This window comes from Zobellella endophytica (genome assembly GCF_003012775.1).
Taxonomy (GTDB): domain Bacteria; phylum Pseudomonadota; class Gammaproteobacteria; order Enterobacterales; family Aeromonadaceae; genus Oceanimonas; species Oceanimonas endophytica.
Genome location: NZ_PXYG01000012.1, coordinates 1 through 56,938, shown reverse-complemented (window position 1 = coordinate 56,938; position 56,938 = coordinate 1). Strand labels below are relative to the sequence as shown.

Genomic DNA, 56,938 nt, shown 5'->3' with positions numbered 1-56,938 from the left:
GGGCCGGTGCGCTCGTCAAACAGCCGCACCGCATGGTAGTGGGCCGGCCAGTCGAAATCGTTGCGTCTTATGGCCAGGTCGATGCCCCCCGCGAACCCGACGGGGCCGCCACCGGCCACCAGCTGGATCGATACCTCGGGATGCAACGCCTGGAATTGCGGCAGGCGCGGGATAAGCCAGCGCATCAGCAAGGTGGGTTCGCAGGAGATGGTCAACGGCCTGCTCTGCCCCGACTCGCGCAGTTCCCGGGCGGTCGCGGCAATCACGCCGAATCCTTGCCGTACCGCCTCGGCCAGCTTGCGGCCGGCGTCGGTCAAGAACACCCGCCGCCCCCTCCGCTCGAACAGGGCCACGCCTAATTCATCCTCCAGCAGCCGCACGGCCCGGCTGATGGCACCATGGGTCAGGTTCAACCGCTCGGCGGCGCGGCTGAAGCTCTCGGTACCGGCTGCCGCCTCGAAACAGCGCAACGCGGCCAAAGAGGGCAGCCTGGCACCCTTGTTATGTGAATTGTGCTCACAATACATGTCAGCATTCATCGTTTTTATTATCCCATTCCATCAAATATATTCTGGATGATAGTTGAGCCCATCGAGGATAAACATGACCGAAATGATAGCTGTGATCACAATAACCATGCTGGCGGTGATAAGTCCGGGGCCGGACTTCGCCCTGGTATCGCGCAACAGCCTGCTGCTTTCGCGCCGGGCCGGCGTGCTGACCGCCGTCGGCATCGGCGCGGGCGTGCTGGTACACCTGACCTACACCCTGCTCGGCGTGGGCCTGTTGATGACCCAGTCGATCTGGCTGTTCAACCTGCTGAAGCTGGCCGGTGCCGCCTACCTAATCTGGCTGGGCATCAGGATGCTGAAAAGCACACCGCTGGACGATGGCAAGAACGACGGGAACGGCGGCGCGGCAGCGGCGCTGTCGGATCTGGGCGCGTTCAGGGCGGGATTCCTGACCAATGCGCTCAACCCCAAGACCACCGTCTTCATCGTCAGCCTGTTCATGCAGGTGGTACAGCCGGGCACCCCGCTGGCCGTCCAGCTCGGCTACGGCGCTTTTATTTCGCTGGCTCACCTGCTCTGGTTTTCCCTGGTGGCCCTGCTCTTCTCGGCCGGCCCGGTGCGTTCCCGCATGATGGCGCTGCGCCACTGGGTCGATCGGGTGTTCGGCGTGCTACTGACCGGCTTCGGCGCCTTGCTGGCCTCCGCCAGTCTGTCGCGCTAACCCCATCATTATCGGCCCGTGCCGGCCGCACGGGCATATTGTTCCCCATGGCAACCCGCCACTGCACCCTCACCCTTGGCGAGATCACAACTTTCGGCAGTTTTTTGTTCAGTGCTCGAATAATGTCATGCTGCTGCGTTACAGTCGTGCTCCCAGCCACCCCATTTCAAACCCCAGAGAATTTCTCCGCCGTGAGCACACACAACCATTTCCGCCTGCTGGCGCAGTACCAGCAATACGAGTCCGTTATTCACAGCCTGATGGAGTCGATCATGACCAGCCTGAACGGGCTGGAGTTGCTGCAGAGCGAACAGGCCCAGCAGCAGACCATCAACTACCTCAGCCGGGCCTATCCCTTCGTGGAGCTGCTCTACGGCCTGGACAACGATGGCATCCAACTGACGGACTCCGCCTACAGCCCCACCATGAGCGAACGCAAGCGCCGCTCGCTGGGCAAGGGCAGCGACCGCAGCCAGCGCCCCTATGTCCTGGCCGCCAGAAAGAGCAGCAACGCCGTGGTGGTCACCAGCCCCTACCTGTCCAACGCCACCCACCAGCTGGCGATTTCGGTGGTGCAACACCTGGTGGATGAACAGGGCCGGGATCGCGGCTACCTGGTGATCAACTTCAACCTGCGCCGGCTGATCTCCTACCTCAACGGCGACGAGATGCGCTTTCGCTGCCACCACTACTTCCAGTGGATCTACGGCCTTATCGGCGGCCTGCTGATCGTGGTGGCGGCCCTGCTGCTCTATTCGGCGCTGGAATCCCTGTTCTCGCTGTTCGACGAAAACAACCATGTGGCCACCGGGGCCTTCGGCATCGTCATCCTGATCACCCTGGGCATGTCGATCTTCGATCTGGGCAAGACCATCCTCGAGGAAGAGGTGCTGGTGAACAAGGACATCCACCATCACGACTCGACCCGGCGCACCATCTCCCGCTTTATGGCGGCCATCATCATCGCGGTATCCATCGAAGCCTTGCTGCTGATGTTCAAGTCGCTACTCGACGGCGGCGACGTCGGCAACCAGCTGATCAACGCGGTCTGGATGCTGATGGCGGCGGTGGCCATGCTGGCCGGCCTGGGGGTCTACCTCAAGCTGAGCCGGGATAGCCAGACCGCGGACTAGAACACCGCCTGGCTTAATACTGAGGCAGCGACGGTTCTTGGGGCGCGGGTGGCCGCCCGCATGAGGGTGACACCGAGTTCGGTGAAGGCACAACCCAACCCGCGCTGCCTGTTCTGCCTTGACCTCTTTAAACCTGTGGTGTGCTATGCCAATCCGAGGGGTCGCGCTACGCGCGAAGGCAGGCGGGCCGCCTGCGCCCCAAGACGGCGGGCTAGCCGTTCTCCTGCCGCGCCCGTCCCTCCCGGCTCACCAGGCCGCTGGCGCCGATCACCCCCAGGGTCACCAACCCCAGGCCCAGGCCGGTGAGGGGCGTGATTTGCTCGCCCAGCCAGCACCAGGCCAGCAGGGTGGCGCACACCGGGGTCAGGGAACCGATGGCGGCGCTGATCTCGGCGCCCAGCCGGCCGATGGCATAGCCGAACAGAAAACCCGCGCCCAGGCCCACCACCAGCCCCTGCACCAGCAGTTGGGCCAGCCATTCCTGCATCGGCACCTGGCCCAGGGTGAGCGGGGTCTGGCCGAACAGCAGCCAAGCCACCACCAGGGCGCCGTTGGGCACCGTCACCACCGCCGCCACCTCCAGCGGCCGGAGCCCGCTCTGGCGCACGCAGATGGTGAACAGGGCCCACAACAGGCTGCACAGCAAAAACAGCAGTTGACCCAGGCCCAGCTCACCGCTTTCGTTCATGCCCTGCCACAGCAGGCAGAGCACCCCCGCCAGCACCGTGGCCAGGCCGAGCCGGCGCCAGGCCGGCACCCGCTGGCCGAACACCCAGGCCGCCAGCAGGGACACGAACAGGGGCGCGGTACCGGGGATCAGGGTGCTGCCCTGCACCACCGGCGCCAGCCCCATGCCGAGCACGCTGAGCAGGAAAAACGGCAGGCCGGCGCCCAGCACCATGCCCAGCAGCCACAGCGGGTTCACCGCCCGGATCCGCGCCCGCCGGGCCAGCAGCAGCGGCAGCAGCACCAGGCCGGGCACGGCGTAACGGAACAGGGTGATGTCCAGCGGCCCCAGGGACGACAGGGCCCCCAGCCGCAACGACAGAAAGTAGACCGACCAGATCAGCACGGTGCCGGCGGCGGCCAGGTAACCGAGCCCGCGCTGGGCGGCGTTGGCGTTGAGGGGGACCACTTGGGTCAGGGTGGCGTGGGACATGGCACAGACTCCGCGGAATAAGAGCCTAGATTGTGCGCCTGTCGGCCTGGCTGATGTTGGCAAAATGAAGCACAATAACCACCACTATTGGCTTGTTGAGCCAATAAAACCCATGTAAACGGTAACAAGAGCCAAGCCATGACCGCCGCCAAACTGGATCGTATCGATCGCCAGCTGCTGGACGCCCTGCAACAGGACGCCCGCCTCACCACCGCCGAGCTGTCGGAGCGGGTCAGCCTGTCACCCTCCCCCTGCGCCCGGCGGGTGCGCCGCTTCGAGCAGGAAGGGCTGATCGAAGGCTACCGGGCCTGCCTGAACAAGGACAAACTGGGCTTAGGAGTAACCATCTTCGTGCAGGTCAGGCTCAGCCAGCACCGGGATGCGCTGGTGGATCAGTTCGAGCAGGCGGTGCGGGACATGCCCGAGGTGATCAACTGCCACACCGTGTCCGGTGCCTTCGACTACCTGCTGCAGGTGGTCACCGCCGATCTCAAGGGGTTCGAGCAATGGGTGCGCCGGCTGCAGAAACTGCCGATGATCCAAACCGTGGACAGCAGCTTCGCCATCCGCACCGTCAAGGAGAACTGTCCCCCTGCCGCTGTAGCGGCCCCTTGTACTACCCTGAATCAGGCTGCCGCGGCAGTTTTTCCCCTGAACGGGCACAAGGACAACAAGATGAACAAACAGAAGAACAAGGAAGAGCTCAAGCCCCTGCAGAAGCAGCTGGCGCTGATCCACCAGGCCATGGGCCGCCAGGGGCAGAGCGCGGTGATCGTGCTGGAAGGAGCCGACGCCGCCGGCAAGGGCGGCATCATCCGCCGGCTGGCCTGGTGCCTGGATCCGCGCTGGCTCAGCGTCTGGCCCATCGCCGCCCCCGACGCCCGGGAGCGGGAGCAGCACTGGCTGCAGCGGTTCTGGCAGCGGTTGCCGTCCCAGGGCCGCTGGGCGGTGTTCGATCGCTCTTGGTACGGCCGGGTGCTGGTGGAGCGGGTGGAAGGTTTCGCCGACGATGCCGCCTGGCGGCGGGCCTACCGGGAGATCAACGAGTTCGAGCGCACCATCACCGCCGAGCATATGCGGCTGGTGAAGATCTGGCTGGACGTCAGCGCCGACACCCAGCTCGGCCGCTTCGAGGCCCGCTATCGGGATCCGGCCAAGCAGTGGAAGCTCACCCCCGAAGACCTGCGCAATCGCACCAAATGGCAGGACTACCAGCAGGCCCGGGACGAGATGCTGGAACGAACCCACAGCGACATGGCGCCCTGGCACCGTATCGACGCCAACAGCAAGCACCGGGCGCGGATGAGCTGTTTCCGGCTGCTGATCGAGGAGCTGGGCAGGGATCTGGATCTGTCCATCCCCGCTCCCGCCGAGGAGATCAAGGCGTTCTTCGAATAACCGCAGCCCCGGCTGGTGATTTTTACACCAGCCGGGGCTGACGCTGCCGGCGGGACCTGTTACTCTCGCCGCCCTTTTGCGTCCGGCCCGCCCCGCTTGCCCGCCGCCAACCCAGCACCTGCTGCCGGCTCAAGGCAGTACTGGAGAAACAATGAAAATCATGATCCGGGGCCTGTCCCGCCTCACCACAGAGCAGAAAGTGCTGTCCCTGTTAGCCCCCTACGGCCTGGTGCATTATTTCCATCTGGTGATGGACCCCAATACCAAAAATTCCAAAGGTTTCGGCTTCGCCTTTATGCCCAACCCCTCCCAGGCCAAGGCCGCCATCAAGAGCCTGAACGGTGCCGAAGTGGACGGCCAGAAAATCCGGGTGAAGAAAGCCGACACCAAGGCGGGGGAAAACGGCCATGACCAATAACGATATCCTGCGCCGCCTTCGCTATGCCCTGAACCTGCCCGATGCCGGGGCCATCGCCCTGTTCCGGCTGGCGAATACCGACGTCACCGAGCCACAGCTGCTGGCCTGGCTGGCCAAGGAAGACGAGGCCCATTACCAGAGCTGCGGTGACCAACAGCTGCTGGCCTTTCTCGACGGCCTGATCCTGCAACGCCGTGGCCCGAGGGAAGGCGGCCCCGTTACCCGGCCCGCCGTCGCCGAGCCTGTCAACAACCTGGTCTTCAAGAAGCTGCGGGTGGCGCTGGAACTGAAGGAAGAGGACATCCTCGCCATGCTGGCCCAGGCCGGTTTCAATGTCGGCAAGTCGGAACTGACTTCCCTGTTCCGCAACCCCGGCCACAAGCACTACCAGCAATGCGGCGATCAGTTCTTGCGCAATTTCCTGCAGGGTCTGGCACTGCGGCTGCGGCACGAGTGAGGCTCCGCGCCGCCCCGCTGAGTCGCAGCGGGATGCAAGGCCGGTGAGCCGGCCCTCGGCTTTTTCCTACACCAGTTCGGCCAGCATATCCTGGTGGTATTCCACCAGGGGTTCGGCCTGCTGCACCCGGCGCACGTAATCCGGGTTGGCGATAAAGGGCCGGCCGATGGCCGCCAGCTCGAAGCGGCCCTGGGCCAGGCTCTCGCTCGCGCTTTGCGGGGTCAGGCCGCCCACGCCGATCAGGGTGCCGCCGTAGTGGCGGCGCAGGTACTCGCTGGCACGGCCGCCGAGGAAGTCGAATCTCAGGCTGTCGTCGAAGATGCCCAGGTGCAGGTAGGCCAGCTCCCGCCGCTCCAGCTCGCCCAGCAGGTGGTCGAACACCGCCCGGTCCCGGGCATCCGCCTGCATATGGACATAGGCCCCCGGGGTCAGGCGGATGGCGGTGCGGTCCGCACCCACCCGGGCCGCCACCGCGTCCACCACCTCGAGGGCGAAGCGGCTCATGTTTTCCGGGGTCCGGCCGTAGTCGTCGGTCCTGTGGTTGGTGTCATGGTGCAGGAACTGATCGATCAGGTAGCCGTTGGCGCCGTGGATCTCCACCCCGTCGAAGCCGGCGGCGATGGCGTTTTCCGCCGCCCGGGCGTAGTCGGCCACCAGTTGCGCTATCTCCTCCCGGCTCAGCTCCCGGGGCAGCTCGTAGCTCAGCTCCCGCATCCGCGGCAGGGTGCCTTCGAAGGCGACGGCGCTGGGCGCCACCGGCTGCTCGCCGGTGAAATGGGAGTGCGCCAGCCGGCCCACGTGCCACAGCTGCAGGAAGATCTTGCCGCCATTGCGGTGCACCGCCGCGGTCACCTGCTTCCAGCCGTCGATCTGCGCCTGGCTGTAGATGCCGGGGGTGTCCGGGTAGCCCTGGCCGTCGGGACGGATGATGGTGGCCTCGCTGACGATCAGGCCCGCGTCGGCCCGGCGGCCGTAGTAATCGGCCATGGCCCGGGTGGGCACCAGGCCGGGACCGGCCATGCTGCGGGTGAGCGGCGCCATCACGATGCGGTTGGCCAGGGTCAGGCGGTCGTTCAGGCGATAGGGTTCGAACAGGGATGGATAGGCGGTCACGGGGGCGTCCTCTTATTTGAATGTACATTCAAGATAGGGACGTCCCTCGCCGTTTTCAAGCCTTTCTTGAACAATCATTCAAGATATTTTGGCATCACCGGCGGGCGGGGGTACACTAGGGCGGAACGGGGAGAACCAAGATGCGTACAGCAAGTTTCGATCGGGACCAGGTACTGAGGTCCGCCATGCAGGCCTTTCGCCACAAGGGCTTTGCCGCCACCACCATGCAGGATCTGGTGGCCGCCACCGGGCTGCACCCGGGCAGCATCTACTGCGCCTTCGGCAACAAGAAGGGGCTGCTGCTGGCGGCGGTGGATCACTATGTGGCCGACCGCCAGGCGGCGCTGGCCGCCAGCTTCGAAGGGGTCTCCCCCTTGGCCGGGCTGCGCCGCTACCTGGATCAGGTGGTGATGGAAATACAGAGCTGCGATTCCATGGCCTGCCTGCTGACCAAGACGCTGCAGGAGCTGAGCGAACAGGACGAGGAAGTATCCGCCCGCCTGGGGACCTTGCTGAACGATCTGGAGTGCCGCCTGGCGCAGATGCTGGCGGCGGCGCAACAGGCCGGCGAGGCCCGCGACGACGCCACCCCGGAACAACTGGCCCGGTTGCTGCTGGTAGGCATCTACGGCCTGCGCACCTATGCCCATGTGCACCCCGCCCCCGACTGCCTGCAGGAAACCGCCGACCGGCTGCTGGCGGCGCTGCGGGCGCGCTAGCCCTCGGCCAGCGTCCGGATCCGTTGCCAGCACAGCTCCGCCTGCTCGGAGCGGGGCGGCGCCAGCCGGCACAGCTCGATATCCAACCTTACCTGCACCAGCAACGGCAGCTCGACCAGCCGCCCTTGGGCCAGCTCTTCCCCGACCAGCCCCGCCGGCAGGAAGCTGGCACCGTCCCCCTGCAGGGCCAATGCCTTCAGCCCCTCGCCCAGCGCGTTTTCACACACCGGGCGGCAGGGCTGCTCGCTCAGCGCCGGCAGGCACTCCCGCTGGATCAGCGCCCCCAGGAAGGAGTCCCGGGGATAGAGCAACAACCGCAGCGGCACTTCCGGCGACAAGGGGTGCAGCGGCGCGCCGGCGGCATCCACCGCCGACACCAGCACCAGCCGGTCCCGGCCCACTACCAGGCGTTCCACCTCCGGGCGATTCAGCGCCGGGCTGGCGGTCCCGCCGGAAAAACACAGCAAGAAGTCGACCGAGCCGGCCATGAACTGCTCGATGGCATCGTGGTAATGGCCGGTATTGAGGCGGATCAGGCTGTCTCCCAGCAGGGGGCGCAGCCGGTGGATCCAGCCGGGAAAGAAGGTCACCGCCAGCGAGGGCTGGGCCATGAAGCTCAGGCTCTGGTGTTCGTGCAGGGTCTGGCGCAACTGGCCGCGCAGCCCGTAGATCTGGGCCAGCCACTGCCGGGCCTGCTCGAGAAAGATTTCCCCCGCCTCGGTCAACACCAGCGGATGGCGATCCCGGTGCACCAGCGGCACTCCCAGCCAGTTTTCCAGGGAGCGGATGCGCCGGCTGAAGGCCGGCTGGGTCACGAAGCGCGCCTCCGCCGCCTTGGAAAAATTGCCCTGTTCGGCCAGGGCGACGAAGTCGTGCAGCCACTTGCTCTCCATGCTTTCCCCCGCTTCATCCGCCGATCGGGCATTGTATGCAGAAAAGTAACCGCCCTGCTAGAAAAAGGCATTAGATCCCGCCGGGCCGGCTTCCTACCATGAAGGGAACAGTGGCGCCCTGCCGCGCCTCCACCAACAAGGACGACAGTGATGGCCGTGGATACTCAAAATCAGGTAATGGACATGATGCATCGAATCGAAGAGGTGAGAAAACGCTACTTTCCCGGCGTCTGCGTGGCGGTCACCATCGGCATCGCCGCCAGCTTCCTGTCCCAGCAGTACGGCGCCCCCGCCATGCTGATGGCGCTGCTGCTGGGGCTGGCGTTCAATTTCCTGAGCCAGGAGCAGCATTGCCTGGCGGGGCTGGAATTCTCCGCCAAGACCCTGCTGCGCCTGGGGGTGGCCATGCTGGGCCTGCGCATCACCTTCGGCGACGTGCTCACCCTGGGCTGGTCGCCGCTGCTGATGGTGTGCTCGGCGGTGCTGCTGACCATCGGCTTCGGCATCCTGATGGCGCGGCTGCTGGGCTTTTCTTCCGCCTTCGGCACCCTCACCGGCGGCTCGGTGGCCATCTGCGGCGCCTCGGCGGCCATGGCCATCAGCAGTGTGCTGAAGCAAGACGATCAGGCCAAGCGCGACACCCTGTTCACCGTGATCAGCGTCACCACCCTCAGCACCCTGGCGATGATCTTCTATCCCATGATCAGCACCAGCCTGGGGCTCAGCCCCCAGGAGTCCGGACTCTTTATCGGCGCCACCATCCACGACGTGGCTCAGGTGGTGGGCGCCGGCTACAGCATGTCGAGCGAGGTGGGCGATCTCAGCACCTTTGTCAAGCTGCTGCGGGTGGCCATGCTGGTGCCCATCGTCATGGCCATCGGCATCGTGATCCGTCGCGCGGCCCGCCACCGCGGCGACGCGGAAGGCGGCAAGGGCGTGGCCATTCCCGGCTTCCTGCTCGGCTTCGTGGCGCTGTTCGTGCTCAACAGCCTGGGCTGGATCCCCAGCGCCGTCAGCCAGCCCCTGGCCGGCAGCTCCTCCTGGCTGCTGCTCACCGCCATCGCCGCCCTCGGCGTGCGCACCCAGCTCAAGGACATCCTCTCGGTGGGCTGGAAGCCGGTGCTGCTGGTGGTGCTGGAAACCCTCTTTATCGCAGCCCTGATCATCGGCTATATCCTGCTGGGCTGAGCCCATAAAAACGGCGACCCCGGGGGTCGCCGTTGCAGCCTGAGGCAAGGTCCATCGCCTGCTTTATTTCCCTTTATCACTGCGGTATTAGTCGTGGTCATCTCCGTGAAGGCGGAGATGACCAGGGTTGCACTGGGCTCCCGCCTTCGGGAGTGACCACAGAAAAATCCGAGAATATATCGGCAGTCTGCAGCCAGGCTCCGTAAAAAAGTCCGGCACGACGCCTGCCGGCATTCAGAAGGTGGTCGAGCCCACCGGCAGGGTGCGGCCTTCCACCGTGCTTTTTTCCGCCAGGTTGATGATGTTGAGCCCGTCCAGCGCGTCCTGCACCGTCACCGGCAGCGGGCCTTCGCCGCGGATGGCCTTGGCGGTGGCTTCGTAGAAATAGCGGTAACCGCCCACCACCGACTCGATCACCTCGGGTTCGGCGTCGGAATAGAAGGTGCCGTAATCGCTTTCCGCTTCCTTCGCCAGGTAGGGCGAGTCCGGCACTATGCCGTCGCGCAGCCGCTCTTCCTGGGGATCGAAACCGAGCTTGATGTAGCAGCCCAGCTCCCCCTGCAGCTTGAAGCGCAGGGTCGGCCCCGGATGGTAGGGGCTGGAATGCAGCAGCACCTCCTTGTCGCTGTAATGCAGCTGCACATGGAAGTAATCGGTGACCGGCGAGCCAGGACGCAGCGCCAGGCAGCGGCCGGTTACCGCCAGCGGCTTGCCGAACAGCACCAGCGCCTGATCCACCAGGTGGGCGCCCAGATCGAACCAGGTGCCCACCCCTTCACCGGGCAGCTCGCGCCAGCGCTGGCGCGGGGTCGGCCGAAAGCGGTCGTAGTGGGACTCGAAACTGTGGATGGTACCCAGCTTGTTGTCGGCAATCAGCTTGCGAATGGTCAGGAAGTCGCTGTCCCAGCGGCGGTTGTGGAAGGGGATCAGGCACAGGTTCCTGGCCGCCGCCAGTTTCATCAGCTCCACCCCCTGGTGCAGCTGGGTCACCATGGGTTTTTCCATCACCACGTGCAGCCCCAGGTTGAGCGCCTTGCGGCCCAGCTCGTAATGCACCTCGTTGGGGGCGGTAATCACCACCAGCCGGGCCCCGGACTCCTCCAGCATCTGCTCCGCATCGGTATACACCTTCACCTCGGGCCAGTCCTTGGCCACTTTCTCCGGTTTGGAGCTGCAGATGGCCACCAGCTCGAACTCCGGCAGGCAGTCGATAAAGGGCAGGTGGAAAATACTGGCGGACTGGCCGTAGCCAATCACGGCGGTTTTAATCATGGGACAACCTCGTCAAAAGTAATGCTTGATATCCATGTAACGGGCACGGATGTGCTCGATCAACAGCTTGATTTTGCGTGGCGGCTGGCGGCTGTAGGGATACACCGCGTAAATGCCCAGCACCTTGCCCACCTGGCGGGGCAGCAGCTCGACCAGGCGGCCCGCCTGCAGATCCGGGTAGACCAGGCAGCGCGGCATATAGGCCAGGCCGAAGCCGGCGATGGCCGCCTTGCGCAAGGCGGCGGCGTTGTCGGTGGAAAAATTGCCGCCTACCCGCAGCGGATACACCTCTCCGTGTCGCGTGAACAGCCAGTCGCGGGCACCGCTTTCCTGATAGCTATAGATAAGGCAGTTATGTTGGAGCAAGTCTTCCGGCACTTGCGGCTTGCCGTGACGGCTAATATAAGCGGGAGCGGCACAGATGGTCCAGCGCGAGTCCAGGATATGGCGGGCGATCAGGTTGGAATCGTCCAGGTGGCCGGTGCGGATCACCAGATCGTAGCCCTCGCCAATCAGGTCCACGAAGCGGTTCTCCAGCGACATATCCACCGAGATAGCCGGATGCAGCTCACAAAATTCGGCGACCGCCTCCGCCAGCACCAACTCGCCGGAAATGGTCGGCACCGACATGCGAATGTGTCCCTGCAGCGCCTGGCTGTAGCCGGTGACGGCATCGAATGCCTCCTGGGCCGACTGGGCCACCAGCCGCGCCCGCTGGTACAGCACCTGCCCCGCCTCGCTCAGCGTCAGGCGCCGCGTGGTGCGGTGGATCAGGGTGCTGCCCAGCTCCTCTTCCAACCGGGCGATGCGCTTGCTCACCACCGAGTTGGTCAGGCCGCTGGCTTCCGCCGCCTTGCTGAAGGAGCCCAGCTCGATCACCTGGGCAAACAGGATGAGATCATCGGTTCTCGGCATTATTTATCCAGTTTTGGAAACAATGAGTTTCATTAAATCTATATATCTACAAAAAGTAAGGAATTAAAGTCACATCCGCTTAACACCAAGCTTGCAATTAATACCCTACAGTAAAAACGGTCTGTGATGACCCCAATAAAACAATGGAAGTGACCAACTATGCTGAATGATACCCTACTGGCACTACTGGCGTTTTCGCCCATCGTGCTCGCCGCCATCCTGCTGGTGGGCCTGCAATGGCCGGCCAAGCGTGCCATGCCACTGGCCTTTGTGCTCACCGTGGTGATCGCCCTCTGGGCCTGGGACATGAGCGCCACCCGGGTGATCGCCTCCAGCCTGCAAGGCTTTGTCATTTCGCTCTCGCTGCTGTGGATCATCTTCGGCGCCATACTGCTGCTCAACACCTTAAAGCATACCGGCGCCATTACCACCATCCGCAACGGTTTCACCGCCATTTCTCCCGACCGCCGCATCCAGGCTATCATCGTCGCCTGGTGCTTCGGCTGCTTTATCGAGGGCGCCTCCGGTTTCGGCACCCCCGCCGCCGTGGCCGCCCCGCTGATGGTGGCGCTGGGCTTTCCGGCCCTGGCGGCGGTGCTGATGGGCATGATGATCCAGAGCACCCCGGTTTCCTTCGGCGCCGTGGGCACCCCCATCATCGTCGGCGTGACCACCGGCCTGGATAACGGCGCCATCAACAACACCCTCATCGCCGGCGGCTCGGGCTGGGAGGCCTACCTGCAGACCGTGACCAGCAACGTGGCCATCACCCATGCCATCGTTGGCATCCTGATGCCGCTGTTCATGTGCATGATGCTGACCCGCTTCTTCGGCAAGAACAAGAGCTGGAAGGAAGGCCTGGAAATCCTGCCGTTCGCCATCTTCGCCGGGCTGGCCTTCACCCTGCCCTACGCCCTCACCGGCGTGCTGCTCGGCCCCGAGTTCCCCTCCCTGGTCGGCGGACTGGTCGGCCTGGCCCTGGTGGTCACCGCCGCCCGCAAAGGCTTCCTGGTGCCCAAGAGCCACTTCGACTTCCCGGAAGAACAACACTGGCCGGCAGAATGGCTGGGCTCGCTCACCATCAACACCGACGACCTGACCAAAAAGCCGATCAGCCTGGGACTGGCCTGGTTCCCCTACCTGCTGCTGCCGGTGCTGCTGGTGCTGAGCCGTACCAGCGACAGCTTCAAGGCCCTGCTCAGCGGCTGGAACATCGCCTTCAGCAACATCCTAGGCGAGGCGGGCATCAGCGCCGGCATCCAGCCCCTGTACCTGCCCGGCGGCATCCTGGTGTTCGTCTCCCTGGTGGCGGTGCTGACCCAGACCCGTTCGCTCAAGGCCTTCGGCCCAGCCATCCATGAGTCGTCAAAAACCCTGATCGGCGCCGGCTTCGTGCTGATGTTCACCGTGCCCATGGTACGCCTGTTCATCAACTCCGGGGTCAACGGTGCCGACATCGCCAGTATGCCGGTGATGGCCGCCAAGGTGGCCGCCGACCTGGTGGGCGACTTATTCCCCGCCATCAGCGGCGTCATCGGTGCCCTGGGCGCCTTTATCGCCGGCTCGAATACCGTGTCCAACATGATGTTCTCCCAGTTCCAATTCGAGGTGGCCCAGACCCTGGGCATCTCCACCGCCATGGTGGTGGCGCTGCAGGCGGTGGGCGCCGCCGCCGGCAACATGATCGCCATCCACAACGTGGTGGCGGCCTCGGCCACCGTCGGCCTGCTGGGCCGGGAAGGCACCACGCTGCGCAAGACCGCCCTGCCCACCCTCTACTACCTGGTGGCCATCGGCATCATCGGCATGATCGCCATCTATGGCCTGGGCATCTCGGATCCCTTGTTGAAGTTATCCTGACAGACCGAGCCGGGACAAACCCGGCTCCCTGCATAAAAAGATGAAGCAATACAGGTGGCTGACAGACTTCCGGGCCCATGCAGGCCACTCAAAGGCCGGAAGGAGAACAAAGGGACCGGCTCAGCCGACCGTGACACGCCAGGGAAGGCGTGTCCGAGCGTACAGGGGCGAGCTTGCTCGCCATGACGAGCCCTTTCAGCCTGACCGAACATCCAGTGAATGTTCGCAGCAGGCTGAAAGGGCGAGAGCAAGTCCAACAGCGTGTCGGCGGAGTCGGCCCTTTGGTCGACCACTCCCGGGCTGTCAAATTCTGTTAAAAACTGAAGGTAAATGTCTATGTCGTCCGCTATCCGTATCTACCCGGCCAAACCAGAAAAGGTGTATATCTACGCCACCTGCCTGGTGGACATGTTCTCGCCCCAGAGCGGGCTGGATGCCATCCGCCTGCTGGAGCTGGCCGGGGTCGAAGTCATCTACGTGCCCAAACAGAGCTGCTGCGGCCAGCCCGCCTACTCCTCCGGCTACGAAGACGACGCCAGGACCACGGCCCTGAGCCAGATGGCACTGTTCCCCGAGCCCTGGCCGGTGGTGGTGCTGTCGGGCTCCTGCGGCGGCATGATGCACCACCACTACCGCCGGCTGTTCGCCGGCAGCGAACACGAACAACGGGTCAATCAATTCTGTGATCGGGTATTCGAACTGACCGAATTCCTGGTGCAGGTCTGCCGCATCCGGCTCAGCGACCAGGGCCCGGCCACCTCGGTGGTGCTGCATACCTCCTGCGCCGCCCGCCGGGAGATGAAGGTGCACGTCACCGCCCGCCAACTGCTGGGCCAGCTGGACCGGGTGGAGCTGCGCGAGCAGGCCTACGAGAGCGAATGCTGCGGCTTCGGCGGCACCTTCTCGGTGCGCCACCCGGCCATCAGCGAAGCCATGGTGCAGGACAAGACCCAGCACCTGAACGACACCGGTGCCGCCCAGCTCATCAGCGCCGACTGGGGCTGCCTGCTCAATATCAACGGCGCCTTCGAATACCAGAAGAAAGAGATGAAGGGCATTCACCTGGCCAGTTTCCTGCTCGGTCGGCTGGAGGGACCTCATGCACAATAAACCACAACTGTTCCATCCCCAGGCCGAGGCAGCCCTGGCCAACCCGGAGCTGCGCGCCAACTTCCGCGGCGCCATGGACTACCTGCGCGACAAGCGCAAGTCTGCCTTCGCCGACGCCGACGAGGAAAAGGCCATCCGCGACCGGGCCGAGGCCATCCGCCAGCGCTGCCTGAGCAAGCTGCCCGAGCTGCTGGAGCAACTGGAAGCCAACTGCACCGCCAACGGCATCCGGGTGCACTGGGCCGAAAACGCCGAGCAGGCCAACGCCCTCTTCGCCGACATCATCCGGTCCCACGGCGGCACCCTGGCGGTGAAGGGCAAGTCCATGGTGAGCGAGGAAATCGAGCTCAACCACCAGATGGAAAAAGAAGGCATCCGCTGCCTGGAAAGCGACATGGGCGAATATATCGTCCAGCTCGGCAACGAGACCCCGTCCCACATCATCATGCCCGCCATCCACAAGAACAAGCGGCAGGTGGCGGACCTGTTCGCCGAACACGTGCCCGGCTTCCAGCATACCCTGGACGTGGATACCCTGATCCAGACCGGCCGCAATGTGCTGCGCGAAAAATTCCGCGAGGCCCACATCGGGGTGTCCGGCGTCAACTTCGCGGTGGCCGAAACCGGCACCCTCTGCCTGGTGGAAAACGAAGGCAACGGCCGCATGTGCACCACGGTGCCCGAGGTGCATATCGCCATCACCGGCATCGAGAAAGTGGTGGAGTTCCTGGCCGACGTGCCGCCGCTGTTCAGCGCCCTCACCCGCTCCGCCACCGGCCAGACCATCACCACCTATTTCAATATGATCAGCGGCCCGCGCAAGGACGATGAGTTGGACGGCCCCAGGGAAGTGCACCTGGTGCTGCTCGACAACGGCCGCAGCCAGGCCTTCGTGGACGAGGAAATGCGCAAGACCCTGCAGTGCATCCGCTGCGGCGCCTGCATGAACCACTGCCCGGTGTACACCCGCATCGGCGGCCACGCCTACGGCACCGTCTATCCGGGCCCCATCGGCAAGATCATCTCGCCCCACCTGATGGGGCTGGAAGCCACCAAGGATCTGCCCACCGCCTCCAGCCTGTGCGGCGCCTGCGGCGAGGTGTGCCCGGTGCGCATTCCCATCCCCGAGCTGCTGCAGCGGCTGCGCCACGAGGCCAAGCAGGACCCGCGCCCCGGCGTGCCGCCCCTGCGCGGCCAGAAGGCGGCGGCCAGCCGCACCGAAGCCTTGATCTGGCGCAGCTTCGGCCTGGTCACCAGCCGCCCGGCCCTGTACCGTATGCTGACCTGGTGCGCAACGAGGCTGCGCGGCCTGATGCCGAAGAAACTGGGCCCCTGGACCCGCTGCCGCACCGCCCCCCAACCCGCCGCCAGGACCCTGCGCGAGCTTATGGCCGAGAGGAACAAGTAATGTCGAACGCCCGTCACGCCATTCTCGACCGGCTGCGCCAGGCCCAGGCCCGGCCGCTGCCGGTGAACGACCCGGACTATCCCATCTGGAACCAGAGCGAGCAGGCGGAAATGCTGGCCCGCCTGACCGAACTGCTGGAGCAGAACCACGCCGAGGTGCGCCGCCTGCCCCGGGCCGAACTGATCGCCACCCTGAAACATCATGTGGAACAGGCCGGTCTCCAGCGCGTCGCCACCGGCACCGGCGGCGACTTCTTCCGGGAAATAAGCCAGGCCCTGGCCGGCGCCGAACAGCTACTGTTCGACCGCCCCCTGGAAGCCTGGAAGGACGAGCTGTTCAACCGGGTAGACGCGGGCATCACCGGCTGCCACGGCGCCATCGCCGCCACCGGCACCCTGGTGCTGTGGCCGGGCCCGGCCGAGCCGCGCACCCTGTCGCTGGTGCCGCCGCGCCATATCGCCATCCTCAAGGCCTCCACCCTGCACCCCAACCTGCCGGCCATGATGGCCGCCCAGGGCTGGAACAGCGGCATGCCCACCAACCTGCTGCTGGTGTCCGGCCCGTCCAAGACCGCCGATATCCAGCAGACCCTGGCCTACGGCGCCCACGGGCCCAAGGAACTGCTGGTGCTGTTCCTGGAGGACGCATAATGACCGCGCTCATACCCCAACAAACCCTGGCCTATGGCGCCCAAGGGCCCAAGGAGCTGCTGGTGCTGATCCTGGAGGATGCCTGATGGAACCCCGTTACCAACAACTGGCCGAGGCGCTGGCCGGCTTTCTGCCCGCCGGGCGCATCATCCAGGATCCGTCCCTGTGCCTGGCCTACGGCACCGACGCCAGCTTCTACCGGCTGGTCCCCAGGATGGTGCTGCGCCTGGCAAGCACCGACGAAGTGGTGCGGGTACTCCAACTGTGCCGCCAGCACCGCATCCACTGCACCTTCCGCGCCGCCGGCACCAGCCTGTCGGGCCAGGCGGTGTCCGACTCGGTGCTGATCACCCTCACCGACGACTGGCGCAAGCACAAAATTATTGAGAACGGCCGGCAGATCGCCCTGCAACCCGGAGTGATCGGCGCCGACGCCAACCGCTACCTGGCCCCCTTCGGGCGCAAGATAGGGCCGGATCCGGCGTCCATCAACAGCTGCAAGATCGGCGGCATCGCCGCCAACAACGCCTCCGGCATGTGCTGCGGCACCGCCCAGAATTCCTACCAGACCCTGCACGGCCTCAGCCTGGTGCTGGCGGACGGTACCCGGCTCGACACCCGGGACCCACAGAGCCGGGCCCGCTTCACCGAGCAGAAGCCCGAACTGCTGGCCGGCCTCCAACGGCTGAGCGAGGAGGTGAAGGCCAACCGGGAGCTGAGCGAGCGCATCCGCCACAAATACCGGCTGAAGAACACCACCGGCTACAGCCTGAACGCCCTGATCGACTTTGAAGATCCCTTCGACATCCTGGCCCATCTGATGATCGGCTCCGAAGGCACCCTCGGCTTTATGGCCGAGGTCAGTTATAACACCGTGCCGGATCACCCCTTCAAGGCCTCCTGCCTGCTGGTGTACCCGGAGATCGAGACCACCTGCCGGGCGGTGACCACCCTGGCCGGCACCGAAGTGGCGGCGGTGGAGCTGATGGACGGCCGGGCGCTGAAATCCATCGCCGACAAGGCGGGCATGCCCGGCTTTATCCGCGAGCTGGATCTGGAAGCCGCCGCCCTGCTGGTGGAAGTGCACGGCGCCGACGAGGCCGGGCTGCTGGCCAGGTGCGAGCAGGCGATGGCGGCGGTGGCCGGCTTCGAACGCCGCAACGAGGTGCCCTTTACCCAGGACAAAACCAGCTGCGCCACCCTCTGGGCCATGCGCAAGGGCATGTTCCCGGCGGTGGGCGCGGTGCGCGAAACCGGCACCACGGTGATCATCGAGGACGTGGCGTTCCCCGTGGAACAACTGGCGCCGGCGGTGCGCAGGCTCACCGAGCTGTTCGACCGCTTCGGCTACTCGGAAGCCATCATCTTCGGCCACGCCCTGGCCGGCAACCTGCACTTCGTGTTCACCCAGGGATTCGACTCGCCATCCGAGCTGGACCGCTACGGCGGCTTTATGGACGCCGTGGCCCAGCTGGTGGCGGTGGAATACCAGGGCTCGCTCAAGGCCGAGCACGGCACCGGCCGCAATATGGCGCCCTATGTGGAGCTGGAATGGGGCCAGGACGGCTATGCCCTGATGCAGCGGATCAAGGCGCTGTTCGATCCGGACGGCATCCTCAACCCCGGGGTCATTCTCAACGACGACCACCAGGCCCACCTCAAGGATCTCAAGCCCCTGCCCGCCGCCGACGACATCGTCGACAAGTGCATCGAGTGCGGCTTCTGCGAGGTGGTGTGCCCGTCCCGGGATCTCAGCCTGACCCCGCGCCAGCGCATCGTGCTGTTCCGCGAGCTGCAGCGCCGGTCCGCCAAGGGCGAAGCGGTCGAGGACGGCCTCGAGCAGGTGTTCCAGTACCAGGGGGTGGACACCTGCGCCGCCACCGGCCTGTGTGCCCAGCGCTGCCCGGTGGGCATCAACACCGGCGATCTGGTGCGACAGCTGCGCACCGCGCGCTACCGCAAATTCGAGCCCATCGCCCGCTGGACCGCGGATCATTTTTCCGCCACCACCCGCCTGGTGGGCATGGGCCTGAACTCGGCCGCCCTCGGCCGCCGGCTGCTGGGCGAACGGGCCTTGGGTAAGCTCAACCGGGGGCTGCGCAAGGCCAGCAAGAACAAGGTACCCCTGTGGCTGCCGGAAACCCCGGCCGCCAACCGGCACCGTCCCAGCGCCAGCGGTCCGCATCCGGGCCGGCCCAGGGTGGTCTACTTCCCTTCCTGCGCCAGCCGCACCCTGGGCCAATCGCCGGGCGCCAAAGACGGTCGCCCGCTGACCGAGGTTACCCAGGCGGTGCTGGAGCGGGCCGGCTTCGACGTCATACTGCCCGCCGAACTGAACAGCCTGTGCTGCGGCCAGCCCTGGCAGAGCAAGGGCATGTTGGCGCTGGCCGACGGCAAGGCCGCCGAACTGGAAGAGCACTTGTGGCAGGCGTCGGAGCAGGGCCGCTGGCCGGTGCTGATGGACACCAGCCCCTGTGCCAAGCGCAGCCGGGAGCAGGCCGGGCTGCCGCTGACCATCTTCGAGCCGGTGCAGTTTATCCTGGAGCAGGCGCTGGACCGGCTCGAACTGAAGCCGGTGCAGGAGACGGTCTTGCTGCACATCACCTGCAGCAGCCGGCACCTGGGGCTGGCCGACAAGATGCTGGAACTGGCCAAACGCTGCGCCGCCCGGGTGGTGGTGCCGGAGCATATCGAGTGCTGCGGCTTCGCCGGCGACAAGGGCTTCACCACCCCCGAGCTCAACGCCTCGGCCCTGAAGCCGCTGCGCGCCCAGGTGCCCGCCGGCTGCACCCGGGGGGTGAGCAACAGCCGCACCTGCGAGCTGGGCCTCAGCCACCACAGCGGCATCAACTACGAGTCCATCCTCTATCTGGTGGACGAGGCCTCGGCGTAGGCTCGAAGCGATCAGCAGTCCTTGCGAGACTGCTGATCCCGAGTCCTCCCTCGGCCCCGTTGTCACTCCCGAAGGCGGGAGTCCAGTGCCATGCTTCGTGGATCTCCGCCTTCGCGGAGATGACCACTGTTAAACAGCGGCGTTGAAGGAAAAATATCTATCTAGAAATAGGATGATGGCTCTTTCAACAACCGGGTTGCCCGCTTAAGGGCAATTGCCTTTGCCCCGCCACTCCCTCTAACATAGGTCCCCTCTTTGCCCGATACCGACGCCGACATGACCCGACTCGCCACCACCAGGCCCAAGCCGAAGAAAACAGCCAAGCACACGCCCGCCGGCCAGTTCCAGCTGCTGTGGGAGAAGATAGAAAAGCAGAAAACTCGCCTGGCGGGCCAGGAAAAGCGGGTCCGCAAGATAGTGGATCGCTTTAACGCCGAAATACTGCCCCTGGAACAGGAGCTGGCCCGCAGCCAGTACCAGTTGATCGAGCGGCTGCTGACCTTTCTCTCCCGCAAGTCCCTGACCCGGTGGCAGAGGGACGAGCTCTGCGACTGGATACAGGACGAGCTGGGGGTGCTGTCCAGCAACCCTTTCGCCGATCCCGAGCTGGACAGGGCCGGGCTGCTGGTCCGCTTCGAAAGCCTGATCAAGCAGCACTACCCCCAGCCCGATACCCTGCCGCTGACGGAATCCGAGCGCGAGAAAATCCGAAGCGATCTCTACCAGGAGCTGGGCCTGGAGTTGGACGACGAGGACATCGACCTCTTTATGCACAGCCCGGCCGATTTTCTGCAACAAATGATGGAGAAGATGCAAGAAGGCGACGAGGACTGGCTGGAGGAGGACGAAGAAGACGAAGAAGAGGAAGCAGATGATATTTTCGGCCCCGACGAGACCGATGGCCAGGCCGCGGGCAAGGCGCTGATCCACCGCCTGTACAAGCAGCTGGCGAAAAGGCTGCACCCGGATCTGGAGCAGGACAAGGCCCACAAGGCGGTCAAGCACGAGCAGATGCAGCAACTGCTGGCGGCCAGGCAGGAAAACGACATCCACACCCTGCTCGAACTGCACCGGCAACACCTCGACAGCGCCGCCCTGGAGCAACTCGGGCAACAGGAGCTGGACGGCATCAACGAGCTGCTGCGCCGGCAGCTGCGTCAGTTGGAAGAACAATACGAATCCGTTTTCATCGACAAGAGCCTGGAGGCGGCCATCTGGAACCGCTTCCGGCACCTGGGCAGCACCTCCAGCGACCGCAAGTTTGCCGAGCACGCCAGGGAGCTCAAAGCCGATATTCGGCACAACAGCAAGCTGCTCAAGCAGCTGAAAACCCTCAAGGATGTGCAACAGCTGCTGCAGGAAGACAGGGACTTCGGCAACTAAATAAAGGGACGGAGTCATTGATTGATTGACGCCGCAGACTGCCGACAACGCTTCGAACTTACCTAAAGCACCGATCAGTTTGTAATTTGACCCATCCTGGTGTATGGGCCGCCGCCATGGTTTGAGGATTCACGCCCGTTGGGGCGCGGGCGGCCCGCCCGCATGAGGGTAGCACCGAGGCTGGCAAAGGGAACAACTCTCCCCTTTTTTGGTTATTCCAGCTCCACATCCGACAGGGGGACGCAGCAGCAGGCCAGGACGACGCCCGCTTCCCGCTCCGCCGCCGACAGGGCCGGGGCCTCGGGTTGCGCCACCTCGCCGGACTTGAGGTTCTGCTTGCAGCTGCCGCAGATGCCGGCGCGGCACGACCAGGGCAGTTGCAGGCCCTGGCCTTCGGCCTGGGTCAGCAGATCCTGCTGGTTGTTGCCGGTGAACTCATGGCCGCCGATACTCACCCGCACCGCTTTGGTTTCACGTGCAACATCGGTACCGACCGGGCCGCCGAAGCTCTCCTGGTGGATGCGTCCCGCCGGCACCCCCAGCGCCAGCAACCAGGATCTGGCCTGCTGCATAAAGCCCGCCGGGCCACACAGGTAGACGTCCCGCTGCTGCAGCGCCGGTATCCCGGCCAGCTGGGCCAGCTCCAGCCGGCCACCCGAGCCCCGCTCCGGCCGGGTCAGCACAAAATCGAGTCGCAGGCCGGGGTGGCGCCTGGCCAGCGCCTTCAGTTCGGCGGCGGCGGGAATGTCCGCCTCGGCGCGGCACACATGCAGGAAGTGCACGTCCTGCAGCCGGTCCAGATCCGCCATGGCCCGCACCATGGACAGCATGGGGGTCACCCCCGAGCCTGCCGACAACAACAGGTAGCGCTCGGCGGGGCGCAGGTAAAAATCCCCCGCCGGCGCCCGGGCCTGTAGGGTACTGCCCGGGTGCAGCGCCCGGGCCAGCCAGTTGGATACCACCCCGTCGGGCTGGCGCTTGACGCTGATGCCGTAGCGGCCTGGGCGGGTGGGGCTGGAGCTCAGGGTGTAATGACGCAGGTGGCGCCGGCCGTCGATATCCAGCGCCACCGGCAGATGCTGGCCCGGCTGGTAATCGGCCAGTGGTTTGCTGTCCAGCGCCTCCAGCCAGTAGGTGTCCATGTCCCGGGCCAGGGACTCGCGCTCCACGCACACCAGTTGTCGGCGCCTGGGCGCCGTATCCGGATAGATGGGCGCCGGGGCGTATTCCAGTACTTCGATCTGGTCGCCCAGCCTGATCTCGCCCTCATTGAGCGGCACCAGGTTCTGGCCGAAATAGACCTCGCCGTCGTCGCCCCGACGGTAACGGGTCAGGGTGGCGAGCGGCTCCTTCATCCGGTTGAAGCGCTCGGAGCCGGGTTCGATGGTGGTCATGATGCAGCGGCTGCAGGGCTTGGCTACCAGGAATTCCACCTCGCCGATGCGAATGCGCTGCCAGCCGTCCTCCTCGAAGGGGCGGCCGCCCCGCACCACCAGGTTGGTGCGGAACTGGGACATCTGCATCAGCGCATCGGCACGCTGATTGAGATCGGCCAGCGACCCTTCCGAGATCAGCAGCAGGGGGTAGCCATCGGCGAAGCTGACGCCGGTGCCCAGTTTTTCCCGGTAGCGGTTGGAATGCTGGCCCAGCCACAACAGCTGTACCGGCTCATCCAGAATCCGGCTGAACCAAGCGTCGAACGCCGGATGGGTGCTCCAGGCGGTGAAGCTGTCACTCCATACCCCGGTGGCCACCGGCTGCAGCACGAACTGCTGGTGGCGCAGCGACAGCTGCTGGTTGCCATGATGCAGTTCCAGGCCGCCGGCCACCGGGCTGACCCGGACTTGCTGCAGCCGCGGGTGGGTGCGGGCGGTGATGAAGGTGCCGTCCGGTCTGGCCAGCATGTAGCGGCGATCGCCGCGCAAGCCTTCGCGCGATACCCAGGCGTCCGGTACCGCCAGTCCCGCTGCCGACTTGATCGGATAAAGATTGAGCCCCGTGATCACCGCCATATTATTCCACCCTTTTTATCCCAAAAAGTTTACATCCGCAGATCAATCGGTAATGGTTGGCGGATGTTGCCATTATTATCGTATCAAAGGAGTACAAATGACTATTGAACGCCAGCAAACAGGCCAGCGCATGAGCCGTATCGTCAAGCACAACGGCACCCTCTATCTGTGCGGCCAGGTGTGCAAGGACGCCACTCAGGATATCACCGAACAGACCCGCACCATGCTGGAAAAAGTGGACGAACTGTTGCTGGAAGCCGGCTCCGGCCGGGAGCAAATCCTCTCCGCCACCCTCTACCTGAAAACCATGGCCGACTTCGCCGAAATGAACGCGGTGTGGGATGCCTGGGTGCCCGAAGGTCATGCCCCTGCCCGCGCCTGCGTGGAAGCCGCCATGGCCCGCCCCGAGCTGCTGGTGGAGATCTCGGTGATCGCCGCCGGGCGTTAAGCCCCCTCCTGCTCCAGCCAGCGGTACAGGGTGCGCCGGGTCACTCCCAGGATCTCGGCCGCCTGCTGCTTGTTGCCCTTGGTCTGCTGCAGCACGTAGCGCACATAGTCCCGCTGCAGTTCGCTCAGCGGCGGCAACTGCTCCCGGGCCTTGCCCTGCCAGTCGGCGGGGCCGGCCTGAAGGGCTGCCGCCGGTTTCAGCATCCGGGCCGGCAGGTGGGCCGGCTGGATCCATTCTTCCTCGCAAAACACCAGGGCCCGCTCCACCGCATTCTGCAGCTCGCGCACATTGCCCGGGAAGGGATAGCGGTAGAACAGCTCCAGGCAGTCGGGGCCGAAGCCCCGGACCGGCTTGCCGCCGCGCTCCCTGCCCTGCTGCAGGAACAGCAGTGCCAGCCGCTCTATGTCCTCGCCCCGCTCGCGCAGCGGCGGCACCCGCAGGGAGAAGGTCTCCAGCCGGTAAAACAGATCCTCGCGGAAGCTGCCTTGCGCCACCTTCTGCTCCAGATCCCGGTGGGTGGCGGCGATGATGCGCACGTTCACCGTCAGCTCCCGATCCGAGCCCACCGGGCGCAGGGTGCCTTCCTGCAGCACCCTGAGCAACTTGGCCTGCAGCTCCAGCGGCATCTCGCCGATTTCGTCGAGCAGCAGGGTACCGCCGTCGGCCTCCCGCAGCAGGCCGGTGCGCGCCTTGCTGGCACCGGTAAAGGCGCCGCTGGCGTGGCCGAAGAACTCGCTCTCCAGCAGTTCGCCGGGAATGCCGGCACAGTTCACCGCCAGGAAGGGCCCCCCGGCCCGGGCGCTTTCCCGGTGCAGGGCCCGGGCCACCAGCTCCTTGCCGGTGCCGCTCTCCCCCAGCACCAGTACCGGGCCTTCGGCGCCGGCCACCTGACGGATCTGCTGGAACAGCCGGCGCATGGGCAGGCTCTGACCGAGAATGCCGTGGAAGCGCTCGCCCTTGAGCACCTGGTCCAGCTGCTGGCGCAGGCCCCGGTGCTCCAGCAGCCGGGCCACGGTCAGCAGGCAGTGGTCCATGTCGAACGGCTTGGTGAGAAAGTCGTCGGCGCCGGCCTTGAGCGCCGCCACCGCCTGGGACACCGTGCCGAAGGCGGTGATGATCAGCATGGCCGGTGCCGGCTCCAGCCCCTTGACCAGGGGCAGCAGACTGAGGCCGTCGGCCCCGGGCAGGCGCACGTCGCTGATCACCAGATCCGGCACCTCCTGCGCCAGTTCAGACCTGGCCTGCTCCGCCGAGCCGGCGTGGCGCACCCGGTAGGACTCGGCTTCCAGCTCCTCCAGCAGCAGCTCGGCCAGGGCGGCGTCGTCTTCAATCAACAGGATGGAGGCGTTATGCATGGAGATTCCTCGGCAGGGTCAGGGTTACCCGGGCACCGCCACCGGGTGCGGCGGTGAGCGTCAGGCCGCCGTCCAGTTCGGCCATGATGTTGTGCACTATCGCCAGTCCCAGCCCGGTGCCCTCGCCCTTGGGCTTGGTGGTGACGAAGGGGGCCAGCAGTTGGTCGGGGCCGAGGGCGAAGCCGGGACCGTCGTCGGTGATCTCGATGGCCAGCCGCTCCTCCTGCTCCCGCACGCGAACCTGCACCCGGCTTTGCGCCGCCTGCAGGGCATTGCGCAGCACATTGACCAGCGCCAGCTCCAGCCGGGCGCCATCCAGTTGCAGCCACAGCGGCGACGCGGTCCGTTGCAGGGAAAGCCGGGCGGCGGACAGCTGTTCGTGCCGCACGGCGGCACAGCTCTGCTCCAGCAGCCGGTTCAGCTCCACCGGCTCATTCTCCCGGGATTCCGGGCGGCTGAAGTCCAGCAGCTGGCGCACGATGCGCGACAACCGCAATACCTGGCCGCGAATGGCCTCCAGCTGGCGCCGGGCTTCCGGCTGATCGGTCTGCTTCTGCAATCGCCGGGCCCGGCCGTCGATCACGTTGAGCGGCGCCCCCAGTTCATGGGCGATGCCGCCCACCACCGTGCCCACCGCCGCCATCTTCTGCTGGTGCCGCAGCCGCCGGTTGAGCGCCCGCTCCTCGGCCTGGTGGTCGCGGATTTCCGCCAGCATGTCGTTCAGCCCCAGGGCGATGCGGCGCAGTTCCTGGGGGCCGGCCACCTCGGCCTGCTGCTGCCAGTCGCCGGCCTTGACCCTGTCCATTACCGCCACCAGGGCGTTGACGTGGCGACCCAGGCCCCGGTAGTGACCCCAGGTCACCACCCCCATCATCAGCACGCCGAACGCCAGCCAGCTCAGCCAGGCGGTCTTGAACAGCAGTTCGAAGGACTGGTCAAAATCCTTGGCCCGGCGGGTGATCTGGATCAGGCCGTTGATGCGGCCACCGGCATCGGTAATGGGGACAAACTGGGAGAACACGTCCTTGCCGGCGGTCTGCTGATACAGCTCCTGATTCTCGCCGGTCTGCATCACCCGGGTCGCCACCGGGCTGTTGCGCAGGCTGACATCGGCGATGCCGGACGAGGCCAGTACCTTGCCGTCGGCGTCGAATACCGAGGCGCCGTAGACCTGGCCGATGGAAAACACCGCCGACAGGGTGCGCTCCACCCCGGCCAGATCCCCTTCGCTCAGGGCGTCGCCGATGGGGCCGCGCACCGCCCGGGCGATCAGCTTGATGTCTTCCTTAAGCCGCTCTTTCTGCTCCAGGCCGACCACGTGCATGGTCAGGCCGATGCCCAGCGCCAGGATCAGCCACAGCGGCAGTACCACATAAAGTACCACCCGCCGACCGATGCCGCCGCCCGCCGCTCGACGGTGTGTGCTGTTGTGCATGTTGTGAGTCATTTTGTCTCAAGTGGATAGTTCCTACTATGACAAAAAGATACACGAAAGTCCCTTCGGGCCGGGATGGGGTACGACAGAAGTCGGTTTGAGTAATAAAAACTCTTTAAATACAAAAAGATAAATTTAAAGCATGGGAGTTGGCACGATTCGAGCCTAACTCTGATGGTATCAAACACACCGTGACCAAGGAGTCCATGATGAAAAAGACCCTCACCGCTTCAGCCCTGCTGTCCGCCCTGCTGCTGGCCACCGCCCCGGTTCACGCCCAGACCGATGCCCAAAGCGCGCCCCCGGCGGCGTCCCAGCCGGCCGCCAGCATCGATGATGCCCAGCTGGAACAATTTGCCTCGGCCCTGAACCATATTTCCGAAATCCAGGAGCAGGCCATGGCCGAGCTGAGCCAGGTGGAAGACCAGCAGCAAGCCCAGGTCATCCAGCAGGAAGCCAATGAAAAGATGGTGGACGCGGTCAACGAGTCCGGCCTGTCGGTGGAAGACTACAACCTGATCGCCAACCAGCTGCAGACCGATCCCGAACTGCAGCAGCGACTCGAGGCCCTGCGCTGAGCAAAACCGGCCACAGCGGCATCCTTGCCCCATGTAATGGCCCGCCCTGGCGGAACTGTAGCCTGATGACAAAGCCCGGTTGCCCGGGCTTTTTTGTTTTTGCAGTGCAACAAGATCGATGCCGCGCTCTGGACTGATCGGATCCGCTACACCGTCAGGTGGCGCTTGACCAGATCATCGGACAGCTCGGCGATCTCGCCCCTGGCCACTTCCCGGCCCCGATCCAGGATCACGAAGCGATCCGCGTACTTGCGGGCGAAGGGCAGCTTCTGCTCCACCAACAGCACGGTGAGTCCGTCTTCTTCCATCAGCCGGCGGATCACCTGGCCGATATCGGCGACGATGTTGGGCTGTATGCCCTCCCCCGGCTCGTCCAGGATCAGCAGCTCCGGCTCCAGCACCAGGGCCCGGCCGATAGCCAGCTGCTGCTGCTGGCCGCCGGACAGATCCCCGCCCCGGCGCTGCCGCATTTCCTTCAGCACCGGGAACAGCTGGTAAATCCGCTCCGGGATCCGGCGCAGGCCGTCGCCCCGGGCCGCCAGGCCGGTACGCAGATTTTCCTCCACCGTCATCAGCGGGAAGATCTGCCGGCCCTGGGGCACATAGCCCAGCCTGAGCCGGGATCTGTCCTCCAGCCGCTTTTTGGTGAGTTCGGTGCCGTCGTCCAGGCGGATGCTGCCGCTCTTCGCCGCCACCTCGCCCATGATGCATTTGAGCAGCGTGGTCTTGCCCACGCCGTTGCGGCCCATCACACAGGTGCAGCGGCCGCGGGGGATGTCCAGGCTCAGGTCCCAGAGGGTGTGGCTCTCGCCGTAGAACTGGTTCAATTTGTCGACTGTCAGCATCAGGCCACCTCGGCGCCGCTTTCTACCCCCAGGTACACTTCGACCACCCGTGGGTCGTTCGATACCTGATCCATGGTGCCTTCGGCCAGCACCGAGCCTTGGTGCAGCACCGTCACCTTGCGCGCGATGGAGCGCACGAAGCCCATGTCGTGTTCCACCACCACCACCGACTGCTTGCCCTTGCCGGCCAGCCGGGTCAGCAGCTCGGCGGTCAGCTCCATTTCCTGTTCGGTCATGCCCGCCACCGGCTCGTCCACCAGCAGCAACCGGGGCCGCTGCATCAGCAGCATGCCGATCTCCAGCCACTGCTTCTGACCGTGGGAGAGGATACCCGCCAGTTCGTGGCCGGCGGACTTGAGCCCGATCAGCGCCACCACCTCGTGGATGCGATCCCGCTGCGCCGGGCTCAGCCGGGCGGTCAGGGTGGGCAGCACCCGCTTGTCGGCGGCCATCGCCAGCTCCAGGTTTTCGATCACCGTCAGCTCTTCGAATACCGTGGGTTTCTGGAACTTGCGGCCGATGCCGAGCGTGGCGATCTCCGGCTCCGACAGCCGCAGCAGGTTGTGCTTGCTGCCGAACCACACCTGGCCCTTATCGGGCCGGGTCTTGCCGGTGATGATGTCCATCATGGTGGTCTTGCCGGCACCGTTGGGGCCGATGATGCAGCGCAACTCGCCGTCGTCGATGGTGAGGTTGAGGTTGTTGATGGCCCTGAAGCCGTCGAAGCTCACGCTCACGTCCTCGAGGTAGAGGATGGGGCCGTGGCGCACGTCCACCGGCGACACCTCGGGCACCATAAAGTCGAACACCTGATCCCGGCGGGCCAGGGCTTTGAACATGTTCATGCGCTTGCCTCCTTGGGGGCGGTGGAAGAACGGCGGCGGGCCAGCAGGCCGGCGATGCCCCTGGGCAACAGTACGGTAGCCACCACGAAGAGGCCGCCGAGGGCGAACAGCCAGGCGTCGGGCATGACCCCGGTGAACACCGTCTTGGCGTAGTTCACCAGCAGGGCACCCAACACGGCGCCGTAGAGAGTGGCGCGGCCGCCCAGGGCCACCCACACCACGATTTCGATGGAAAACAGCGGCGAGAACTCGCCGGGGTTGATGATGCCCACCTGGGGCACGTAGAGGGCGCCGGCCACCCCGGCCAGCATGGCGGACACCACGAACACGAACAGCTGCACCCGCTCCACCCGGTAGCCGATGAAACGGGTACGGGCCTGGGCGTCACGCGAGGCCACGCACACCCGGCCCAGCTTGCTCAGCACGATGGCCCGGCACAGCCAGTAGCCCAGCGCCAGGGCGATGCCGGAGGCGATGAACAGCCCCACCCGGGTGGCGTCGGCACGCAGGTCGAAGCCCAGCAGTTCGCGGAAGTCGGTGAGGCCGTTGTTGCCGCCGAAGCCCATCTCGTTGCGGAAAAACGCCAGCATCAGGGCGAAGGTCAGCGCCTGGGTGATGATCGAGAGATACACCCCGGTGACCCTCGAGCGGAACGCCAGGAAGCCGAACACCAGCGCCAGTAGTCCCGGCGCCAGCAGCACCATCAGAAAGGCAAACCAGGCCATGTCGAAGCCGGCCCAGTACCAGGGCAGGCTATCCCAGTTGAGGAACACCATAAAGTCCGGCAGCTCCGGGTGGCCGTACACGCCCCGGTCGCCGATCTGGCGCATCAGGTACATGCCCATGGCGTAACCGCCCAGGGCGAAGAAGGCGCCATGGCCCAGGCTGAGGATACCGAGATAGCCCCACACCAGGTCCACCGCCACCGCCAGCAGGGCATAGCTCAGGTACTTGCCGAGCAGGGTGACGGTGTAGGTGGACACGTGCAGTGGATGGCCCGCCGGCAGCAGCAGGTTGGCCAGGCTCACCAGCAGCAGAGCCGCCAGTAATACCGCCAGAAAAACCCGGGTCTGGCGCTCGCCCAAAGGTTTGGATAACCACATGGCTCAGCCCTCCGCCGCCCGGCCCTTCTGCGGGAAGAGCCCGCGCGGCCGTTTTTGAATAAACAGGATGATGAACACCAGCACCATGATCTTGGCCAGCACGGCCCCGGCCCAGGGTTCCAGGATCTGGTTGATGACCCCGAGCGAGAGCCCGGCCACCAGGGTGCCCCAGAGGTTGCCCACGCCGCCGAACACCACCACCATAAAGGAGTCGATGATGTAGTTCTGGCCCAGGTTGGGGCCCACGTTGGTGAGCTGGGACAGGGCCACCCCGGCCAGGCCGGCCACGCCGGAGCCCAGGCCGAAGGTGAGGATGTCCACCCGGGTGGCACGGATGCCCATGGCCCGGGCCATGGTGCGGTTCTGGGTCACGGCGCGCACCTCCAGCCCCAGCCGGGTACCCTTCATCACCCACATCAGGCCGCCGAATACCAAGAGGGCGAAGCCCAGCACATAGAGCCGGTTGAGGGTGAGCGACAGGGCGTCGTTCACCACCAGGGAGCCGCTCATCCACTCGGGGGTGACCACGGTGCGGTTGAGTGGGGAGATCAGGGTGCGCACCAGCTGCTGCAGGATCAGACTGACGCCGAAGGTGGCCAGCAGAGTTTCCAGCGGCCGTCCCTTAAGGAACTGGATAACGCCGCGCTCGATGGCAATGCCGGCGAGCGCCGCCACCAGGAAGCCGGTGGGAATGGACAGCAGCAGCGCCAGCCCAGGCTGGCCCGGCAGCAGTTGCTGCAGCAGCCAGGTGGTGTAGGCGCCGAGCATGATCAGTTCCCCATGGGCCATGTTGATCACCCCCATGACCCCGAAGGTGATGGCCAGGCCGATGGCCGCCAGCACCAGCACCGAGCCCAGGCTGAGGCCAAAATAGAGGGTCTCGGCGGCGCGGTTGAGCCGGAGGTTCTGCTCGATATCGGTGAGCGCCTTGCGGGCTGCCTCGGCCAGCTCGCCGTCGCCCGCTGCCGTCCGGTTGAGGACGATGCGCACCTCATTGTGCAGGCTGCCTGCCAGCTCCTCGATGGCGGTGATGTCGCCCTGCTCCAGCCGATGGATGGCCAGGGCCTGGGTCAGCCGCCGCCGGATCTGGCCGTCGGCCTCTTCGGGGATCAGCGCCGCCAGGGTGGGCGCCAGTTCGGTGTCCACCTCGCCCAGCAGCCGCTCGGCCGAGGCCCGCCGCAGGGCCGGATCGTCCGCGTACAGATCCAGCACCGCCAGGGCGCTGCGCAACTGGTTGCGCAGGCTGTTGTTGATGCTGATCCGGTTCAGATCCCGGCGCCCCAGGGTACCCAGATCTTCATTGTTAAGGGCATCGAGCACCGGCCATTGCCGGCCGCCGGTACTCATCACCAGCACGAAGCGCTGGTCTTCCTTGCTGCGTTGCAGCCGGCCGTCGAGCAGCGCCGCCAGCCAGTCCCGCGCCCGCGGATCCCGGCTGGCGACGATGGCGTCGATGGCTTCGCCCTTGGCCTCGAAGGCGCGCACATCCAGCGCCTCGAGCAAGGCCTGGCCGGCATCAATCTGGGCCGCCACCGGCAGCGCCGGGGCCAGCAGCCCCGCCACCAGCCACAGCTTGACCATCAGGCTCCTGAACATCTTCATGGTGTTATCCTTAATTTCCCAACGTTTCCGGGTCACAGAATGGAGCGCAGGCAGGCCGGCTTCGCTGCGCCCTTTGTCCTCCCTATCGCCCCGCTGCCGCCTGCTGGCACACCTTCAGACGGCGCTGGGGCTGGAAAGAGGCAACGGGGATTGCCTCCGCCGACCGTCACATGCCAGGGGGCGCGAAGCGCGGCGATACCGACAGTTTCCGCGACATTCGGCATGTGCGAGCCTACACGGACGTACTTGCAGCGTGTCGGCGGAGGTGGCCCTGTTGCCTCTTCTCTGCGTTAAATCAAACAGCCGGACTTGTGACTAAGAGCCAGGCTTCCCGCTCTCAGCTTCCGACTTAATCCCCCAGCGCCGCCTGAGCTTCCGCCTTGGCCTGGCTGCCGCCGCACTTGCCGGTGGTTACGTTGTAGTTGCCGCACTGCATGGGGGCTGTCCAGTCCGCCACCAGATCCTTGGAGCCGGGCAGGTAATCGGACCAGGCGTCGCCCATCACGGTACCGGTGGTCTGCCAGACCACCTCGAACTGGCCATCGTCCTGGATCTCGCCGATGAGTACCGGCTTGGTGATATGGTGGTTGGGCAGCATGGTGGCGTAGCCGCCGGTCAGGTTGGGCACCGTCACCCCGATGATGGCGTCCTTGACCGCGTCCACCTCGGTGGTGCCGGCCTTGCGTACCGCCTCGGCCCACATGTTGAAGCCGATATAGTGGGCTTCCATCGGGTCGTTGGTGACCGCATCGTCCTTGTCGGTGAAGTCCAGCCAGGCATCGATAAAGTCGCCGTTGGCATCCGCATCTACACTCATGAAGTAGTTCCAGGCCGCCAGGTGCCCGACCAGGGGCGCGGTATCGATGCCGGACAGCTCCTGCTCGCCCACCGAGAAGGCCACCACCGGGATGTCGGCGGCGTCGATGCCCTGGTTGCCCAGCTCCCGGTAGAAGGGCACGTTGGCGTCGCCGTTGATGGTGGACACCACGGCGGTCTTCTTGCCGGCGCTGCCGAAACGCTTGATCTCGGCCACGATGTTCTGCCAGTCGGCGTGCCCGAAGGGGGTGTAGTTGATCATGATGTCCTCTTCCGCCACGCCGCTGTCTTTCAGGTAGGCTTCGAGGATGCGGTTGGTGGTACGCGGATAGACGTAGTCGGTGCCGGCCAGCACCCAGCGCTCCACACCCAGCTCCTTCATCAGGTAGTCCACCGCCGGAATGGCCTGCTGGTTGGGCGCCGCGCCGGTGTAGAACACGTTCTGGGAGGACTCCTCACCCTCGTACTGTACCGGGTAGAACAACAGGCCGTTCAGTTCTTCCACCACCGGCAGCACCGCCTTGCGCGACACCGAGGTCCAGTTGCCGAAGATCACGTCCACCTTCTCCTGGGCCAGCAGCTCCCGGGCCCGCTCGGCGAACAGCGGCCAGTTGGAGGCGGGATCCACCACCACCGGTTCCAGCTGCTTGCCCAGCAGGCCGCCCGCGGCATTCTGCTGCTCGATCAGCATCAGTACGGTGTCTTTCAGGGTGGACTCGCTGATGGCCATGGTGCCGGACAATGAATGCAGTATGCCGACCTTGATCACCTCGTCCTGAGCGCTGGCGGAGAAGGATGCCAGGCCGGCGGCCAGCAGGGCGGAATAACAGAGGGATTTTTTCACGATAAGCTCCTTGTGCTGAAACACTTTTCGATTGCCTGCTTCGCTTGAAGCAAAGGCTGTGCCAGCAAGGAAATTCGTTTTCAAACCAGAGAGATACCCACTATGGGGTAATTGGAGTGCACCCTTTTCGTCCAGCATGGTGCAACCAAAAGAGGGAGAGGCAAAGCGCGCACCATAAGTGGGCAAGGCGGGCCGGAAAAATAAAAGCCCGGAATACCGGGCCTTGTTACCAAGGGAAAAGCAAGTACTCGCTTACACCACGCCCTGCTCGATCATGGCGTCGGCCACCCTGCGGAAACCGGCGATATTGGCGCCCAGCACCAGGTTGTGGGGCTCGCCGAACTCGGCGGCGGTAGTACTGGCGCTGAGATAGATGTTCTTCATGATCACCTTCAGCTTCTCGTCCACCTCCTCGAAGCTCCAGCGCTGCATGCTGGCGTTCTGGGCCATTTCCAGCTGGCTGGTGGCCACGCCGCCGGCATTGGCCGCCTTGCCCGGGCCGTAGCAGATCCTGGCATCGAGGAAGACTTCCACCGCCTCCTGGGTCGAGGGCATGTTGGCGCCTTCGGACACCGCGATCACGCCGTTGGCCACCAGCGCCTCGGCATCGGCCTCGGTCAATTCGTTCTGGGTGGCGCAGGGGAAGGCCAACTGGGCGGGAATGCGCCATACCGCGTGGCCGTCGGCCGGGTAGTCGGTCACCGGGATGAACCTGGCGTCCGGATGGGCGCTCAGGTACTCATTCAGCCGAACCTTGCGCACTTCCTTCAGTTCCTTCAGGGTCTGAAGATTGATGCCGGCCTCATGGTAGAGGGTGCCACTGGAGTCGGAGCAGGTCACCGGACGGGCACCCAGCTGGTACAGCTTCTCGATGGTGTAGATGGCCACGTTGCCGGCGCCGGACACCAGGCACTGCTTGCCGGCCAGGGTGTCGCCCTGGTCCGCCAGCATGTACTGGGCGAAGTAGACGCAGCCATAGCCGGTGGCTTCCTTGCGTACCAGGGAGCCGCCCCACAGCAGGCTCTTGCCGGTGAAGACGCCGTCGTAGTTGCCGGTGAGGCGCTTGTACTGGCCGAACATGTAGCCGATTTCCCGGGCGCCCACGCCGATATCGCCGGCGGGCACGTCGGTGGTGGGGCCGATATGGCGATACAGTTCGTTGATGAAAGACTGGCAGAAACGCATGATTTCGCCGTCGGACTTGCCCTTGGGATCGAAGTTGGCGCCGCCCTTGCCGCCGCCGATGGGCAGGCCGGTGAGGGCGTTCTTGAAGATCTGCTCGAAGCCGAGGAACTTGATGATGCCGGCGTTCACGCTGGGGTGGAAACGCAGGCCGCCCTTGTAAGGCCCCAGCGCCGAGTTGAACTCGATGCGGTAGCCCTTGTTGACCTGCACATTACCCTGGTCGTCGACCCAGGGCACCCGGAACATGATCTGCCGCTCGGGCTCGACCATGCGCTCGATAATGGCGTGACGCTTGTACTTTTCGCTGGTTTCGAGGATCGGCTGCAGCGAATCCAGCACTTCCTCTACCGCCTGGTAAAACTCGGCTTGTGCCGGACTGGTCTTTTGGAGCCTGACGATGGTGTCATGAATATAAGTCATTATTTTCCTTATTATTATTGCATTCTACGAATTGGGTACAATGAATATTCGAGATTGTATTGGAATACGAGTGACCACGCCCGGTCAATACCCAAATAGATAAATAAATATTCTTAAAAAAGGAATATTTATTATAAAAATAACCATCCCGATGTAGGGTTTCTACCGGAACCCCAAAAATCTCCTCCCCTTAATCCCTCCATTCGGCTCCTGTCCCGGCTGTCTTTTTGCCACCGGAGCGATAAAATGGGCAAAAATCATCCCGTGAGACAGCATGAATCATTTCACCCTCCTCGTCGGCTCTACCCTGGGTAGCGCGGAAGATCTGGCTGATCACCTGGCGCAAAAGCTGCGCGATCTCGGTCACCAGACAGTTATTCACACTTCTCCCCAGTTTGATCACATCTTGATCGAACCCGGGCACTACCTATTGGTGGTCAGTTCTACCCATGGCGCCGGCGATCTGCCCGACAACATCGCCTCCCTTTACCGGCAACTGGGCTCGGAAGCGGTGTCCCTGCACAGGCTGCAATACGGCGCCGTCGGCCTGGGCGACCGCAGTTACGATACCTTCTGCCACGGGATTCAAAAGCTCGATCAACGGCTGCGGCAGCTGGGAGCAGAACGGATCGGATCCTTGCTGGAAATAGACGTCAGCCTGCCGGATCAACCGGAAGACACCGCCGAGATCTGGCTCGATCAGTGGCTACAAGACCTAGGGATCCCCCGCTGACCGCCACTCCAGCGGGATCGCCCGGCACAGGATCCCCCCGGCGGGCGAATTTTCTTTCCACCAAGTTATCAACAGATCCGACCGATTGCATCATTCACCCCCCTCCCCCACGCAGATCACGTATTGTTGATAACTATGGATCAAACCGGTGTTAAACCTATAGTTATCCTATTGATTGATTTATTTTATGGGGGGTATGTGCATAACATCCCGAGTTAACCACCGGCTGTCCCGTCGTCCAAGGACCTTTGTCCACATCAATAGATCCCAAGTAACCGTATGATCTTACAGATCAAAAAACGCTTATACACAGATCTGGACGAGACTAATAATAGATCCAGTAGAAGATCGATCTAGAGATCTAAGATCTATTAGGATCTTGCCGATCCCCTTCCGATCCGGTTTCCATCGGAGAAGCAAAACAGCTAAAATGACCGCCCTTTTGGGATCCTTACACCAGCACGTTTCAAGAGTATCTGTTATGCAATATGAAGAATGGTTCGACGTCATCGTGGTCGGAGGCGGGCACGCCGGTACCGAAGCCGCCGCTGCCGCAGCACGCATGGGGGCAAATACCCTGTTGCTGACCCATAACGTAGATACCTTGGGACAAATGTCCTGCAATCCGGCGATCGGCGGCATCGGCAAAGGCCACCTGGTGAAAGAGATCGATGCCCTCGGCGGGATCATGGCGCGTGCCGCAGACAGGGCCGGGATCCAGTTTCGCACTCTCAACGCCTCCAAAGGCCCGGCAGTCAGGGCCACCCGAGCCCAGGCGGATCGTCAGCTGTACAAGCTGGCGGTACGGACCATGCTCGAAAGCCAGCCCAACCTGAAGATCTTCCAGCAGGCCTGCGACGATCTGCTGCTGGATGGCGATACCGTGGTCGGGGTGATCACCCAGACCGGACTGAAATTCCGTGCCAGGACGGTGGTACTGACCGTCGGCACCTTCCTCAACGGCCTGATCCACATCGGCATGGACAACTATAAGGGCGGCCGGGCCGGGGATCCGCCGTCGATCGCCCTGGCAAGCCGACTGCGTGAACTGCCGCTGCGGATCGACCGGCTCAAGACCGGCACCCCGCCGCGGATCGATGCCCGCAGCGTCGATTTTTCGGTGATGCAGCCCCAGCCCGGCGACGATCCCACCCCGGTGTTTTCCTTTATCGGCAGCCGGGCGGATCATCCCCGCCAGCTGCCCTGCTACATCACCCACACCAACGAGCGCACCCACGAGGTGATCCGCAACAACCTGGATCGCAGCCCCATGTACGCGGGGGTGATCGAGGGGATCGGCCCCCGCTACTGCCCCTCGATCGAAGACAAGATCATGCGCTTCGCCGACAAGGCCTCGCACCAGATCTTCGTCGAGCCGGAAGGGCTGACCAGCACCGAGCTCTATCCCAACGGCATTTCTACCAGCCTGCCGTTCGATGTGCAGCTGGCCATCGTGCGCTCGATCCGGGGCTTCGAGCAGGCTCATATCGTCCGTCCCGGCTACGCCATCGAGTACGATTACTTCGATCCCCGGGATCTGAAGAGCAACATGGAAAACAAGTGCCTGCACAACCTGTTCTTCGCCGGCCAGATCAACGGTACCACCGGCTATGAGGAAGCCGGCGCCCAAGGACTGTTGGCGGGGCTGAATGCCGCCCTGCGCGCCTTCGGCAAAGAAGCCTGGTCGCCGCGCCGGGATCAGGCCTACCTGGGGGTGATGATGGACGATCTGTCCACCCTGGGCACCCAGGAGCCCTACCGGATGTTTACCAGCCGGGCCGAGTACCGGCTGCTGCTGCGGGAAGACAACGCGGATCTGCGGCTGACCGAAGCGGGCCGGGAGCTCGGCCTGGTAGACGATCACCGCTGGGCCCTGTTCAGCGACAAGGTGGAGCGTATCGAGCAGGAAACCCGGCGGCTGCGGGAAACCTGGATCACCCCCAAACATGCGGCCGCGCCGGCCCTGAACGAAAAACTGAAAACTCCGCTCAGCCGGGAACACAACCTTGAGGAGCTGCTGCGCCGGCCCGAGCTGGATTACACCGGCCTGATGGCAGTCGAAGGCATAGGCCCGGGTATCGAGCATGAACAGGCCGCCGAGCAGGTGGAGATCCAGATCAAGTACGCCGGCTATATCGAGCGCCAGCGCGACGAAATCCAGAAGCAGCTGCGCAACGAACATACCCGATTGCCGCTGGATCTGGATTACCAGGAGGTTCCCGGCCTGTCCAACGAAGTGGTGGCCAAGCTGAACCAGGCTAAGCCCGAGACCCTGGGGATGGCGTCGCGCATATCCGGGGTCACGCCGGCGGCGATTTCGATTCTGCTGGTCCACCTGAAAAAACGCGGCCTGCTGCGCAAGTCGGCCTGAGGCGGGACATGAAACAGAAACTGCAACAACTGCTGACCCAGGCGGGTCTGCAGGTCAGTGAGGACCAACAACGGCAACTGCTGGAGCTGGTCGGCCTGCTCGACAAATGGAACAAGGCCTACAACCTGACCTCGGTGCGCGACCCCGACGCCATGCTGGTGCGCCATATCCTGGACAGCCTGGTAGTGAGCCCTCACCTCGAGGGGACACGCTTCATCGACGTGGGCACCGGTCCGGGGCTGCCTGGGCTGCCGCTCGCCATCATCAACCCCGACAAGCAGTTCGTGCTGCTCGACAGCCTGGGCAAGCGCATCCGCTTTATCCGCATGGCGGTGCATCACCTGGGCCTGACCAACGTGGAGGCGGTGCAGAGCCGGGTGGAGGCGTACCGGCCGGAGCAAAAGTTTGACGGGGTGCTGAGCCGGGCCTTTGCTTCCCTGGACGACATGTTAAGCTGGTGTGCGCATCTGCCGGCTCCCGGCGGGCAGTTTCTGGCACTGAAGGGACAATATCCGGAGCTGGAGCTACAATCGCTGCCTGCTCATCTCGAGTGTCACCGGGTGTATCCGCTCACCGTGCCCGAGCAGGAAGGGGACCGCCATCTGGTGGTTATTCAACAAGCCAGCCAATAGAGGTTTTCGGTGGGAAAAGTCATCGCCATTGCCAATCAAAAGGGCGGCGTGGGTAAAACCACGACCTGTGTCAACCTGGCGGCGTCCATGGCCGCCACCAAGCGCAAAGTGCTGGTGATCGACCTCGATCCCCAGGGCAATTCCACCATGGCCAGCGGTGTCGACAAATACCAGGTGGCCAGCACCGCCTACGAACTGCTGGTGGAGGAAATGCCGGTCGAACAGGTGGTCGAGCGGGAAACCAGCGGCGGTTATCACCTGATCGCCGGTAACGGCGATGTCACCGCCGCCGAAATCAAGCTGATGGAGTTCTTCGCCCGGGAAGTGCGGCTGCGCAACGCCCTGGCCCCGGTGCGGGACTACTACGATTATATTTTCATCGACTGCCCGCCTTCGCTCAACCTGCTGACCGTCAACGCCATGTCGGCGGCGGATTCGGTGCTGGTGCCCATGCAGTGCGAATATTTCGCGCTGGAAGGCCTGACCGCCCTGGTCGATACCATCAGCAAGCTGGCGGCGGTGGTCAATCCGGCGCTCAGGATCGAAGGCATACTGCGTACCATGTACGATCACCGCAACCGCCTGTCCAATGAGGTGTCCGATCAGCTCAAGGCCCACTTCGGCGACAAGGTCTATCGCACCGTCATTCCCCGTAACGTGCGCCTGGCGGAGGCCCCGAGCTTCGGTACCCCGGCGATGTATTACGATAAATCCTCGGTGGGTGCGAAAGCCTATCTGGCGCTGGCCGGAGAAATCCTGCGCCGGGCCGAGTGCGAGGAGTCGGCCCCCGAAAACCTGGAACACACCGTATGACCATGAAACGACGCGGCCTGGGCAAGGGGCTGGATGCCTTGCTCAGCACCAGTTCGGCGGCCAACCTGCGCCAGCAGCAGGCCGAAGTGCACTCCCGCGAGGGCGCCAACGGCGACTTGCTCAGCCTGCCGCTCAACCAGCTCCGCCCCGGCAAGTACCAGCCCCGACGGGACATGTCCCAGGATGCGCTGGCCGAGCTGGCCGCCTCCATCCGCCAGCAGGGCATCATCCAGCCGATAGTGGTACGCCCGCTGGAATCGGGAGGCTATGAAATTCTGGCCGGCGAACGCCGTTGGCGGGCCGCCCGGCTGGCCGGACTGAGCCAGGTACCCTGCCTGGTCAAGGAGGCGGAAGACCGCGAGGCCATGGCCATCGGCCTGATCGAGAATATCCAGCGGGAAGACCTCAACGCGATCGAGGAAGCCCAGGCACTGGCCCGCCTGATTGAGGAGTTTGCGTTTACTCACCAGACAGTGGCCGATGCCGTTGGCAAGAGCCGCAGCACCGTCAGCAACCTGCTGCGGCTGAACCTGCTCAACGATGACGTCAAGCGCCTGGTGGAGCATGGCGACCTGGAAATGGGCCACGCCCGCGCTCTGCTGGCGGTGGAAGGACAGCTGCAATCGGAACTGGCGCAGAGGGTGGCGCAGAAGGGCCTGACGGTGCGTGAGACCGAAAAGCTGGTCAAACAGACGATTACTCCGAAGAAAGAGAAAATCGAGCAGCCCAGATCCTTGCTGATGAGTCGGCTTGAACAGGAAATTGGTGAAAAATTAGGAACAAAAGTAGAAATCAAGTCGAGTCACAAAGAGAAAGGTAAATTAGTTATTTCTTATAACTCATTGAATGAGCTGGATAAAATAAGCCAGTTTTTTGGTATGGGTGAGGCTCCTGACACCTGATTTGTAGTAAACATTCAATCAGTTTAACCCGTTGTAAATGGTCGGAAAAATCGCGGAAAACCGTAAAAAATAAGGATTTCATGCAATTGCATTTGCGCCGTTCACGGGTATAATTTGACCTGCTTTTTTGGGGCTTATCTGACAACACCTCGGTGTGGCCAGCGGGCCCCTAACTGTGTCAGGAGTTGTTGTGAAGCAGAAGAAGTGGCTCCTAAGCGATAGACAGACGGCGCTGGTGATTCTGTTTTGCCAATTGCTCCTGGTGGTGGCCGTGGCCACCCTGTTTTTTTATCAGCAGGGTGACGTGGCCGCCCGTTCCGCCCTCATAGGGGGCGGAATCTACTGGGTTCCCCAATGTCTGTTCAGTGTGCGGGTGTTGATGCATAGCACCGACAACGCCACGCCGCGCAGTGTTGTGGCGGACTTTTACAGCGGGGCAGGGATTAAGTTCGGCAGCACTATCTTGTTGTTCGTGATAGCGCTCAAGTACATGGAGGTGCTTCATGCTCCCCTGTACACGGCTTACGCCCTAGCATTGCTGATGCAGTGGATTCTTTCATTCACTCTCAACAACCGTTACTAGGAAAACACATGGCTGCAACAGGAGATGTCTTAACTTCCCAGGGTTATATCTCTCACCACCTGCAACACCTGCAGGTCGGTTCGGGATTTTGGGCGTTAAATATCGATTCTTTGCTTGTTTCCGTTGTCCTGGGAATGCTGTTCTTGTGGGGCTTCAGCAAGGTTGCATCCCGTGCAACCAGTGGAGTTCCGGGCAAGCTGCAGTGTGCCGTTGAGTTGCTGGTCGAGTTCGTGGATAAATCCGTCAAGGACGTCTTCCATGGCAAGAGTGCGTTGATCGCGCCCCTGGCGCTGACCATTTTTGTCTGGGTCTTCCTGATGAACCTGATGGACCTTATCCCGGTCGACTATCTGCCCTACGGCGCTCAATTGCTGGGCGTTCCCTACCTGAGGGTTGTTCCTTCCGCCGATGTTAACATCACCATGTCCATGGCGTTCGGTGTCTTCTTCCTGATCATTTTCTACAGCATCAGGATGAAGGGCGTGTCCGGCTTCGTTAAAGAGCTGACCATGCAACCGCTGAACCACTGGTCCATGATACCCGTTAACTTGGTGCTTGAGACCGTGTCCATGATCGCCAAGCCCATCTCGCTGGGTCTGCGTCTGTTCGGCAACATGTATGCCGGTGAGATGATCTTCATCCTCATCGCCGGTCTGCTGCCGTGGTGGTCTCAATGGGTCCTTAATGTGCCTTGGGCGATTTTCCACATCCTGGTTATCACCCTGCAGGCTTTCATCTTCATGATCCTGACCGTCGTCTACCTGTCGATGGCCTATGAAGAACATTAATAAAAAGATAACAACATATTAACAAGCTGTCGTTCTAACCGCTAACAATTGGAGAAAAAAAATGGAAATGATTTTCATCGCTGCCGCTCTTATGCTGGGTCTGGCTTCTATCGGTGGTGCTATCGGTATCTCTATGCTGGGTGGCAAATTCCTGGAAAGTGCGGCTCGCCAGCCGGACATGCTGCCTGCCCTGCGCGGCAACTTCTTTATCGTGGTTGGTCTGGTTGACGCCATCCCCATGATCACCGTTGGTATGGCTCTGTACCTGATCTTCGCCGTCGCCTAATGGCCCGGTCTATCAATCAGTCTGCTAACCATTTTAAAGGAGCGTTGCGATGAACATGAACGCAACAATCCTCGGTCAAACGATCGCGTTTATCCTGTTCGTTTGGTTTTGCATGAAGTTCGTGTGGCCGCCCATCATGGCCGCCATCGAGAACCGCCAGAAAGAAATCGCTGAAGGCCTGTCCTCAGCCGAAAGAGCCAAGAAAGACCTGGCCCTGGCGCAAAACAATGCAACCGAACAGTTGAAGGAAGCCAAGCTGCAGTCCGCTCAAATCGTCGAGCAGGCCAACAAGCGCAAGGCCCAGATCATCGAGGATGCAACGCGTGAGGCTCAGGCCGAGCGTGAAAAGATTCTGGCACAGGCCCAGGCGGAAATTGACGCCGAACGCAACCGTGTCAAAGAGGAACTGCGTAAGCAGGTTGCTGCTCTTGCCCTGGTGGGTGCAGAGAAGATCCTCGAGCGTCAGATTGATGCCGCTGCCAACAGCGACATCGTTGAGAAAGTAGTAGCTGAACTGTAAGGGACATAGAGCTATGGAAATGAAAACCATTGCTCGCCCCTATGCCAAAGCAGCTTTCGATTTTGCCGTTGAGAAAAATGCGGTTGAGAACTGGTTGACCATGCTGGGTTTTGCCGCCGTTGTGGCGCAAAACCAAAACATGGCCCACGTGCTCAGCAGCGATCTGAACGCGGAAAAGATGGCCGGGGTGTTTTTGGCTGTCTGTGGCGAACAGCTCGATGAGCAAGGCCAGAACCTGATAAAGGCGATGGCCGCAAACGGACGCTTGAGTGTGTTGCCGGCAGTGGTGCAGGAATTCGCCTTGATGAAGGCGGAGCTGGACCGGGAAGTGGAAGCCGACGTGGTTTCCGCCGCCAAACTGACCAAGCAACAAGTGGCCAAGATTCAGGCTTCCCTCGAGAAGCGCCTGGGGCGCAAGGTGAAGCTGAATTGCAGCGTCGATACGAGCCTGATGGCCGGCCTCATCATCAAGGCCGGTGACATGGTGATCGACGGAAGTGTTCGGGGCCGACTGTCCCGCTTGGCTGAAACGCTGCAATCTTGATTGGGGAATAGAGCATGCAACTGAATTCAACTGAAATTGCCGAGCTGATAAAACAGCGGATCGAGCAATTCAATGTTGTCAGTGAAGCACGAAACGAAGGTACCATCGTCTCCGTAGGCGATGGCATCATTCGTGTTCACGGCCTTGCTGACATCATGCAAGGTGAAATGATTGAACTGCCGGGCGGTCGTTACGCCCTGGCGCTGAACCTGGAGCGCGACTCCGTGGGTGCCGTGGTCATGGGTCCTTACGCGGATCTGGCCGAAGGGATGAAGGTCCAGTCCACCGGCCGAATCCTGGAAGTACCGGTCGGCCGCAACCTGCTGGGCCGGGTGGTCAACACCCTGGGTGAGCCGATCGACGGCAAGGGCGCCATCGAGGCCGATACCTTCTCTCCGGTAGAAGTGATCGCCCCGGGCGTTATCGACCGTCAGTCGGTCGACCAGCCGGTGCAGACCGGTTACAAGGCCGTCGACGCAATGATCCCCATCGGTCGTGGCCAGCGTGAGCTGATCATCGGTGACCGTCAGGTGGGCAAGACCGCCCTGGCCGTCGACGCCATCATCAACCAGAAAGACTCCGGCGTTAAGTGCGTGTACGTGGCCATCGGCCAGAAGGCGTCCACCATCTCCAACGTGGTACGCAAGCTGGAAGAGCACGGTGCCCTGGCCAACACCATAGTAGTGGTGGCTTCTGCTTCCGAGTCTGCCGCCCTGCAATACCTGGCGCCTTACTCCGGTTGTGCCATGGGTGAGTTTTTCCGCGACCGCGGTGAAGATGCACTGATCGTGTACGATGACCTGTCCAAGCAGGCCGTTGCCTACCGTCAGATCTCCCTGCTGCTGCGCCGCCCGCCGGGTCGTGAAGCTTACCCGGGTGACGTTTTCTACCTGCACTCCCGTCTGCTCGAGCGCGCGTCCCGCGTATCTGCCGACTATGTAGAGAAGTTCACCAAGGGTGAAGTGAAAGGCCAGACCGGTTCACTGACCGCGCTGCCGATCATCGAAACCCAGGCCGGCGACGTGTCTGCGTTCGTTCCGACCAACGTGATCTCCATCACCGACGGTCAGATCTTCCTGACCACCGAGCTGTTCAACTCCGGTATCCGTCCGGCGGTTGATCCGGGTATCTCCGTATCCCGGGTTGGTGGCGCGGCCCAGACCAAGATCATCAAGAAGCTGTCCGGTGGTATTCGTACCGCCCTGGCCCAGTACCGCGAACTCGCGGCCTTCGCCCAGTTCTCTTCCGATCTGGACGAAGCCACCCGCAAACAGCTGAGCCACGGTCAGAAAGTGACCGAGCTGATGAAGCAGAAGCAATACCGCCCGATGTCCGTGGCCGAGCAAGCCCTGGTGCTGTTCGCCGCCGAAAACGGCTACCTGGACGATATTGAACTCAAATTCATCACTACGTTCGAAGCCGCCCTGCTCGCTTATGCCAATTCAGAACATGCCGCCGTGATGGCGGAGGTCAACGAGAAAGCCGACTACAACAAAGACGTTGTGGCCCAGCTGACTGCGTTGCTGGATAGCTTCAAGGCTACCCAGTCCTGGTAACCATGTGGCAGCGTTTGCTGCCACCTGAATTGGAGAAGCGACATGGCCGGCGCAAAAGAAATACGTAGCAAGATCGGGAGTGTGAAAAACACTCAGAAGATCACCAGCGCTATGGAGATGGTGGCCGCCTCGAAAATGCGCAGAGCGCAGGATCGGATGACCCACAGCCGCCCATACGCTGAAACCATACGCAAGGTGATCGGCCACATCGCGCAGGGGAACTTGGAATACAAGCACCCCTATCTGGAAGACCGTGAGGTCAAGCGCGTTGGCTTTATTATCATCTCGACCGATCGGGGCCTCTGTGGTGGTCTGAACATCAACCTGTTCAAGGCCGCCATGAATGAAATGAAGGCATGGTCCGACAAAGGCGTGGGTATCGACCTGGGCCTGGTCGGCAGCAAGGCGGTAAGCTTTTTCAACCGCTATGGCGGCAAGGTGATCGCGCAGGCGACGGGACTGGGTGACAACCCTTCCCTCGGCGAGCTGATCGGCTCCGTCAATGTCATGCTGGAGGCGTACGACAAGGGTGAGATAGACAAGCTGTACCTGGTGTACAACAAGTTTGAAAACACCATGGTACAGAAGCCCAGGGTCGATCAACTGTTGCCTTTGCCTGCATCGGAAGAAAACGTGGCCAGCCACAGCTGGGATTACATCTACGAGCCGGATCCCAAATCGCTGCTGGACAAGTTGCTGGTGCGCTTTGTGGAGTCACAGGTGTACCAGGGTGTGGTAGAGAACCTGGCCTGCGAACAGGCTGCACGGATGGTGGCGATGAAAGCCGCCACCGACAACGCCGGCAACCTGATCAATGATCTGCAACTGGTGTACAACAAGGCCCGTCAGGCCGCGATTACCCAGGAACTGAGCGAGATCGTTGCCGGGGCCGGTGCCGTATAAAGGCGAAGGTATTCAAAGGTTTAGAGGATTTGACATGAGTAAGGGTATCATAGTCCAAATCATCGGCGCGGTCGTGGACGTGGAATTCCCGCAAGATGCGGTTCCCCACGTGTACGATGCGCTGAAGATCACGACTGAAGGCCAGGGCCAGGGTCTGGTTCTGGAAGTTCAGCAGCAAATCGGCGGCGGCGTAGTACGCTGTATCGCCATGGGTTCCTCCGACGGCCTGCGCCGCGGTCTGGAAATCGAAAACACCCATAACCCGATCAAGGTGCCGGTAGGCGTGCAAACCCTGGGCCGGATCATGGACGTACTGGGCAACCCCATCGACGAGAAAGGTCCGGTGGGCGAAGAAGAGCGCTGGTCCATCCACCGCGAAGCCCCCAGCTACGAAGAGCAGGCCAACAGCACCGAACTGCTGGAAACCGGCATCAAGGTTATCGACCTGGTCTGCCCGTTCGCCAAGGGCGGTAAGGTCGGTCTGTTCGGTGGCGCCGGTGTCGGCAAGACCGTCAACATGATGGAACTGATCCGTAACATCGCCATCGAGCACAGCGGTTACTCGGTGTTTGCCGGTGTGGGCGAGCGGACCCGTGAAGGTAACGACTTCTACCACGAGATGACCGAGTCCAACGTACTGGACAAGGTATCCCTGGTTTACGGTCAGATGAACGAGCCGCCCGGCAACCGTCTGCGCGTGGCGCTGACCGGCCTGACCATGGCCGAGAAGTTCCGTGACGAAGGTCGTGACGTGCTGTTCTTTGTGGACAACATCTACCGTTACACCCTGGCCGGTACCGAGGTATCCGCACTGCTGGGCCGTATGCCCTCCGCAGTAGGTTACCAGCCGACCCTGGCGGAAGAGATGGGTGTGCTGCAGGAGCGGATCACCTCCACCAAGACCGGCTCCATCACCTCCGTGCAGGCCGTTTACGTGCCCGCGGATGACTTGACCGATCCGTCTCCCGCCACCACCTTCGCCCACCTGGACGCGACCGTGGTACTGAGCCGTCAGATCGCCGCCCTGGGTATCTACCCGGCCGTTGACCCGCTGGATTCCACCAGTCGTCAGCTGGACCCGCAGGTGGTCGGTGAAGAGCACTACTCCGTGGCCCGTGGCGTACAGACCGTGCTGCAGCGCTATAAAGAGCTGAAAGACATCATCGCCATCCTCGGGATGGACGAACTGTCCGAAGACGACAAGCTGACCGTAGCCCGTGCCCGTAAAATCGAGCGTTTCCTGTCCCAGCCGTTCTTCGTGGCCGAAGTATTTACCGGTTCTCCCGGCAAGTACGTGTCGCTGAAGGATACCATCAGTGGTTTCAAAGGCATTCTGGACGGTGACTACGATTCGTTGCCCGAGCAGGCGTTCTACATGGTTGGCTCCATCGACGAAGCGGTCGAAAAAGCCAAGAAACTGTAAGCCTCGAAGGAGGACCTGATGGCTGATTATAGCTTTCACCTGGACATCGTCAGTGCCGAGGAGCGTTTGTACTCCGGCTCTGTCAGTGCGGTGACGGTCTCCGGCTCTGAGGGTGAATTGGGGATCCGTTACGGACATGCCCCCTTGTTGACGTCCATTCGTCCCGGCCTGGTGCAGTACGTGACCAAGGCCGGCAAACAAGAAGTCCTGTACGTGTCCGGCGGCATGCTGGAAGTACTGGGCAGCAGTGTGATGGTTCTGGCCGACACTGCGATTCGCGCCGAAGATCTGGATAAAGCCAAGGCCGAAGAAGCCAAACGAGCGGCGGAAGCCAAACTGCAGAATTCCTCTCACGATGTGGATTATGCAGAAGCGGCCGCCGATCTGGCCCGGGCTATGGCGAAACTGCGTGTGCTGCAGTTGGTTAAAAAGAACGTGCGCTGATCCCAGCGCGGCAAAAAAGCGACCTCAGGGTCGCTTTTTTTTTATAAAAAAATCAGAATAGCCCGCAGCAAAATTCAGCAAACAGAGATGGGATTATCAAGCTTATGAGCATTCAGGCGGTTATTCTGGCGGCGGGCAAGGGCACCCGCATGCGTTCCTCCCTGCCCAAGGTGCTGCACCCGGTGGCGGGACAACCCATGGTCGGCCATGTGCTGGCGGCGGCCAGGGCCTGCGGCGTGGACGGCATCCACCTGGTCTACGGCCACGGCGCCGACCAGCTCAAGGCCAGGATAGAAGAGCCCGGCATCACGTGGGTACACCAGGAGGAGCAACTGGGCACCGGCCATGCGGTGGCGGTGGCACTGCCGGAGATCGATGATGCCGATCAGGTATTGGTGCTTTATGGTGATACCCCGCTGATCCAGCCGCAGACCATAGCGGCGCTGCTGGCGGCACAACCGGAAGGAGGCATTGGCCTGCTGACGGTTAAGCTGGACAATCCCGCCGGCTATGGCCGTATCGTGCGGGAAAACGGCAGGGTGACAGGTATCGTCGAACAGAAAGACGCTTCTGCCGAGCAACTGGCCATCGACGAGGTCAATACCGGGGTGCTGGTGGCTGAAGCGGGGCTGCTCAAGCGCTGGCTGGATCGGCTCGATAACGACAACGCCCAGGGCGAATACTACCTGACCGATATCTTCGCCATGGCCCATGCCGAAGGGCGGGAAATTGCCACCGTGCATCCGGCCAGTTCCGCCGAGGTGGAAGGGGCCAACGACCGGGTGCAACTGGCCGGGCTGGAACGGGCCTATCAGCAGATGCAGGCGGAGCTGCTGATGCGCGAAGGGGTGACCCTGCTGGATCCGGCCCGCTTCGATCTGCGTGGCAGCCTGAGCGTGGGTGAGGAAGTGGTGATCGACGTCAATGTTATTATCGAAGGCGAGGTCCGCCTCGGTAACCGGGTGACCATCGGTGCCGGCGCCATCCTCAAAAATTGTGTGATCGGCGATGACGCCGAAGTGAAGCCTTACTCCCTCGTCGAAGGCGCCGAGCTGGGATTTGCCAGCAGCGCCGGTCCCTTCGCCCGGCTGCGCCCCGGTGCAGTGCTGGCCGAGGATGCCCATGTGGGCAACTTCGTGGAAATGAAAAAGGCCCGGCTGGGCAAGGGCTCCAAGGCCGGCCACCTGAGTTACCTGGGCGATGCGGAGATCGGCGACAAGGTGAACATCGGCGCCGGCACCATCACCTGCAATTACGACGGGGTGAACAAGTTCCAGACCGTGATCGAGGACGGCGTCTTCGTCGGCTCCGACACCCAACTGGTGGCGCCGGTGCGCATTGGCAAGAATGCCACCCTGGGCGCCGGCTCCACCATCACCAAGGACGTGGCCGAGGCCGAACTGGTGATAACACGGGTACCCCAGCGCCATATCCCCAACTGGCCCAGACCGGTTAAAAAATAGCTATAAGCTTTAAGCTGGAAGCTTGAAGAAAGACGGCGTGGACTGGCCCGAGAAAAGTAGACACCTTCATTAAATGGAAGGTGTTATGAAATACAAACCTCGCCGTCGCTTTAGCGATGCATTTAAACGTGAGGCCGTCGAGGCCTCGCTGTCCACCACAGAGACACAAGCTCATGTTGCAGGCAGACTGGGAATTAATCCTACCCAATTATGGCGCTGGCGCAGAGAGTGGATCATGGCCAAGAAAACGTCTGACAAAGCAGTTGAAAACACCGGACCAGAAAAAAGCATGCAGGAGCTGGAACGTGAGAATGTGCGGCTGAGGAAGCAGCTTGAGCGCTCAGAGCTGGAGAATGACATCATAAAAAAGGCGCAAGAATACTTCGCCAAGCGCGGCAAGTAAGGTTTGCCTTTATCGAGGCCCACCGTAGCCGACGCTGGCGAGTCTCGATAATGTGTGAAGTACTCGACGTGTCCCGAGCGGGATATTATCGCTGGCGAACGCGTCAGCACACTCCGGGAGAACGTGCAACCAAGCTGCAGACGCTGCACGCCTTCCTGCTCTTGAGCGCGCTCAGCAACTGCAGAATGTGCCGGGTTATCGCAAGCTATGGCTGGAAGCGCGAGATGCCGGGTTCCACTGCGGCAAGAACCAGGTTCAACGCTTACTGCAAGACGCCGGTTATCGTTCATGTACCGCCCCCAAAGCGGGCTATCAAAAGCCGAAATCGTCCTTGCCCGTGCTGCCAAATTTACTGAACCGTCAGTTCTCGGTAGGGGCGGCGAACCGAGTTTGGGTATCAGACATAACTCAAATCCGGTGCAGCGACGGCTGGCTCTACATCGCGGTAGTATTGGACCTGGGCACCCGCCGCGTGGTGGGACGTGCCATGGGAGCTATCAAGAGCGCTCAACTGGTGCTGGAAGCTCTTGAACAGGCATGGCAGCATCAGCGCCCCGATGGCCAACAGTTACTGTTTCACTCGGAGCAGGGCAGCCAGTACCGCAGCGAAGAAGTGATGAAATGGCTGAATACACGGGGAGCTACCATCAGCATGTCGCGCCGAGGCAATTGCTGGGACAACGCCTGTGCGGAAAGCTTCTTCGCGTTACTCAAGAAGGAATGGACTCACCCCTTGGGAATGCTCGGAAGATACGAAATGGCGGATGAAGTCCGGTATTATGCGGATGAGTATTACCCCAAAGCGCGGCGCCACATGGCACTGGGAGGCATGACGCCCAATACCTATGCCGCTGCCGCTTAACTTCGTTGTCTACTTTATCGGGGTCACTCCAGGCGCGGTTGCGATTTCACAGCCGCGTTTTTTTATTTCCTTAGCGCTTCATAGCTTTAACTCTGCTCCGTATTCTTCCAGCTTTAGTTCTTGATCGTTTATCTTTTGATCTGATAGCATTCGGTTTCGATTCGAAACTTAGTGCGACCATGTCGAAACGCAATACCCAACAGCGCCGTCATATCATCGTCTCCCTGCTGAACGAGCGGGGCGAACTGACGGTGGACGAGCTGGCCCGCCGCTTCGAGACCTCGGAAGTGACCATCCGCAAGGATCTGGCGGCGCTGGAGAAGAACGGCCTCTTGTTGCGCCGCTACGGTGGCGCCGTGCCGGTGCCCAGCGAAATGGTGGCCGAGCCCGCGGGTGAGCCGGTTTCAAAACGAAAGCAGGCCATCGCCCGGGCGGCGGCGGCACGGATCCGCGAGCATAACCGTATCATCATCGACAGCGGCAGCACCACGGCCGCGTTGCTGGGGGAGTTGGGGCTCAAGCACGGTCTGGTAGTGATGACCAACTCGCTCAATATCGCCAATGCCCTGCGTGAGCTGGAACCCGAGCCGACCCTGTTGATGACCGGAGGGACCTGGGATCCCAATTCCGAGTCGTTCCAGGGGCAGGTGGCCGAGCAGGTATTGCGCTCCTACGACTTCGACCAGCTGTTTATCGGTGCCGACGGTATCGATATCGGGCGGGGCACCACCACCTTCAACGAGCTGACCGGCCTGTCGCGGGTGATGGCGGAGGTGGCCCGGGAGGTAGTGGTGATGGTGGAGTCGGACAAGGTCGGCCGAAAGATCCCCAATCTTGAGCTGCCTTGGGCAGCTATCCATACCCTGATTACTGACGACGGCCTGTCGGCCGACGATCAACAACAACTTGAACAGAAGGGCATTAACCTGATTATTGCCCAAGAGTCCTGAGGAATTATTATGTGCGGAATTGTCGGGGCGGTAGCCCAGCGTGATGTGGCGGAAATACTGGTGGAAGGCCTGCGCCGCCTGGAGTACCGAGGCTATGACTCGGCCGGTGTGGCCATTATCGATGGTGCCGGCGAGCTGGGCCGGCTGCGCCGGCTGGGCAAGGTGCAGGCCCTGGCTGATGCCCTGAACGAACAACCGCTGGCCGGTGGTACCGGTATTGCCCATACCCGCTGGGCCACCCACGGCGAGCCCTCCGAGCGCAATGCCCATCCCCATGTGTCAGGACATATTACCGTAGTGCACAACGGTATCATCGAAAACCACGAAGAGCTGCGGACCGAGCTGCAGGCCAAGGGGTACGAGTTCGTGTCTGACACCGACACCGAAGTGATTGCTCACCTGGTGCATTATCACCGCCAACAGTGCGACTCACTGCTGGCCGCCCTGCAGACCGCGGTCAAGCAACTGCGCGGCGCCTATGGCACCGTGCTGATGGATACCCGGGATCCGTCCCGGCTGGTGGTGGCCCGTTCCGGCTCGCCGCTGGTGATCGGACTGGGGCTGGGGGAGAACTTTATCGCCTCCGACCAACTGGCACTGCTGCCGGTCACCCGCCGCTTCCTGTTCCTGGAGGAAGGGGATGTGGCCGAGGTGACCCGCCGCGATATTCGCATCTTCGATGTGAATGGCGAGCCGGTGGTGCGCGACGAGCTGGAATCCGAGGTTTCCCACGATGCGGGCGACAAGGGTGAATACCGCCACTATATGCTGAAGGAAATCCACGAGCAGCCGAAGGCCATCAACGATACCCTGGAAGGGCGCATCACCGAGTCGGCGGTAGTGGTGGAGTCGTTCGGAAATGGTGCCCGGACTATTTTTGAGCGGGTGGAGCATATCCAACTTATTGCCTGCGGCACCTCCTACCATTCCGGCATGGTGGCCAAGTACTGGTTCGAGGCGTTGGCCGGGGTGTCCTGCGATATCGAAATCGCTTCCGAGTTCCGCTACCGCAAGTCGGTGGTACGACCCAACAGCCTGCTGATCACCCTGTCCCAGAGCGGCGAAACCGCCGATACCCTGGCGGCGCTGCGCCTGGCCAAGGAGTCCGGCTTTATGAGCAGCCTGGCCATCTGCAACGTGCCCGGCTCTTCCCTGGTGCGGGAGTCCGACCTGGCGTTCATGACCCGGGCCGGTGCCGAAATCGGGGTGGCCTCCACCAAGGCCTTCACCACCCAACTGGCCGGCTTGCTGATGCTGGTGGCGGCGGTGGGACGCTGTCGCGGCAACATGAGCGCCGAGACCGAAGCCCGGCTGGTGCAGGCGCTGCGCAGCCTGCCGGCCCATATTGGCGAGACCTTGGCCCTGGCCAAAGATATCGAGGCCCTGGCGGAAGAGTTTGCCGACAAACATCACAGCCTGTTCCTGGGCCGGGGGGATCAATACCCCATCGCCATGGAAGGAGCGCTCAAGCTCAAGGAGATTTCCTATATCCACGCCGAGGCCTATGCGGCCGGCGAGCTCAAGCATGGTCCGCTGGCGCTGATCGATGCCGACATGCCGATCATCGTGGTGGCGCCCAACAACGATCTGCTGGAAAAGCTCAAGTCCAACGTGGAGGAAGTACGTGCCCGGGGAGGTATCCTCTATGTGTTCGCCGACAAGCAGGCTGGTTTCAAGGGCGATGCCACCATGCGGGTGATGTCGCTCAACCATGTGGACGAAGTGGTGGCCCCCATCGTCTATACGGTACCGCTGCAGCTGTTGTCCTACTACGTGGCCCTGATCAAGGGTACCGACGTGGATCAGCCCCGCAACCTGGCCAAGAGCGTGACGGTCGAATAAGGAAGAGAGTAGAGGAGATAAAACATGCCGGGGCTTGCCCCGGCATGTTGCTTTCGGCTGGGGCTCTTACTTCAGATCGAAACGATCCGCATTCATCACTTTGGTCCAGGCTTTGACGAAGTCCTTGACGAACTTCTCCCGGTTGTCGTCCTGGGCATAGACCTCGGCGTAGGAACGCAGCACCGAGTTGGAGCCGAACACCAGATCGACCCGGGTCGCCGTCCACCTGACCGCCCCACTCTTGCGATCACAGATTTCATAATGGTTGTTGCCGGCCGGCTTCCAGCTGTAGTTCATGTCGGTCAGATTGACGAAGAAGTCGTTGCTCAGCACGCCGACGCGATCGGTGAAAACGCCGTCTTTACTGCCGCCGTGGTTGGTGCCCAGCACCCGCATGCCGCCGACCAGCACCGTCATTTCCACCGCCGTCAGGCCCATCAGCTGGGTGCGATCCAGCATCAGCTCCTCGGGGGTGACCACATAGTCCTTTTTCAGCCAGTTGCGGTAGCCGTCATGCAGGGGCTCGAGCACAGCGAACGCCTCCTGGTCGGTCATCTCCTCTCTGGCGTCGCCACGGCCCGGGGCGAAGGGCACGGTGATAGCCACGCCGGCGTCCCGCGCCGCCTTTTCCACCGCGGCAGAGCCGCCCAGCACGATCAGGTCGGCCAGGCTCACCTTCTTGCTCAGCCCTGACTGCACCTTTTCCAGCGCGCTCAACACCTTTTGCAGCCTGGCGGGCTCGTTGCCTTCCCAGTCCTTTAGCGGTGCCAGGCGGATGCGAGCGCCGTTGGCGCCGCCCCGATAGTCGGAGCCGCGGAAGGTGCGGGCGCTGTCCCAGGCGGTGGCGACCAGTTCGGATACGCCGAGGCCGCTGGCCAGGAGCTTTGCCTTGAGCTCGGCGATGTCGGCGTCGCTCAGGGTATAGTCCACGGTGGGGACGGGATCCTGCCAGAGCAGGTCTTCTTTCGGTACATCCGGGCCCAGGTAACGGCTCTTGGGCCCCAGGTCACGGTGGGTCAGCTTGAACCAGGCGCGGGCGAACACCTCGGATAGATAGGCGGGGTCCTGGTGGAAGCGCTCGGCAATCTTGCGGTATGCCGGGTCCATCTTCATCGCCATGTCGGCATCGGTCATGATCGGTTTGCGGCGGATGGACGGATCCTCCACGTCCACCGGCATGTCCTCTTCCTTGATGTCGACCGGTTCCCACTGCCAGGCCCCGGCCGGGCTCTTCTTCAGCTCCCACTCGTGCTCGAGCAGCATCTTGAAGTAACCGTTGTCCCACTGGGTCGGGTGGGTGGTCCAGGCGCCCTCTATGCCGCTGGTCACGGTATCGCGGCCTATGCCACGGGTCTGGTGGTTGTTCCAGCCCAGGCCCTGCTCTTCCAGGCCGGCCGCCTCGGGTTCCGCTCCCAGGTTGGCGGCATTGCCGTTGCCGTGGGTCTTGCCCACGGTATGGCCGCCGGCGGTCAGGGCCACGGTTTCTTCGTCGTTCATCGCCATGCGGGTGAAGGTGACCCGCACGTCTTGCGCGGTTTTCAGCGGGTCCGGTTTGCCATCCACCCCTTCCGGGTTGACGTAGATAAGCCCCATCATCACCGCCGCCAGCGGGTTATCCAGGTCGCGCTCACCGGAGTAGCGGCTGTTGGGAGCACCGCTGGGCGCCAGCCACTCTTTCTCGGAGCCCCAGTAAATGTCTTTTTCCGGATGCCAGATATCGGCCCGGCCGCCGCCGAAACCGAAGGTTTTCAGGCCCATGGACTCATAGGCCATATTGCCGGCCAGGATGATCAGGTCGGCCCAGGAGAGGCTGTTGCCGTATTTCTTTTTGATCGGCCACAGCAGGCGGCGGGCCTTGTCGAGGTTGACGTTGTCCGGCCAGCTGTTCAGCGGCGCGAAGCGCTGGTTGCCGGTACCGGCACCGCCCCGGCCATCGGCAATGCGGTAAGAGCCGGCGGCGTGCCAGGCCATGCGGATCATCAGGCCGCCGTAGTGGCCCCAGTCTGCCGGCCACCAGTCCTGGCTGTCGGTCATCAGGGCGCGCAGATCCTGCTTGACCGCTGCCAGATCCAGCTTCTTGAATTCTTCAGCATAATCGAAATCCGCTCCCAGCGGGTTGGTCTTGGTATCATGCTGGTGGAGGATGTCCAGGTTCAGTGCCTTGGGCCACCAATCCATATTGGATGACCCGGCCGCGGTATGGCCACCATGCACGACGGGGCACTTGCCGGAGGAATTTTGGGTGTTTTGAGTCATCTTCAACTTCCCTTCGCTTGTGGTTGCTTTGTTGCTGATTAAAGTACCCGTGATCTGGGATGCGGAGCGGTGAGCCCGTCTCGTCCATCAGAGAATAGACCATTCAGTAAATATGCTGTTTGCTAAATTAGCAAACCCTGTGCCTTGAGTGTGACCCGAACGAACAAAACGCCGTCTAAACCCGAGTGTACCGGCCGCTTTGGTGGCAAGCTCCCGGCCTGGAGGGCTGGTCGCTTGTCGTCTTTTGACTGCGGTGGTTTCGGTCCCTGTGGTAAATAGCCTGCCGTTCTGCTACATTTTTCGCCTGTTTAGTATTTTGTAACATCATCCGTTTATCTTGCTGCGGCAATCCCTTCCTTACCGGTAGTACATAAAAATGACAATCTTCGAGCATATCCTGGTGATCGCCCTGCTGGTGGCCATCAGTTCCTTCTTTTCCGTGTCTGAAATTGCCCTGGCGGCGGCGCGCAAGATGAAACTGCGCTTGATGGTCAGCGACGGCAATGCCAATGCGGAAAAAGTTCTGTTATTACAGGAGCAGCCGGGCAACTTCTTTACCGTGGTGCAAATTGGTCTCAACGCGGTGGCGATTCTGGGCGGTATCCTGGGGGAGGCGGCCTTTACGCCTTTTGCCAAAGACGTGCTCGGCTTCTTTTTCGACAGTGCCTGGGTGGACAAAACCGCCTTTATTCTGTCGTTTTTTATCGTGACTTCGCTGTTTATCCTGTTTGCGGATCTGATGCCCAAGCGTCTGGCGATGATAGCGCCAGAGCGGATTGCGGTATCGGTAGTGCGGCCTATGGGCTTTTTCATCGTGGTACTCAAACCACTGGTCTGGTTTTTCAATGGCCTGGCCAACCTGTTTTTCCGCTTGTTTCGGGTGCCGACCATGCGCAAGGACGAGATCACCCCGGAAGACATCATCGCCATGATGGACGCGGGTGCCCAGGCTGGAGTGCTACAGGAGCAGGAGCATCACCTGATTGAAAACGTGTTCGAGATGGAATCTCGTACCGTCACCTCGGCCATGACCGCCCGGGAAAGCCTGATCTATTTTACCCTCAAGGAAAGTCAGGACAGCATCAAGGCCAAGATAGCCGAACACCCTCATGCCAAGTTCCTGGTGTGCGACGACAGCCTGGACAGGGTAGTCGGCTACGTGGACTCCCGTGACATCCTGATGCAGGTGCTGCATCAGCAGCCGATTTCCCTGCAAAAAGAGGGCATCATCCGCACGCCGTTGATCATTCCCGATACCTTGTCGATGTACGAGGTGCTGGAGCACTTCAAGAGTACCGGGGAAGACTTTGCCATTATCATGAACGAGTATGCCCTGGTGGTGGGCATTATTACTCTGAAGGACGTGATGAGTATCGTCATGGGCGAGCTGGTACAGTCCCAGGAGGAGCAGATTGTCTCCCGGGATGAAAACTCCTGGCTGGTGGAGGGGCTGACGCCGCTGGCGGATGTGATGCGGGTACTGGACATCGACGGCTTTCCCGATGATGAAAACTACGAAACCATCGCCGGCTTTATGATGTATATGCTGCGCAAGATCCCCAAGCGTACCGATTTTGTGCTGCATGCCGGCTATAAATTTGAAGTAGTCGACATCGACAGCTACAAAATCGATCAGTTGCTGGTTACCCGAATTGGCTCACCCGAGCCTGCTTCGGAAGAGTTAAAGCGGTAAAAAACACCACTTTGGTCGAGTTTTGTGCAGTTGGCGATGGAGGAGATGTTTTTCACCAAAAAGCCCTTGCGCAAAAAGCGCGGCTGCCTATAATGCGCATCCACTGACACGGCGCAACCCGCCGCGGTCACAAGCGGTAAAAACTTCGGTCTTGACGCTTGACGAATCAAAAGGACGGCGTAGAATACGCAGCCCTGACCAACACCAGGTCAACGCTCTTTAACAATCTATCAAGCAAACTGTGTGGGCACTCGCAGTGCGTTGGGAAACAAAAAAATACT

The 56,938-nt window shown here is 62.5% G+C and carries 51 protein-coding genes (1 of these 51 cut by a window edge); 35 read left to right on the top strand and 16 right to left on the bottom strand.

Going from position 1 to position 56,938, the window contains the following annotated elements; genetic code table 11:
• Positions 1-539 carry the 5' portion of a LysR substrate-binding domain-containing protein gene (locus C7H85_RS18585; RefSeq protein ID WP_425445084.1) on the bottom strand. 394 nt of this gene lie to the left of the window's left edge, so only the first 539 of its 933 coding nucleotides appear in the window; its start codon is at positions 537-539; the stop codon falls past the left edge of the window.
• A gap of 64 nt (positions 540-603) precedes the next feature.
• On the opposite strand from C7H85_RS18585, the gene C7H85_RS18580 reads away from it, so the two are divergent.
• Both C7H85_RS18580 and C7H85_RS18575 read left to right on the top strand, forming a co-directional pair.
• On the top strand, positions 604-1,233 hold the full coding sequence (locus C7H85_RS18580; RefSeq protein WP_106731206.1) for a LysE family transporter: 630 nt from the start codon (positions 604-606) through the stop codon (positions 1,231-1,233).
• A gap of 191 nt (positions 1,234-1,424) precedes the next feature.
• On the top strand, positions 1,425-2,366 hold the full coding sequence (locus C7H85_RS18575; protein ID WP_106731205.1) for a cache domain-containing protein: 942 nt from the start codon (positions 1,425-1,427) through the stop codon (positions 2,364-2,366).
• Positions 2,367-2,577: 211 nt separating this feature from the next.
• Here C7H85_RS18575 and C7H85_RS18570 read toward each other — a convergent pair whose 3' ends face one another.
• Positions 2,578-3,525 carry a DMT family transporter gene (locus tag C7H85_RS18570; protein WP_106731204.1) on the bottom strand — a complete coding sequence of 316 codons (948 nt, stop codon included), beginning with the start codon at positions 3,523-3,525 and terminating at the stop codon, positions 2,578-2,580.
• Between the two features lie 138 nt (positions 3,526-3,663).
• Between C7H85_RS18570 and C7H85_RS19930 the strand changes: the two genes are divergently transcribed.
• The 3 genes from C7H85_RS19930 to C7H85_RS18555 all read left to right on the top strand — a co-directional run bounded on the left by C7H85_RS19930 (position 3,664) and on the right by C7H85_RS18555 (position 5,798).
• Positions 3,664-4,923 (top strand): Lrp/AsnC ligand binding domain-containing protein, encoded by a 1,260-nt coding sequence (locus tag C7H85_RS19930; RefSeq protein ID WP_106731203.1) that lies wholly within the window; start codon positions 3,664-3,666, stop codon positions 4,921-4,923.
• A 151-nt stretch (positions 4,924-5,074) separates the two neighbouring features.
• Entirely contained in the window at positions 5,075-5,341 is a 267-nt protein-coding gene (locus C7H85_RS18560; RefSeq protein ID WP_106731202.1) for an RNA recognition motif domain-containing protein, read from the top strand.
• Entirely contained in the window at positions 5,331-5,798 is a 468-nt protein-coding gene (locus C7H85_RS18555) for a YehS family protein (RefSeq protein WP_106731201.1), read from the top strand. The genes C7H85_RS18560 and C7H85_RS18555 overlap by 11 nt, the downstream gene beginning before the upstream one ends.
• A 66-nt stretch (positions 5,799-5,864) precedes the next feature.
• Here the strand turns inward: C7H85_RS18555 and C7H85_RS18550 are convergent, their stop codons facing one another.
• A complete protein-coding gene (locus C7H85_RS18550) occupies positions 5,865-6,911 on the bottom strand; it encodes an alkene reductase (RefSeq protein ID WP_106731200.1) in 1,047 nt (348 codons plus the stop codon).
• A 140-nt stretch (positions 6,912-7,051) separates the two neighbouring features.
• On the opposite strand from C7H85_RS18550, the gene C7H85_RS18545 reads away from it, so the two are divergent.
• The gene (locus tag C7H85_RS18545) at positions 7,052-7,630 is read left to right on the top strand and encodes a TetR/AcrR family transcriptional regulator (protein WP_106731199.1); all 579 of its coding nucleotides are present in this window, start codon (positions 7,052-7,054) and stop codon (positions 7,628-7,630) included.
• Here C7H85_RS18545 and C7H85_RS18540 read toward each other — a convergent pair.
• Positions 7,627-8,523 carry a LysR family transcriptional regulator gene (locus tag C7H85_RS18540; protein WP_106731198.1) on the bottom strand — a complete coding sequence of 299 codons (897 nt, stop codon included), beginning with the start codon at positions 8,521-8,523 and terminating at the stop codon, positions 7,627-7,629. The two genes, C7H85_RS18545 and C7H85_RS18540, sit on opposite strands and share 4 nt — an antisense overlap.
• 183 nt (positions 8,524-8,706) lie before the next feature.
• Here C7H85_RS18540 and C7H85_RS18535 point away from each other — a divergent pair, with 183 nt between their 5' ends.
• Complete coding sequence (locus C7H85_RS18535) at positions 8,707-9,711, top strand: YeiH family protein (protein ID WP_245879722.1); 1,005 nt, start codon at positions 8,707-8,709, stop codon at positions 9,709-9,711.
• Positions 9,712-9,945: 234 nt separating this feature from the next.
• Here C7H85_RS18535 and C7H85_RS18530 read toward each other — a convergent pair whose 3' ends face one another.
• Together C7H85_RS18530 and C7H85_RS18525 are read right to left on the bottom strand one after the other, a co-directional pair.
• The gene (locus C7H85_RS18530) at positions 9,946-10,983 is read right to left on the bottom strand and encodes a Gfo/Idh/MocA family oxidoreductase (protein WP_106731196.1); all 1,038 of its coding nucleotides are present in this window, start codon (positions 10,981-10,983) and stop codon (positions 9,946-9,948) included.
• A gap of 12 nt (positions 10,984-10,995) precedes the next feature.
• Positions 10,996-11,898: a LysR family transcriptional regulator gene (locus C7H85_RS18525; protein ID WP_168388279.1), complete on the bottom strand. Its 903-nt coding sequence runs from the start codon at positions 11,896-11,898 to the stop codon at positions 10,996-10,998.
• Between the two features lie 159 nt (positions 11,899-12,057).
• Between C7H85_RS18525 and C7H85_RS18520 the strand changes: the two genes are divergently transcribed.
• The 6 genes from C7H85_RS18520 (at position 12,058) to C7H85_RS18495 (ending at position 21,202) form a co-directional block, all read left to right on the top strand.
• Positions 12,058-13,758: an L-lactate permease gene (locus C7H85_RS18520; protein ID WP_245879721.1), complete on the top strand. Its 1,701-nt coding sequence runs from the start codon at positions 12,058-12,060 to the stop codon at positions 13,756-13,758.
• 336 nt (positions 13,759-14,094) lie between these two features.
• Positions 14,095-14,868, top strand: a complete 774-nt coding sequence (locus C7H85_RS18515) for a (Fe-S)-binding protein (RefSeq protein ID WP_106731194.1) — start codon at positions 14,095-14,097, stop codon at positions 14,866-14,868.
• Entirely contained in the window at positions 14,858-16,276 is a 1,419-nt protein-coding gene (locus C7H85_RS18510) for a LutB/LldF family L-lactate oxidation iron-sulfur protein (protein ID WP_106731193.1), read from the top strand. Before C7H85_RS18515 ends, C7H85_RS18510 begins: the two co-directional genes overlap by 11 nt.
• Positions 16,276-16,926, top strand: a complete 651-nt coding sequence (locus C7H85_RS18505) for a LutC/YkgG family protein (RefSeq protein ID WP_106731192.1) — start codon at positions 16,276-16,278, stop codon at positions 16,924-16,926. The genes C7H85_RS18510 and C7H85_RS18505 overlap by 1 nt, the downstream gene beginning before the upstream one ends.
• An 85-nt stretch (positions 16,927-17,011) precedes the next feature.
• Positions 17,012-19,819: an FAD-binding and (Fe-S)-binding domain-containing protein gene (locus C7H85_RS18500; protein WP_106731191.1), complete on the top strand. Its 2,808-nt coding sequence runs from the start codon at positions 17,012-17,014 to the stop codon at positions 19,817-19,819.
• A 255-nt stretch (positions 19,820-20,074) separates the two neighbouring features.
• Positions 20,075-21,202 (top strand): hypothetical protein, encoded by a 1,128-nt coding sequence (locus C7H85_RS18495; protein ID WP_106731190.1) that lies wholly within the window; start codon positions 20,075-20,077, stop codon positions 21,200-21,202.
• A 212-nt stretch (positions 21,203-21,414) separates the two neighbouring features.
• Here C7H85_RS18495 and C7H85_RS18490 read toward each other — a convergent pair whose 3' ends face one another.
• On the bottom strand, positions 21,415-23,214 hold the full coding sequence (locus C7H85_RS18490; RefSeq protein ID WP_106731189.1) for a hybrid-cluster NAD(P)-dependent oxidoreductase: 1,800 nt from the start codon (positions 23,212-23,214) through the stop codon (positions 21,415-21,417).
• 97 nt (positions 23,215-23,311) lie between these two features.
• Between C7H85_RS18490 and C7H85_RS18485 the strand changes: the two genes are divergently transcribed.
• Positions 23,312-23,662, top strand: a complete 351-nt coding sequence (locus C7H85_RS18485) for a RidA family protein (protein ID WP_106731188.1) — start codon at positions 23,312-23,314, stop codon at positions 23,660-23,662.
• Here the strand turns inward: C7H85_RS18485 and C7H85_RS18480 are convergent.
• Both C7H85_RS18480 and C7H85_RS18475 read right to left on the bottom strand, forming a co-directional pair.
• Positions 23,659-25,017: a sigma-54-dependent transcriptional regulator gene (locus C7H85_RS18480; RefSeq protein WP_106731187.1), complete on the bottom strand. Its 1,359-nt coding sequence runs from the start codon at positions 25,015-25,017 to the stop codon at positions 23,659-23,661. The genes C7H85_RS18485 and C7H85_RS18480 overlap by 4 nt on opposite strands.
• On the bottom strand, positions 25,010-26,452 hold the full coding sequence (locus tag C7H85_RS18475; RefSeq protein ID WP_106731186.1) for an ATP-binding protein: 1,443 nt from the start codon (positions 26,450-26,452) through the stop codon (positions 25,010-25,012). The genes C7H85_RS18480 and C7H85_RS18475 overlap by 8 nt, the downstream gene beginning before the upstream one ends.
• Positions 26,453-26,661: 209 nt before the next feature.
• On the opposite strand from C7H85_RS18475, the gene C7H85_RS18470 reads away from it, so the two are divergent.
• Entirely contained in the window at positions 26,662-27,030 is a 369-nt protein-coding gene (locus tag C7H85_RS18470) for a DUF4168 domain-containing protein (RefSeq protein WP_158260121.1), read from the top strand.
• Between the two features lie 146 nt (positions 27,031-27,176).
• Here the strand turns inward: C7H85_RS18470 and urtE are convergent, their stop codons facing one another.
• The 6 genes from urtE to gdhA all read right to left on the bottom strand — a co-directional run bounded on the left by urtE (position 27,177) and on the right by gdhA (position 34,690).
• Entirely contained in the window at positions 27,177-27,875 is a 699-nt protein-coding gene (urtE, locus tag C7H85_RS18465) for an urea ABC transporter ATP-binding subunit UrtE (RefSeq protein ID WP_106731184.1), read from the bottom strand.
• Complete coding sequence (gene urtD / locus C7H85_RS18460) at positions 27,875-28,720, bottom strand: urea ABC transporter ATP-binding protein UrtD (RefSeq protein ID WP_106731183.1); 846 nt, start codon at positions 28,718-28,720, stop codon at positions 27,875-27,877. Before urtD ends, urtE begins: the two co-directional genes overlap by 1 nt.
• The gene (gene urtC / locus C7H85_RS18455) at positions 28,717-29,823 is read right to left on the bottom strand and encodes an urea ABC transporter permease subunit UrtC (RefSeq protein ID WP_106731182.1); all 1,107 of its coding nucleotides are present in this window, start codon (positions 29,821-29,823) and stop codon (positions 28,717-28,719) included. The genes urtD and urtC overlap by 4 nt, the downstream gene beginning before the upstream one ends.
• A gap of 3 nt (positions 29,824-29,826) precedes the next feature.
• Complete coding sequence (gene urtB, locus C7H85_RS18450; protein ID WP_106731181.1) at positions 29,827-31,425, bottom strand: urea ABC transporter permease subunit UrtB; 1,599 nt, start codon at positions 31,423-31,425, stop codon at positions 29,827-29,829.
• Between the two features lie 349 nt (positions 31,426-31,774).
• A complete protein-coding gene (gene urtA / locus C7H85_RS18445; RefSeq protein WP_245879720.1) occupies positions 31,775-33,085 on the bottom strand; it encodes an urea ABC transporter substrate-binding protein in 1,311 nt (436 codons plus the stop codon).
• Between the two features lie 252 nt (positions 33,086-33,337).
• Complete coding sequence (gene gdhA / locus C7H85_RS18440; protein WP_106731179.1) at positions 33,338-34,690, bottom strand: NADP-specific glutamate dehydrogenase; 1,353 nt, start codon at positions 34,688-34,690, stop codon at positions 33,338-33,340.
• 274 nt (positions 34,691-34,964) lie between these two features.
• Between gdhA and mioC the strand changes: the two genes are divergently transcribed.
• The 19 genes from mioC to glmS all read left to right on the top strand — a co-directional run bounded on the left by mioC (position 34,965) and on the right by glmS (position 52,708).
• Positions 34,965-35,423 (top strand): FMN-binding protein MioC, encoded by a 459-nt coding sequence (gene mioC / locus C7H85_RS18435; RefSeq protein ID WP_106731178.1) that lies wholly within the window; start codon positions 34,965-34,967, stop codon positions 35,421-35,423.
• 481 nt (positions 35,424-35,904) lie between these two features.
• Complete coding sequence (gene mnmG / locus C7H85_RS18430) at positions 35,905-37,794, top strand: tRNA uridine-5-carboxymethylaminomethyl(34) synthesis enzyme MnmG (protein ID WP_106731177.1); 1,890 nt, start codon at positions 35,905-35,907, stop codon at positions 37,792-37,794.
• An 8-nt stretch (positions 37,795-37,802) separates the two neighbouring features.
• Positions 37,803-38,426, top strand: coding sequence for a 16S rRNA (guanine(527)-N(7))-methyltransferase RsmG (gene rsmG / locus C7H85_RS18425; protein ID WP_106731176.1), 624 nt, complete (start codon positions 37,803-37,805; stop codon positions 38,424-38,426).
• Between the two features lie 9 nt (positions 38,427-38,435).
• Positions 38,436-39,239 (top strand): ParA family protein, encoded by an 804-nt coding sequence (locus C7H85_RS18420; RefSeq protein ID WP_106731175.1) that lies wholly within the window; start codon positions 38,436-38,438, stop codon positions 39,237-39,239.
• Complete coding sequence (locus C7H85_RS18415) at positions 39,236-40,141, top strand: ParB/RepB/Spo0J family partition protein (protein WP_106731174.1); 906 nt, start codon at positions 39,236-39,238, stop codon at positions 40,139-40,141. The genes C7H85_RS18420 and C7H85_RS18415 overlap by 4 nt, the downstream gene beginning before the upstream one ends.
• 190 nt (positions 40,142-40,331) lie before the next feature.
• Positions 40,332-40,724, top strand: a complete 393-nt coding sequence (locus tag C7H85_RS18410) for an ATP synthase subunit I (RefSeq protein ID WP_106731173.1) — start codon at positions 40,332-40,334, stop codon at positions 40,722-40,724.
• 8 nt (positions 40,725-40,732) lie between these two features.
• Positions 40,733-41,512: a F0F1 ATP synthase subunit A gene (gene atpB, locus C7H85_RS18405; RefSeq protein WP_106731172.1), complete on the top strand. Its 780-nt coding sequence runs from the start codon at positions 40,733-40,735 to the stop codon at positions 41,510-41,512.
• 61 nt (positions 41,513-41,573) lie between these two features.
• A complete protein-coding gene (gene atpE, locus C7H85_RS18400) occupies positions 41,574-41,798 on the top strand; it encodes a F0F1 ATP synthase subunit C (protein WP_071471457.1) in 225 nt (74 codons plus the stop codon).
• A 49-nt stretch (positions 41,799-41,847) separates the two neighbouring features.
• Positions 41,848-42,318 (top strand): F0F1 ATP synthase subunit B, encoded by a 471-nt coding sequence (gene atpF, locus C7H85_RS18395; RefSeq protein ID WP_106731171.1) that lies wholly within the window; start codon positions 41,848-41,850, stop codon positions 42,316-42,318.
• Positions 42,319-42,331: 13 nt separating this feature from the next.
• Positions 42,332-42,862, top strand: a complete 531-nt coding sequence (atpH, locus tag C7H85_RS18390; protein ID WP_106731170.1) for a F0F1 ATP synthase subunit delta — start codon at positions 42,332-42,334, stop codon at positions 42,860-42,862.
• A gap of 14 nt (positions 42,863-42,876) precedes the next feature.
• The gene (gene atpA, locus C7H85_RS18385; RefSeq protein ID WP_106731169.1) at positions 42,877-44,418 is read left to right on the top strand and encodes a F0F1 ATP synthase subunit alpha; all 1,542 of its coding nucleotides are present in this window, start codon (positions 42,877-42,879) and stop codon (positions 44,416-44,418) included.
• A 42-nt stretch (positions 44,419-44,460) separates the two neighbouring features.
• Positions 44,461-45,321, top strand: coding sequence for a F0F1 ATP synthase subunit gamma (gene atpG / locus C7H85_RS18380; protein ID WP_106731168.1), 861 nt, complete (start codon positions 44,461-44,463; stop codon positions 45,319-45,321).
• A 34-nt stretch (positions 45,322-45,355) separates the two neighbouring features.
• Entirely contained in the window at positions 45,356-46,744 is a 1,389-nt protein-coding gene (atpD, locus tag C7H85_RS18375) for a F0F1 ATP synthase subunit beta (protein ID WP_106731167.1), read from the top strand.
• A gap of 18 nt (positions 46,745-46,762) precedes the next feature.
• On the top strand, positions 46,763-47,188 hold the full coding sequence (locus C7H85_RS18370; protein ID WP_106731166.1) for a F0F1 ATP synthase subunit epsilon: 426 nt from the start codon (positions 46,763-46,765) through the stop codon (positions 47,186-47,188).
• Between the two features lie 104 nt (positions 47,189-47,292).
• On the top strand, positions 47,293-48,651 hold the full coding sequence (gene glmU, locus C7H85_RS18365) for a bifunctional UDP-N-acetylglucosamine diphosphorylase/glucosamine-1-phosphate N-acetyltransferase GlmU (protein WP_106731165.1): 1,359 nt from the start codon (positions 47,293-47,295) through the stop codon (positions 48,649-48,651).
• Positions 48,652-48,736: 85 nt separating this feature from the next.
• Positions 48,737-49,054, top strand: a complete 318-nt coding sequence (locus C7H85_RS18360) for a transposase (RefSeq protein ID WP_106731164.1) — start codon at positions 48,737-48,739, stop codon at positions 49,052-49,054.
• 82 nt (positions 49,055-49,136) lie between these two features.
• Positions 49,137-49,916, top strand: a complete 780-nt coding sequence (locus C7H85_RS18355) for an IS3 family transposase (RefSeq protein WP_106731163.1) — start codon at positions 49,137-49,139, stop codon at positions 49,914-49,916.
• 179 nt (positions 49,917-50,095) lie between these two features.
• A complete protein-coding gene (locus C7H85_RS18350) occupies positions 50,096-50,866 on the top strand; it encodes a DeoR/GlpR family DNA-binding transcription regulator (RefSeq protein ID WP_106731162.1) in 771 nt (256 codons plus the stop codon).
• A 9-nt stretch (positions 50,867-50,875) separates the two neighbouring features.
• The gene (gene glmS, locus C7H85_RS18345) at positions 50,876-52,708 is read left to right on the top strand and encodes a glutamine--fructose-6-phosphate transaminase (isomerizing) (protein ID WP_106731161.1); all 1,833 of its coding nucleotides are present in this window, start codon (positions 50,876-50,878) and stop codon (positions 52,706-52,708) included.
• Positions 52,709-52,774: 66 nt separating this feature from the next.
• Here glmS and katG read toward each other — a convergent pair whose 3' ends face one another.
• Complete coding sequence (katG, locus tag C7H85_RS18340) at positions 52,775-54,964, bottom strand: catalase/peroxidase HPI (protein WP_106731160.1); 2,190 nt, start codon at positions 54,962-54,964, stop codon at positions 52,775-52,777.
• 376 nt (positions 54,965-55,340) lie between these two features.
• On the opposite strand from katG, the gene paeA reads away from it, so the two are divergent.
• On the top strand, positions 55,341-56,657 hold the full coding sequence (gene paeA, locus C7H85_RS18335) for a polyamine export protein PaeA (protein ID WP_106731159.1): 1,317 nt from the start codon (positions 55,341-55,343) through the stop codon (positions 56,655-56,657).
• The last annotated feature ends 281 nt before the right edge of the window (positions 56,658-56,938 follow it).

What these genes read in the sequence shown, in the direction of transcription:
- C7H85_RS18580 (WP_106731206.1), top strand. Translation starts at nt 604, where the DNA reads ATGACCGAAATGATAGCTGTGATCACAATAACCATGCTGGCGGTGATA.
- C7H85_RS18570 (WP_106731204.1), bottom strand. Translation starts at nt 3,525, where the DNA reads ATGTCCCACGCCACCCTGACCCAAGTGGTCCCCCTCAACGCCAACGCC.
- C7H85_RS19930 (WP_106731203.1), top strand. Translation starts at nt 3,664, where the DNA reads ATGACCGCCGCCAAACTGGATCGTATCGATCGCCAGCTGCTGGACGCC.
- C7H85_RS18560 (WP_106731202.1), top strand. Translation starts at nt 5,075, where the DNA reads ATGAAAATCATGATCCGGGGCCTGTCCCGCCTCACCACAGAGCAGAAA.
- C7H85_RS18555 (WP_106731201.1), top strand. Translation starts at nt 5,331, where the DNA reads ATGACCAATAACGATATCCTGCGCCGCCTTCGCTATGCCCTGAACCTG.
- C7H85_RS18545 (WP_106731199.1), top strand. Translation starts at nt 7,052, where the DNA reads ATGCGTACAGCAAGTTTCGATCGGGACCAGGTACTGAGGTCCGCCATG.
- C7H85_RS18540 (WP_106731198.1), bottom strand. Translation starts at nt 8,523, where the DNA reads ATGGAGAGCAAGTGGCTGCACGACTTCGTCGCCCTGGCCGAACAGGGC.
- C7H85_RS18535 (WP_245879722.1), top strand. Translation starts at nt 8,707, where the DNA reads ATGATGCATCGAATCGAAGAGGTGAGAAAACGCTACTTTCCCGGCGTC.
- C7H85_RS18530 (WP_106731196.1), bottom strand. Translation starts at nt 10,983, where the DNA reads ATGATTAAAACCGCCGTGATTGGCTACGGCCAGTCCGCCAGTATTTTC.
- C7H85_RS18525 (WP_168388279.1), bottom strand. Translation starts at nt 11,898, where the DNA reads ATGCCGAGAACCGATGATCTCATCCTGTTTGCCCAGGTGATCGAGCTG.
- C7H85_RS18520 (WP_245879721.1), top strand. Translation starts at nt 12,058, where the DNA reads ATGCTGAATGATACCCTACTGGCACTACTGGCGTTTTCGCCCATCGTG.
- C7H85_RS18515 (WP_106731194.1), top strand. Translation starts at nt 14,095, where the DNA reads ATGTCGTCCGCTATCCGTATCTACCCGGCCAAACCAGAAAAGGTGTAT.
- C7H85_RS18510 (WP_106731193.1), top strand. Translation starts at nt 14,858, where the DNA reads ATGCACAATAAACCACAACTGTTCCATCCCCAGGCCGAGGCAGCCCTG.
- C7H85_RS18505 (WP_106731192.1), top strand. Translation starts at nt 16,276, where the DNA reads ATGTCGAACGCCCGTCACGCCATTCTCGACCGGCTGCGCCAGGCCCAG.
- C7H85_RS18500 (WP_106731191.1), top strand. Translation starts at nt 17,012, where the DNA reads ATGGAACCCCGTTACCAACAACTGGCCGAGGCGCTGGCCGGCTTTCTG.
- C7H85_RS18490 (WP_106731189.1), bottom strand. Translation starts at nt 23,214, where the DNA reads ATGGCGGTGATCACGGGGCTCAATCTTTATCCGATCAAGTCGGCAGCG.
- C7H85_RS18485 (WP_106731188.1), top strand. Translation starts at nt 23,312, where the DNA reads ATGACTATTGAACGCCAGCAAACAGGCCAGCGCATGAGCCGTATCGTC.
- C7H85_RS18480 (WP_106731187.1), bottom strand. Translation starts at nt 25,017, where the DNA reads ATGCATAACGCCTCCATCCTGTTGATTGAAGACGACGCCGCCCTGGCC.
- C7H85_RS18475 (WP_106731186.1), bottom strand. Translation starts at nt 26,452, where the DNA reads ATGCACAACAGCACACACCGTCGAGCGGCGGGCGGCGGCATCGGTCGG.
- C7H85_RS18470 (WP_158260121.1), top strand. Translation starts at nt 26,662, where the DNA reads ATGAAAAAGACCCTCACCGCTTCAGCCCTGCTGTCCGCCCTGCTGCTG.
- urtE (WP_106731184.1), bottom strand. Translation starts at nt 27,875, where the DNA reads ATGCTGACAGTCGACAAATTGAACCAGTTCTACGGCGAGAGCCACACC.
- urtD (WP_106731183.1), bottom strand. Translation starts at nt 28,720, where the DNA reads ATGAACATGTTCAAAGCCCTGGCCCGCCGGGATCAGGTGTTCGACTTT.
- urtC (WP_106731182.1), bottom strand. Translation starts at nt 29,823, where the DNA reads ATGTGGTTATCCAAACCTTTGGGCGAGCGCCAGACCCGGGTTTTTCTG.
- urtB (WP_106731181.1), bottom strand. Translation starts at nt 31,425, where the DNA reads ATGAAGATGTTCAGGAGCCTGATGGTCAAGCTGTGGCTGGTGGCGGGG.
- gdhA (WP_106731179.1), bottom strand. Translation starts at nt 34,690, where the DNA reads ATGACTTATATTCATGACACCATCGTCAGGCTCCAAAAGACCAGTCCG.
- mioC (WP_106731178.1), top strand. Translation starts at nt 34,965, where the DNA reads ATGAATCATTTCACCCTCCTCGTCGGCTCTACCCTGGGTAGCGCGGAA.
- mnmG (WP_106731177.1), top strand. Translation starts at nt 35,905, where the DNA reads ATGCAATATGAAGAATGGTTCGACGTCATCGTGGTCGGAGGCGGGCAC.
- rsmG (WP_106731176.1), top strand. Translation starts at nt 37,803, where the DNA reads ATGAAACAGAAACTGCAACAACTGCTGACCCAGGCGGGTCTGCAGGTC.
- C7H85_RS18415 (WP_106731174.1), top strand. Translation starts at nt 39,236, where the DNA reads ATGACCATGAAACGACGCGGCCTGGGCAAGGGGCTGGATGCCTTGCTC.
- atpB (WP_106731172.1), top strand. Translation starts at nt 40,733, where the DNA reads ATGGCTGCAACAGGAGATGTCTTAACTTCCCAGGGTTATATCTCTCAC.
- atpE (WP_071471457.1), top strand. Translation starts at nt 41,574, where the DNA reads ATGGAAATGATTTTCATCGCTGCCGCTCTTATGCTGGGTCTGGCTTCT.
- atpF (WP_106731171.1), top strand. Translation starts at nt 41,848, where the DNA reads ATGAACATGAACGCAACAATCCTCGGTCAAACGATCGCGTTTATCCTG.
- atpH (WP_106731170.1), top strand. Translation starts at nt 42,332, where the DNA reads ATGGAAATGAAAACCATTGCTCGCCCCTATGCCAAAGCAGCTTTCGAT.
- atpA (WP_106731169.1), top strand. Translation starts at nt 42,877, where the DNA reads ATGCAACTGAATTCAACTGAAATTGCCGAGCTGATAAAACAGCGGATC.
- atpG (WP_106731168.1), top strand. Translation starts at nt 44,461, where the DNA reads ATGGCCGGCGCAAAAGAAATACGTAGCAAGATCGGGAGTGTGAAAAAC.
- atpD (WP_106731167.1), top strand. Translation starts at nt 45,356, where the DNA reads ATGAGTAAGGGTATCATAGTCCAAATCATCGGCGCGGTCGTGGACGTG.
- C7H85_RS18370 (WP_106731166.1), top strand. Translation starts at nt 46,763, where the DNA reads ATGGCTGATTATAGCTTTCACCTGGACATCGTCAGTGCCGAGGAGCGT.
- glmU (WP_106731165.1), top strand. Translation starts at nt 47,293, where the DNA reads ATGAGCATTCAGGCGGTTATTCTGGCGGCGGGCAAGGGCACCCGCATG.
- C7H85_RS18360 (WP_106731164.1), top strand. Translation starts at nt 48,737, where the DNA reads ATGAAATACAAACCTCGCCGTCGCTTTAGCGATGCATTTAAACGTGAG.
- C7H85_RS18350 (WP_106731162.1), top strand. Translation starts at nt 50,096, where the DNA reads ATGTCGAAACGCAATACCCAACAGCGCCGTCATATCATCGTCTCCCTG.
- glmS (WP_106731161.1), top strand. Translation starts at nt 50,876, where the DNA reads ATGTGCGGAATTGTCGGGGCGGTAGCCCAGCGTGATGTGGCGGAAATA.
- katG (WP_106731160.1), bottom strand. Translation starts at nt 54,964, where the DNA reads ATGACTCAAAACACCCAAAATTCCTCCGGCAAGTGCCCCGTCGTGCAT.
- paeA (WP_106731159.1), top strand. Translation starts at nt 55,341, where the DNA reads ATGACAATCTTCGAGCATATCCTGGTGATCGCCCTGCTGGTGGCCATC.